Source organism: Micromonospora lutea, from assembly GCF_016863535.1.
Classification (GTDB): Bacteria; Actinomycetota; Actinomycetes; order Mycobacteriales; family Micromonosporaceae; genus Micromonospora; species Micromonospora lutea.
Genome location: NZ_BOPB01000011.1, coordinates 170,015 through 227,685 on the forward strand (window position 1 = coordinate 170,015; position 57,671 = coordinate 227,685).

The window sequence follows — 57,671 nt, forward strand, 5'->3', positions numbered from 1 at the left end:
GATGCGGCTGCGCACCGACGACGACATCTACCGGGCTCGCCTGGTCTATCTCGGCCCGCCCGGCTACACCCTTCCGGTCCACCTGCCGTACGCCCAGTACGGGCTGTTCATCCTGCTCGTTCCCCTCTACATGTTCATCCACTGGCTGTTCACGCTGCAGGTCGAGCTCTTCCCCGCCTGGGAGATCGCCCTCGCCATCGTGACCACCTCTTTCGTCTTCCGGTACGTCGACCCGGATCGTCCGGCGCGCATGGTGATCCGTACCGCGCTGACCGACTGGCGACGCACCCGGGAGCCGGCCGCCGAACAGCGCGATCCACGCCTGGTCGGCAGCAGGATCAGGATCCGGGAGGAACTGGCATGACCGGCTGCACGCCGTACGGGACCGAGGACACGGGCAGGGCGATCGCATGAGCCGCTCCACCACGCCGGGATCCCCGGCCGGACGCCCGGCCGCACCGCACGGTAACCGTGCGCGTTCATTTGACTACCCGGAATCCGGCGAGCCGGACGAGAACACGTTGGATCCCGCGCTCGCCACCACTCCGGGTCACGGCAGCGTCGGTGTGTTCCAGGCACCCCGCCCGCCACAGCGCCGGCCGGTGGCTGCCGAACCCGCAACGGCCAGCCGGGACGGCGCAGACATCGACTCTCCGTTCCTCGACCTGTTCGGCGGCGCGTACCCCAAATCCGGTGCCGCCCAACGGGGCAACGGACGCCCCGCACGGGCCCTACCGCAGCAGCCGCACCCCACACCAGCGACCGCTGTCGGGCCCGCACCGACGCCCCCGCGCACGGTTCCGCCTCCGGCACCCCCACGACCGCCCGATGCCGCACCGGTCGCACCCCCCGCCCACGTGATCGACGACGCGGTAGCGGCCACGAGCCTGCCGCCGGCACCCTCCCGGGCGGCGCCACCTACCGCCGACCGGTTGCCGAGCGCCCGGCCACCCGCCGACGATCGCTCCGCCGGTAACGACCACCCGGTCCGGGAGGACCGCCGGGTCTGGAACGACGGCCCGGCACCCGCCGACGCCGATGCCCGGACGGCACGCCGGGTGGCGCCACCGGCCACCCGCACAGCGCCCCGCCAGCGAACCGTGGACCATCGCGACCGGCCGATCAAGCCGGTCCGCGTCCGGCCACCGAAGATCAAGTTCGGCGATCGGGATCCGGCCGTCGAGCTGGCCGTCACCGAGATCGCCGGTCATCTGACCTTCACCCCCAACACCGTCACCGCCTGGTACTGGCTGCCCGAGGTGCGCTGGGCCTTCCGCCCCGACGCGGAACGCGAGGCGTTGCTCTCGGCCATCTCCGAGCAGTACGCCGGTCTGGCCGGCTTCCGGCTGCACCTGCGCCGGACCACCCGTCCCTTCCCCGCGGACGAGTGGGCCCGCACCATCGACGCGCACACCCCCGCGCCGCTGCCCGACGTTCCGGGCACACCCGGCTGGGCCGAGCACCTGGTCGCCGCGCAACGCCACCTGCTCTCGGTCAATCACGCCGAGGGTCAGACCTACCTCGGAGTCACCTTCGCCCGACGTTCACTCGGCGACTCGCTCACCGAGCGACTGCTGCGCACCTTCGGCCGCGGCGTCGCCGACGCCGAGCGGCGCAAACTCGGCCGCACCGTCGAACAGTTCGACGAGGTGCTCGGCGCGTTCGGCATGCGGGGACGTCGGGTCACCGCCCATGAGCTGGAATGGCTGCTCTACCGCTCGGTGGCGCTCTGCATGGCACCCCCCGGCACGCTCTCCCCCATCACCAACGGACGCTGGGAACGTGGCGACCTGCTCGCCCTCACCGAACAGGTCGAGCGATACCGCACGCCGTACGGCTCCACGGTGAAGCTGGTCCACCGGATGACCGGCGAGGAACGGCACGTGGCGGTGCTCGCCGTGGGCCGGATGGAGCCGCTCGAAATTCCTGAACGGCACGAACCCTGGCTGCACTTCCACGAGCGGCTGCCCTGGCCGATGGAAATCTCCACCCGGGTCGACATCCTCGGATCCGGCGATTCCTTCCGCAACCTGGAACACCGGCTCCGGATGATCCGCTCACAACAACTGGACTACGCCGAACACGGCATCGACGCCCCGCCTGAGCTGGAGCGACTCGCCAAGCGAGCCCTGGTGATCGGCGACGAGATGACCACCGGGCTGCCGGTCGATTCCGCCCGCGCCCATGGTTGGCACCGGATCGCGGTCGGCGGTCGTACCCGGGAAGAGTGCCTGGAACGGGCCCGCCGCCTCATCCAGCTCTACTCCCGCGAACTGCGTATCTCCCTGCAACACCCCAAGAACCAGGACTGGCTGGCCCGCGAGTTCATCCCGGGCGAGCCGATCGCCAACACCGGTTACGTGCGCAGGATGCCCGTCAACCTGCTCGCGGCGGCGCTGCCCCAGGCCGCCTCCACGGTGGGTGATCGGCGTGGCGACCTGATCGGTCGTACCGCCGGCACCTGTCGCCGCCCGGTCTTCCTCGACCTGCACTTCCCCATGGAGGTGCGGGAACGCTCCGGCCTCGCGGTCTTCGTCGCCGAGCCAGGCGGCGGCAAGTCCACGTTGCTCGGCGCGTTGGGCTACCTCGCCGCCCGTCGCGGCGTGCAGGTGACCCTGCTCGACCCCTCGGGCCCGCTGGCCCGACTCTGCGCGATGCCGGAACTCCGGCCGTACTCGCGGGTGCTGAACCTGACCGGCTCCGAACACGGCACCCTGGCACCGTACTCGCTGATCCCGACACCGCTGCGCAGCGAGTTCGCCGCGGGAGCCGCCGGCGACCGGGAGTTCGAGATCGCCGTCTCCAACGCACGGGCCGAGCGCCGGATGCTGGTACAGGACATCTGCATGATGCTGGTGCCGCCGCAGGTCGCCCGGGAGGCCTCCACCGCCACTCTGTTCCGGCACGCGGTACGCCAGGTGCCCGCCGAGGAGACCTCCACCCTGGACGACGTGGTCACCTGTCTCGGCCGGCTCGACGACGACGCCGGCCGGGAACTGGCCAACCTGCTGCTGGACACCGCCGAGATGCCACTGGCGATGCTCTTCTTCGGGCGCCCACCGGACGGGCTGCTCGGTCCGGACGCGGCGCTCACGGTGATCACCATGGCCGGCCTGCGACTGCCCGACCTGAAGATCGAACGCGAGTACTGGTCGGCCGAGGAGGCGCTCGCCCTGCCGATGCTGCACACCGCGCACCGGCTGGCGGTCCGTCGCTGCTACGGCGGTTCGATGGCCTCACGAAAGCTGGTCGGCCTGGACGAGGCGCACTTCATGGAGGGGTGGCGCTCCGGCCGCTCCTTCCTCGTACGACTCGCTCGCGACTCCCGCAAGTGGAACCTGGCCGCGTTGGTCGCCTCTCAGAACCCCCGTGACATCCTCGGCCTCGACGTGCAGAACCTCGTCTCCACCGTGTTCGTCGGCCGGATCGCCGAGGACGCCGAAATCGCCAGTGAGGCGCTGCGCCTGCTGCGCGTACCGGTCGACGACGGCTACGAGGCCACCCTCGCCTCCCTCTCCTCCGCCGACGCGACCTCGGCCAACCGGCTCGGGTTCCGCGAATTCGTGATGCGCGACGTCGACGGCCGGGTCCAGAAGGTCCGGGTCGACGTCTCCTACGTGGATGGACTGCTGGACCACCTCGACACCACCCCCGCCGCCATCGCCGCCGCCGCAGGGGTACTGCCGAGCATGCTGCCTGACCTGGAGGCGTGACATGGCGAGGGCCCGGGCACGGATCACGGCGCTCCTCCTGGCACTCGGCGTTCTCGCCGCAGCCACGATCAGCTGGCCCGGGCTCACCGCCACACCCGCGTACGCGGCTCCTGCCGCGTACCAGGCCGCGGCGGCCGAGCTCTGCACGACCGAGGAATGGCAGGTCGACTTCCGCGCCTGCGTCGCAAAGCTCGACCAGGTACTTTCGGATCAGGCGAAATGTCGCCAACCACCAACGCCGACCGCGCCGGACTCTGGCATCGCCGGATGGTTCGCTTCCCGTCCCGAGGCCTCCAAGCTTTCCGGGCCGAAGGGCTACTACAGCGACTACGGCTACGCCGGCTACAGCTACAGCACTTACGACATCGAGACCGGTTGCGCGACCGGGTTACTGCATCCGGACTACAAGTTCACCAACACCATCGCCAACGGCGAGTTCATGATGGCGACAGCGATCATCGGCGCCTCGAACGCGCTGCGCGAGCGTGCCTGGGAGCCGGGCACGATGTGGGGCTGGGCGGACCCGCTGGTGGACCAGGCCACCAAGGCGATCTACCAGAAGGTGTTCAGCGTCTTCGGTATCGTCACGCTCTGCGTCGTCGGGCTCTACCTGCTCTGGCGCTCGCGCCAGTCGGACATGAGCAACGCGATGACCACTGCGGGGTGGGCGTTGGTGGTGATGGTGGCGGTGACCGCACTGGCTGCCTGGCCGGTCAAGTCCGCCAACCTCGCCGACGGTGCCCTCGTCTCCACGCTCGGCGTGGTGCACGACGCCGTGGGCCCGGCGGCACGAGACACCCCACCCGACAAATGTGACGACCCTAATCCAGCTTCCTGTAAGGACAACCGCCCACCAGCCGTAAGGGCCAGTGACACCGCCGCCGAGTCGATGCTCTACCGGAACTGGTTGCGCGGGGTGCTCGGCTCGGCCGACAGTGAAACCGCCAAGAAGTACGGCCCCGCGCTCTACGACGCCAAGTCGCTCTCCTGGGAGGAAACGGAGAAGATCCGGGCCAATCCACAGACACGCGAAGCTACCATCAGCGCCAAGAATCAGCAGTGGATGACGGTAGCGCAGCAGATCAAGCGGGAGGATCCGGAGGCCTACGAGTACCTGCAAGGGGTCCGGGACATGGACCGGGTGGGTGCCGGGTTCATCGCAGTGCTCGCCGCCCTGCTCTTCGCGATGTTCGACCTCACCGCGTCGCTGCTGGTGCTCCTCGGCTTCCTGATCTTCCGGTGGGCGGTGATCGCGGCGCCGATCCTGGGCACCATCGGGCTGCTCCGGCCGGCCAGCGCCGGCCTGCGGCGACTGGGCAACGCGGTGGTGGCGGCGCTGTTCAACATCGCGATCTTCGGTACCGGTGCCGCCATCTACCTCTTCGCGGTCGACCTCATCATGAGCACGGCTGCCCTCCCCGGGTGGCTACAGGTGGTGCTGGTCTGGCTCTGCGGGGTGGTCGGCTGGCTGCTGCTACGCCCCTACCGCCGGATCACGCAGCTCGGCGGCAAGGACAGCAGCGAGGCGGTCAGTTCGGCGGGTTCCTGGCACCGCCGGTTCTTCCGGGACATGCGCACCGCAGCCCGGCTCGACGTCGCCGAGCCCGGCGGCACCGCCGAGCCCAGCGTCGGACGACGCCGGGCGATCGCCGCGGAGCAGCCGAAGGTGCGTCCGGAGGCTCGACCGGACCCGGTCCCCAGCGGCGCACCCGCTGCCGCGAAGCGGGCGGACGACCGCGCGGACGACCGCGAGGCCGGCAGTGTCGCCGGTCAGACCCGCGAGCAGCGTCCCAAGGGCACCGTCGCGCCCAAGCCTCGTCGCCGGCAGCCGGCCTCCTGGACCGAGCCGGACGTGCCGGAGGAGAACCCTTCGTACGTCATCTACCGCCCCGGATCGGCTGAACGGACCCCCGAGAAGCCGGCACCACGGGTGCGTTCCGAGGCACGGTGACCGTAGTGCGTCGGGCGATCGAGTTTCTGTTCCTGCGGCTGCTCCGATCCCGGCTGGGTGTCGCACTCGGCATCGCCGTGCTGGTGCTGGGAGTGGTCGGGACGGCCAGGTTGGTGGCGGGCCCCGCTGACCCGGCGGCCGGGCTGAGCAATCGCCCGGCTGAGCCGATCACCACGGTGCACCCGACCACTGGGGACGACGGCGCGATCTCCACGACCACGACACCGTCCCCGGTCACCCGCCCGGGCCAGCCGGCCCCGGAACTGGTCGCCGAACGCTTCGTCGCCGCCTGGCTCAGCCGTCCCGGGCAGAGCCACGAGGAATGGCACGACGCGCTGCGTCCGCTCTCCACCGCCAACCTCACCGAGAAGCTCGCCGGCGCCGACCCGGCCGGCGTGCCAGCCGGCTCGGTCAGGGGCGAGGTGACTCTCCGGCCACGCGGTGAGACCTTCGTGGAAGCGACGATCCCGCTCGACGGCGGTCAGCTCCGGCTCGAACTGCTGGCGCCCGAAGGGCGATGGTTGGTGGACGCGGTGGACTGGAGCAGGGATGAGTGAGCAGAGCCGTCCCAGCCGGCAGGTCCGGACCGGTGCCCTCGCCGCCGCACTCACCGCGGCGCTGGCGCTACTCTGCTGCACCGGCGGCGCTGGTGCGTTCTTCCTCACCGAACTGGGTGGTGACGCCGCCGAGCAGTTCGCCCCGGCCAGCATGGAGTGCACCGGCGACTTCGAGGTCGACGTCACCGGCACGATGCCACGCTTCGCCGAGTACGGAGAACGCCAGCTGCGCAACGCGGCGGTGATCATCAAGGTCGGCCAGGAGATGAAGGTGCCACCGCGGGGCTGGGTGATCGCGGTGGCGACCGCGATGCAGGAGTCGCGACTGCTCAACCTGGCCAACAGTACGGTCGGCGAGTCTCAGGACATTCCGAACGAGGGCATCGGGGCGGATCACGACTCCGTCGGTCTATTCCAGCAGCGGGCCTCATGGGGCACGGTCGCCCAGCGGATGAACCCCGCGTACGCCTCCCGCAAGTTCTACGAGAAGCTCGTGGACGTGCCCGACTGGGAGAAGCTACCGCTGACCGTGGCCGCTCAGCGGGTCCAGATCAGCGCCTTTCCCGACGCGTACGCCAAGCACGAGGAACTCGCCGCCCGGATCGTGGACGCGCTGGCCGGGGGTGCGGCGCGGACCGCGCTGATCGCCGGAGAAGAGGTGTGTGACGCTGCGGCGGGTGGCGAGATCGCCGCCTCCGGTTGGACCGCACCGATTCCGGGCGGGGTCGGATCCGGGTTTCGGACCGCCAGCCGGCCCGGACACAACGGTGTGGACATCGCCGCTCCGAAGGGCACCTTGATCAGGGTCGCGGCGACCGGCCGGGTGCTGGTCTCCCGCTGTGACCCCGACCGGCGCGGGCGACACAGTTGTGACGTGGACGGCTGGCCTGGCAAAGGGGGTTGTGGCTGGTTCGTCGACGTGCTGCACGCCCAGGATTTCGTCACCCGCTACTGTCATCTGGTGAGTCGTCCCCGGGTGTCCGCCGGCGACACGGTGCAGGCTGGTGAGGTGATCGGCGAAGTGGGCAGCAGCGGCAACTCCTCCGGACCGCACCTGCACTTCGAGGTGCACGTGGACGGCGACCGAAGCAGTCGGAGCGCCATCGATCCGGTGCCGTTCATGCGGTCGAAGGGCGCGCCGTTGAAGGGCGTCGGGTGAACCACGGGCCATCATGACCGAGCCGCTTCCGGACCCTTTCGCCGACCAGCCGGACTGGGCCCCCCGGCCGCCCCGCCCGATCGAGATCGTCGCCGCCGCCGGAAGCGTCGACCTCCGCGGACGGCGGGTACTGGTCGGGTTGCCCGGTCTGGGATGGCGTGCCGACCTACGCGCCGACGAACGGGTGGTGCAGAACAGCCGCACCTACGTCCCGGTGATCCCGGAACACGAGTGGTACCGCGCCGAGTCCGACCAGGTCGAGGTGTTCGCCCCGCTGGTACCGGTCGAACGGGTCTGGGTCGAGACGGTCGGCCAACCGACCACGCCGTCGACGGACGGTGGCCTGCGTCTCGTCTCGCTGGACGCTCCCGCCCACCGGGCGCCGACGCCAGTCTTCGAGGCGGACGCGGTCACCGGGCGACGGGTCGTGCACATGGTCGGTTCCGTCGAGCACCGCGACCTGCGCGCCGTCACCGAGACCTACTCGGGAGCCGAGGGCGACATCTGCGTGCGGGTCACCTCGGAGGTGGAGTGGTACCGCTGGGCCTGGCGTGGCCAGGCACCGACCACCCTGGAGGTTCCGGTCCACTTACTGTGGGTGGAATGAAGTTAGTTCGGCACTTGGCGCCCGCTGCACACTCGCCATTCATCAGCGTGCTCACTGACCCCAAAGACCCATGCTTCGCGACGACTACTGCGTGGCTCGCCATCCGACGAGCTTGAAATAGTGAGGGTTGTGCTTATCGCTGGATCGCCTCCTGTGCCGCTGAGATGCAGAGCGCCCCAACTAACACGGACTACGACATCGTAATCAAGTTCTCGCTGCTGAATCTCGCTACGGAGATCACGTACCTCTGCCAGATCGCTGCTCCCCTCGCAGGTGAACAGCGAGGCACGCACGTCATTGCGATCGACCAGGAAGGCACGGAGGTAGTTGTCCACCACCACATCGGGGGCGCTGCGGTCCGGGGTGACGGCACGGTCGTAGACGAGGTAGCCGACCACCCCTCCGGCCAGGCAGAGTGCCGCGACCACGCCGGCGATCACGGTCAGTACCGTCCGCAGGCGTCGCCGAGGCCGGCGCGGGGCCGGCGTGACCGCAGGCGGCGCCAGTTCCTCCGGCGGGGTCCTCTGCGCCGGTACGCGGGAGACCTGGGAACCGGCGGAGGGCGGCACTGATTCCACCCCATGAGGCTATCGGCTCAGCCCTCAGGACCCAATGCCCCAGATTTGGCAGATCGTGACCGAAGACTGCCGATGGGTGAGTTCCACGACAACACCGACACAGCACCGCCGCGCATCCCGGAGGTGGAGCCTCGGCTGAGATACCGTCGTTTCTGCCCGGCGAGTGGGTGCCGACCTCGGGCGGAGGGGGTGGACACGGTGGGCGGTCCGACGGCACGGACGCTTCGCGCCGCCGCGTTGCACCGCCGAGCCGCGGCGACGGTCGCGGCGGCGACGACGATCCTCGACGAGACCCGTCCGGTTCCGGCTGACCAGCGCCGGCAGTACGCGCTGGCCGAGCGGCTACGCGACGCGGCCACGGTTCTCGCTCCCGGTTGGGCCGGGTCCACGCTGGACGGGATCGATCCGGCACATCCCGCCGGCGAGGGACCACCGCCGTTCGTCCGGGTGGGAACCGCCGCTCCGCTGGACGACGCACGGTTCCCGGCGCTGGTGCCGATGTTCGGCAGCGGCCACCTCGCGGTGGATGCCGACGCACACGACCCACGTGTCTCCGGGCTGCTGCGGGCCGTACTGCTGCGGTCGTTGGCGGCGACACCGGCGGGGGCGCTGCTGGTACGGACGGTGGATGCGACGGGTGTCGCGCTGGCACCGTTCGCGGCGCTAGGGGATGCCGGGGTGCTGGCTCCGCCGGCCACGGACACCGAGGGTCTGCAGACCGTGCTGGCCGAGGCGGAGCGGTGGGTGGCACCGGAAGCCTCCGGCCCTCGGCGACACGACCGCTCGCTGCTGCTGGTGCTGGCCACGCTTCCCGAGCCGCACCGGCCAAGCGACCTGGCACGGATCGAGGCCCTCGCCGAGCAGGGGCCGGCGGCCGGGTTGCACCTGGTGGTGGCGGGGTGGCCCCCGACCGGGCGGGGTCCACTGCCCAGGGCTACGTCACTGGCGATGCGGACCGCCTACGCGTTGCTCGGTGATCCGCCGGACGCGGCGTTCGCCGGGGGCGGCACCGACGGAGGGCTGAACTCTCCGGTCTTCGTCGACCCGGATCCGCCGGCCGAACTGGTCGACTCCGTGTGCCGCAGGATCGCCACCCAGATCGAGGCCGGCAGCCGGCTTTCCCTGTCGCACCTGCTGCCGCCACCGGACGAGCTGTGGCAGGCGGCCGGGACGAACGGGCTGAGCAGCACCATCGGCGATGCCGGCGGACGACCGGTTTCGCTCGGTTTCACCGAACTGACCCCGCACTGGTTGGTGAGCGGCAGGTCCCGGGGTTGCCGGTCCACCTTCCTGACCACGGCGTTACTCGGTCTCGTCACTCGCTACGGCCCGGACGAGTTGTCGCTGTATCTGGTGGATCTCGGTGACGGTGAGTCCTTTGCGGAGTTCCTGCAGACCGAGCGGGACCGGTCCTGGATCCCGCAGGTGCGGGCCGCGGCGATGGCCGCCGACCGGGAGTACGTACTGGACCTGTTGGAGCAGTTGACGGTCGAGGTGCAACGGCGTGCGGAGGCGTCCGCCCGCGCGGGAGGGCAGCGTTTCGCCGAGCTGCGCGGGCATCGCCCGCTCCCCCGGATCGTCTGTGTGCTGGAGAACCTGCCGGTGCTTCTCGCCGAACGGGATCGTCTGGCTGCCGAGGTGACCGTCCGGTTGGACGCGCTGGCCAGGACGGGTCGGGCGTACGGTGTCCAGCTGGTGTTGGCCGGCGAGGGTGACCTGGGTCTGGGCACCCGTTCGGACAGTGGGCAACGGGACTCGCTGCTGGGCCAGTTCCCGGTGCGGGTGGCGCTGCCTGGCGGCGGTGCGGTGCTGGCGCCCACCAACGACGCTGCGGCCGGTCTGCCGGTGGGCAGCGCGGTGGTGAACACCGCAGGCGGTCTCGGCGGTCCACGGGGTGCGATCCGTGGACATGAGCGGATGGTCCGGTTCCCCGATCCCGCAGACGAGCCGGACGTGGTGGCCGAGCTGCGCCACCGGCTCTGGACGGCCCGCCCGCCGGACGCGACGCCACCTGTCGTCTTCGCGGGGTACGCGCGCCCACTGCTGAGCAACGATCCCCGCTACCGGGCCGCGGTCGCCGGGCAGTCCATCGCTCCGGCCGCGTTGCTCGGGCGGGCGGTGGATGTCGCGCGCAGCACCGCGGCGGTGCCGTTCGGACCGGCGGCGGGACGCAATCTCGCGGTTCTCGGTCCACGACCTGCCGCCTGTCGCCTGCTGGCGACTGCCGCCCGCAGCACTGCGGCTCACCACCCGGTGGGTACGGCGCGTTTCGTGATCGCCGCCCCTGATGGCGAGGCGGCACCGGTGGCCGATGCTCTCGTTCTGGAGTTGGCCGAACGCCACCAGGTCGACCGGGTGGACCTGGCCGGGCTGGTCGCCGTGGCCGACGCCGGTGAGCCTGCCTACCTGGTTGTCTTCGGGCTGGATGTGGCGCCGGCCGAGCAGCTGCCGCCGGCCCGACTGCGGGCCCTGCTGCGCGACGGGCCACCGGCCGGGCAGCACCTGCTCGGCTGGTGGCGCACGGTGCCGTCGTTCGCGACCCTGATGGAACCGGACGAGACGGTGGACAAGCTGACCGCCGTGGCGGTGGCGGGTGTGCCGGGTGCGCAGCTCACCCCGGTGTTCGGTCGTCCGGTGGAGTGGCGCCCCCGACCTGACCGGGTGGTGCTCTGGGACGGGCCGGGAGAGCGCGGCATGGTGCTGGTTCCCTACGACGTGCCGGCCGTGACGGAGGGGGAGCCCCGATGACGACTGTGGACGGCTCTCCGGTCACCGCCACCGGGCCTGTTCGGCAGCGGACGACCGACGCGGCGGGGGATCCGGTGCGGGCCGCGTGGACCGACTACCTGGCCGCCGCCCGCCAACTCGACGGGGTACGTCGGGGCGCGGCGACCGCGGCCGGCGAGCAGGCTCGCGCGGTCCAGGCCGCCCGGGACGAGCTGGCCGGGGTACGCATTCGGCTGGCGCCGCAGGAGACCCGGCTACGTGAGCTGGGCGTACCACCGATCTCGCTGACGCCGACGCCACCGGAACTGGCCGAGGCGACCCGCTCGATGAGTGCCGGCCCGGCGGCCGTGTCGACGGCGTTGCGGGAGGCCCAACGGTGTGCTGTCGGCGCGGACGACACACTCGCCGCCCGTGGTCTGTCCCGGGTCGCGCACTGGCCGTCCCGCGCTCGCAACCTGCTGGTGTACGGGCCGTTGGGGCTGCTCGTACCGGTTCTTCTGATGGTGGTGTATCTGCTGGCCGGCACCGGTGCGGTGACCGCCCTGGCGTTGCTGGTGGGGCTGCCGGCCCCGGCGGTCGCGTTCGGCCTGGGCTGGTTCGCGGTGGGCCGTTGCTTCCCGGCGGGTCCCGGGCAACGGGTGGACCGTACGCCACGGTTCGGCGCACTGGCCTGCCTGGTCCCGGCCGTGGTGGTCAACGCGGGGATCGTGCTGGCGATGCTGTCGTCCTGAGCGGCCCCTGGTCAGCGAGGGATGATCAGAGCCATCGCCTCAGCCCGGGACTTGGCGTCCCGCTGCAACGTGCCCCGGACCGCCGAGGTGATCGTCTTGGCGCCGGACTTCTGGATGCCCCGCATCGCCATGCACATGTGTTCGCACTCGAGGACGACGATGACGCCGCGCGGCTCCAGCCGCTCCATCAGCAGATCCGCGATCTGCGAGGTGAGACGCTCCTGCACCTGGGGGCGTCGGGCGAAGACCTCGACCAGTCGGGCCAGCTTGGACAGCCCGGTGATCCGCCCGTCGGGCCCCGGGATGTAACCGATGTGGGCACTGCCCCGGAACGGCAGCAGGTGGTGCTCGCAGAGGCTCATCACGTCGATGTCCCGGACCAGCACCAGTTCCTCGTGGTTGGCCTCGAAGGTGGTGGTGAGCACGGTGGCCGGGTCGACGCGGAGTCCGGCGAAGAGTTCCGCGTACGCCCGGGCGACCCGGGCCGGGGTCTGCTGGAGGCCGTCGCGGTCCGGATCCTCCCCGACCGCGATCAGGATCTCACGGACCGCCTTCTCGATCCGGCCGAGGTCCACGGCGTCCTCGACGGGACGGCCGGTCAGCCGACCGTTGACCAGCCGCGCGGCGATGTAGTCGAGGCGTTCGGTGTCGGGTTCGGTGGCGGAGGCGGCCAGTCCCCGCTGGGGGAAACTGGCCGCCGTGTCGTCGGTGTTCAGTGCGAACCGTCCGAGTTGTTCGAGCTGCCGCCACCGACGGTCGCCTGCGCGCCGTCGGCCTCTGCCTGCACCTTGAGCGCGTCCTTCTCCGCCGGGGTGAGCACGGGTGGCTCGGTGGAGGGCTGCCGCTTGCCGAAGCCGTTGTACGGGGCCATCGGCGGACGCTTCACCACCCGGGCGCAGATCCGGGCCATGTCGGCGGTGGAGAGGGTCTCCTTCTCCATCAGCTCGAGCACGATGTTGTCCAGGACGTCCCGGTACTCGACCAGGATCTCCCAGGCTTCGTCGTGGGCCAGTTCGATCAGAGCCCGCATCTCGCCGTCGATCTCGGCGGCGACCACGTCGGAGTAGTCCCGCTCGTGGCCCATGTTGCGACCGAGGAACGGTTCGTCGCCGCTGGTGCCGTACTTGATTGCACCGAGCTTGGAACTCATGCCGTACTGGGTGATCATCGCGCGGGCCAGTTGGGTGGCCTTCTCGATGTCGTTGCCGGCACCGGTGGTGGGCTCGTGGAAGACGAGTTCCTCGGCGGCCCGGCCGCCGAGCGCGTACGCCAGGGTGTCGATCATCTCGGCTCGGGTCTGGGTGTACTTGTCCTCCGTGGGCAGCACGAGGGTGTGGCCCAGGGAGCGACCGCGGGACAGGATCGTCACCTTGTGCACCGGCGCGGCGTGCGGCAGCGCCCAGGCGACCAGCGCGTGCCCGCCCTCGTGATACGCGGTGATCTTCTTTTCCTGGTCGCTCATCACCCGGGTACGCCGCTGCGGGCCGGCGATCACCCGGTCAATCGACTCTTCGAGGGAGTCGTTGGAGATGGCCCGCTGGTCCTTGCGCGCGGTCAGCAGGGCCGCCTCGTTGATCACGTTGGCGAGGTCGGCACCGCTGAAGCCCGGCGTCCGCTTCGCCACCGAGTCGAGGTCGACGTCCGGGGTGAACGGCTTGCCCTTGGCGTGCACCCGCAGGATGGCTTTGCGGCCTTCCATGTCGGGGGCGTCGACCGGGATCTGCCGGTCGAACCGGCCCGGACGCAGCAGCGCCGGGTCGAGAATGTCCGGTCGGTTGGTGGCGGCGATCAGGATGACGCCGCCCTTGACGTCGAAGCCGTCCATCTCGACGAGGAGCTGGTTCAGGGTCTGCTCGCGCTCGTCGTGACCGCCGCCCATGCCGGCGCCACGGTGCCGGCCGACGGCGTCGATCTCGTCGACGAAGACGATCGCGGGTGCGTTCGCCTTGGCCTGCTCGAACAGGTCACGGACCCGGCTGGCGCCGACACCGACGAACATCTCCACGAAGTCCGAACCGGAGATCGAGTAGAACGGCACTCCGGCCTCGCCGGCCACCGCGCGGGCGAGCAGCGTCTTACCGGTACCGGGCGGGCCGAAGAGGAGTACGCCCTTCGGGATCTTCGCGCCGAGCGCCTGGTACTTCGCCGGATTCTGCAGGAAGTCTTTGATCTCGTGCAGTTCCTCGACGGCCTCTTCGGAGCCCGCCACGTCGGCGAAGGTCGTCTTCGGCGTGTCCTTGGTGATCATCTTCGCTTTGGACTTGCCGAAGTTGAGCACCCGGGAGCCGCCACCCTGCATCTGCGACATGAAGAAGAGCAGCAGTAGCACGAGCAGCACGATGGGGAGCAGGTTGACCAGCAGGCTGACCCAGATGCTGTCGGACGACACCTCCGTGTCGGCCGGTCCGGTCACCCGGTTGTTGGCTTTCGCGTCGAGAACCTGGTTCCAGACCTCGTTGCCGACCTCGTAGGGGAACTGGGCCTCGATCAGCTTCGTGGTGGTGTCGCCGAACTCGGTCTCCTCGGCCAGCTCAAGCTGGATCGTCTGTTCCTTGTCCTGGAAGACGACCTTCTCGATACCGCCCTTGTTGAGCTGGTCGAGCGCGACGGACGTGTCCACCCGGTGGTAGCTGGGTCCACCGGTGAACAACTGACTGAGCACGACGGCGCCGAGGATGACCAGGATGACCCAGAACACCGGTCGGCGGAAGAAACGCGTACGTTCCATGCTGTTGTCGAGCGCCGAGACGCCCGCATCCTCCTGATCGACGTCCTGACCGACTGTGGGTGTCGCCGCCGGGGCGGCTGCCGGAGCCGCCGTGCGGGCCGGCCTCGACCCCGGGGCGCGATTGCCGCGCCACGGTCATTCGACGGTACACCGTGCGCGACCGGTATGAGCTGGCGAGCCCAGCACTTACGCGCACGGCGAACCGGATGTCAGTCGGCGTGGCCCGGAGTCGGATCCCCGGGACACCGTCATCAAAGGTAGTCCGACCAGCTGAAAGTCGGCTGAATGTCGGGTGGGCGCGTCCGGGACGGCACCCGGGGCGGCGCGTGACGACCGGTCCGACAGCCTGGTCACGCTGCGACGCCACGGATGCCGGCACGGTCAGGAGCGGGCGTAGACCTCCGGCTTGAGCACCCCCACGTACGGCAGCTCCCGGTAGCGCTCACCGAAGTCGAGCCCGTATCCGACGACGAACTCGGTCGGGATGTCGAAGCCCACGTACTTGACCGGCACCGTCACCTTGACCGCGTCCGGCTTGCGGAACAGGGCGACCACCTCGACGCTCGCCGCCGACCGCGACTCCAGGTAGCGCAGCAGCCAGGACAGGGTCAGCCCGGTGTCGACGATGTCCTCGACGACGACGACGTGCCGGCCGGCGATGTCGCGGTCGAGGTCCTTGAGGATGCGCACCACACCGGAGGAGGTGGTGCCCTGTCCGTACGAGGAGATGGCCATGAAGTCCAGCTCGGCCGGGGGTCCGTGCCGGCCCAGCGCCCGGGCGAAGTCGGCCATGAACATGACCGCGCCCTTGAGCACGCAGACGAGCAGCAGTCCGTCGGTGACATGGGCGTAGTCCGCGGAGACCTGCTTGGCCAGTTCTGCGGTCTTTTCGCGGATCTGTGCCTCGGAGATGATCACGTGGTCGATGTCGGCGTCGTACCAGGAGCCGTCAGCCATGTCCCTAGCCTGCCGTACGCCCCGGGTGCACCGTCGGCGGGGCCGCCCGTTTCACGGCGGCCCCGACCGGGAATCTTCGGATTAATGGAGCAAACATCTCAATAGCGGCAGGACTGCCACCTGCGGCCTGCGTCGGAGGGCTTCCAGTCCGCGGAGTCACGGCTGTCTGCGGTCAACCCCAGGGCGGAGAGCAGAGCGAGGGAGAAGAAGAAGAGCAGAAAAAACAGGAAACCCATGGCGGCGCTCGCTTTCTTGCTGCTGCGGTTGTCGTGTCGCCGCCGATGCGCACCGGACATCTGTCAGTCTGCGCACCCCGCCCGCTGCCGGACAGTGGCAGAAATGTCATCGACAATCGATTTCCTGCCACTACTGCGGTTACCCTCGTCACATGCTTCGGTCGGTCGCCGTGCTCGTCCTGGACGGGGTCGCCCCGTTCGAGCTCGGCGTACTCGCTGAGGTGTTCGGCACCGACCGCACCGCTGACGGGCTACCCGGCTACCGCTTCGACGTGTGTGGACCTCGGCAGGCCCCGGTCCGCACCTCCGCCGGTTTCCACCTGGTGCCGAGCGCCGACCTGACGCCGCTGGATGAGGCGGACCTGGTCGCCGTTCCCGCACACGCCCCCGCCACCACCGCCCCGGCCGAGGTCCACCAGGCGCTACGCCGGGCCGCCGACCGGGGCGCGTACCTGTTCAGCGTGTGTGCGGGGGCGTACCTGCTGGGCGAGGCCGGACTGCTCGACGGCCGGGAGTGCACCACCCACTGGCGGCACGTCGACGAGTTGCAGCGCCGGCACCCGAGTGCCCGGGTACGCGGCAACTCGCTCTACGTGCAGGACGGCCGCCTGCTCACCAGCGCGGGCACCGCCGCCGGCATCGACGCCTGCCTGCACCTGGTACGCCAGGAACACGGCTCGGCGACCGCCACCCGACTCGCCCGACGGATGGTGGTGCCCCCGCACCGCGCCGGCGGACAGGCCCAGTACATCGAGGCGCCGATCCCGAAGGCACCGGAGGCGCCCACCCTGGAGCCGGTGCTGGAATGGCTGATGGGACATCTGGGCCGGCAGACCACCGTCGACGAGTTGGCCGCGCGGGCCGGGATGGCACCACGGACGTTCGCCCGTCGGTTCCGTGCCGAGACGGGTACCACCCCGCATGACTGGCTCACCAACCAACGCGTCCTGCTGGCCCGCCGGCTGTTGGAGGACACGGCGCTCACCGTGGAGGCGGTGGCCGATCGGGCCGGCTTCGGCGACGCCGCCGCCCTGCGGCACCACTTCACCCGCCGGGTCGGTGCCACACCGCAGGCGTACCGCACCACGTTCCGCGACCGGGCTCTCACCGGTTGACCGGGTCACCGGTCAACCACCCGGTGCTCGACCGTTCGGTGTCGCCGGTGGCAGCTCGGACACCAGCCGATCGGCGCGACGGAGCACCCGCAGCCCGCCCGGAAGGTAGCTGGCTCGTTGGCCACGCCACGCGGTGACCAGCGCGTCGAGCGCGGCGACATGGCGATGCGACAGCGCGGCCGGCGATGCGCCCAACTCGTGGGCCCAGGCGCGCAGCACCCGACCACGCACTGCGGGTGCCAGATCCGCCAGCGCTCCGGTGGCCAATCCACCATCAGGATGCCGGGCCTGACCCAACGCCGCGTCGGCGAGTTCGTCGAGGACGGCGTTGTCCGCCGCCACCAGCGTGGCGGTACGGGCGAGGTTGTCCAGCACGCCCGGCCCGAGCGCGCTGACCAGCACCGGCAGCACATCGGCGCGGACCCGGGAGCGGGCGTACGCCGGGTCGCTGTTGTGCGGGTCCTCCCAGGTCGGCAGTCCGAGGGCCACGCAGGCGGCACGGGTCTCCGCCCGCCCGATCTCCAACAACGGGCGTACGAGAGGAGTGCCGGCCAGGTCCCGGCGGGCCGGCATGCCGGCGAGTCCGCGCGGGCCAGCGCCCCGAGCCAGCGCGAGCAGTACCGTCTCCGCCTGATCGTCCCGGGTGTGTCCGGTGAGCAGCGCCGCTGCGCCGTACCGCCCGGCGACCTCGGCCAACGCCTGGTAACGGGCGTCGCGGGCTGCCGCTTCGGGGCCACCGGGCCGGCCGGCGACCTCGACCCGGACCGTTTCCACCGGTGCCAGACCGGCACCCTGCGCCCAACGCGCCACCGCCTCGGCTCGCTGCCCCGACCCGGACTGCAACCCGTGATCGACGGTCACCAGCCCGGCGGTGCGGCCCGCCCGGGGCGCCACGAACGCGGTGGCCGCGGCCAGGGCCAGCGAGTCTGCTCCACCCGAGCAGGCGACCAGCACCGGGCCGTCCGTCGGCAGGTCGGCCAACGCGCGACGGACCGCGACCCGGATCGCGGCCACGGGTGGGGCGAGCGGTGCCATCGGTGGAGTGACGTCTTCAGCCGGCGGTCGGTACCGGACCGACCGGACCGTGCACCCGCGCCACCCAGGCATCCGGTTCGCTCAGCTCAGACAACCGGGGCAGGGTCAGCGGCGACTCGAAGACCCGGTTGAAGCCGGTCATGCCGACCCGGTCCACCACGGCGTGCACGAACTTGCGGCCCTCGGCGTACTGCCGCATCTTGACGTCGATGCCGATCAACCGCCGGATCGTCTTCTCCACCGGGTTGCCGGCCTCGCGCCGTCGGTTGAAGCCGGCCCTGATCCGCTCCACACTCGGAATCACCTGCGGGCCGACGCCGTCCATCACGAACTCGGCGTGCCCCTCCAGCAGGGTCATCAGGGCGGTCAGCCGGTCCAGCACGGCTCGCTGTCCGGGGGTCTGCACGATGTCCAGCACGCTGGATCGGCTCTGCGGGTCACGGACCGCGTCGGCAAGGGTGCTCACCCCCCGGCGCAGTCGCTCCAACAGGTGCTCGCCACCCTGCGCGGCGTCGACGAACGCCTGCACCTCACCGAGGAAGTAGGCCCGCATCCAGGGCACGGCGGTGAACTGCGTGCGGTGGGTCACCTCGTGCAGGCAGACCCAGAGCCGGAAGTCGCGGGGATCCGCGCCCAGTTTGCGCTCGACCTCGACGATGTTCGGGGCGACCAGCAGCAGCTGCCCCGGGTCGGCGGAGAAGACCTCGTACTGCCCGAGGACCCGGCCGGAGAGGTAGGCCAGCACGGTGCCCGCCTGCACCCCGGTCACCCGGGAACCGATCGCCTCGGTCAGCGGCCCCGGTTGCTTGTCCGGTGCGAGCCGGCCGACCAGCGGGGTGATCACCTCGCGGAGCCCGGCGATGTTGGTCGCCGCCCAGTCACGCCGATCGACCACCCGCACCGGCGGGTGAGTGACCTGCGAGGTCAGCCCGGTGTAGTCGGCGACGTGTCCGGCCGCCTCGTCGGTCAACCGGCGCAGCTCGGAAACCACCTCGGTGGCTTCGTCGTACGTCACCCGGGGCCCCGACTTGCCCAGTGCCCCCGCCGTCGCGGTGGCCAGATCCCAGTCCACGAACTGCGCCATGCAACCCACCGTACCCGCGCCGCGACACTTACCCCGGCGGGCCGAACGCGGCGCCGGCCGGACGGCAGGGTGGCGGCGGCCCGTCGCGGGGGCAGCGCAACCTGCGCCACCGGTGGGGTCGGCCCGCTCAGCGACAGCCGCAGCCGGCGAGGGCGGCGGCGATCCTGTCCAGTGCCGCCCTCGCCGGTTCCATCCCGTCCGGCGGCACGTCGTCGGTGAGTACGGCGAAGGTGAGCAGCCGCCCTTCGGCGGTGGTCACCACTCCCGCGATGGCGTGCACCCTGGTCAACGTGCCGGTCTTGGCCCGGACCACACCGACTCCGGCGGCCGTGCCGGGTGCCGCGCCGTACCTGTCGCGCAGGGTGCCGGACCAGCCCGCGACCGGCAGCCCGCCGAAGACGGCGGCGAGTTCGGGCCGATCGGGGCTGGCCGCGAGCGCCAACAACTCGGTCAGCAGTACCGGGCTGATGAGATTCTTCCGGGACAGTCCGCTGCCGTCGGCGAGGAGCAGGCCGTCCGTCGGAAGAGCCAGTTCGGCCACCACGTCGGCCATCGCCGCAGCGGCGCCGGCGAAGGAGGCCGGCCGGTCACGAGCCAGGGCGACCTGGCGGGCCAGCGCTTCGGCGACGATGTTGTCGCTATCGCTGATCATGATGTCGACCAGCCGGATCAGTGGCGGCGAGTGCACCACGCCCAGTTCGGCACCGGGTTCGCCGCCGCCGCCCGGTTCCGTCGCCTCGGTCGTCTCGGTCGGCGCTGGCGGGGCGGTCCCCTTGCGTACGGCGTCGGCCGGCACCCCGAGCAGTTTGGCGAAGGCGCGGCCGGCGAACAGGTCCGGTTCGGCGACCCGTTCGGCCCATCCCTGACCGGCCTTCGGATTCTTGCGCGCACCGTCGAGCATCAGTGCGGTGATCGCCCCGCCGTAGCCGCCAGTGGGAATGTCGTCGTCCCAGCCGGGTCCGTACACCGGCCCGGAGTAGCGCGACGAGTCGACCACGATGCTGGTGGGTGCGGCACCGCCCAGCGCCGTACGGACCTGGGCGGCGAGGTCGGTGAGGCTGGCTGCCCCCGGGTAGAAGCCCTTCGCGTCGGCTGCCAACGTCGGATCTCCACCGCCGACCAGAATCACCTCGCCAGGCTGCGTGCCGGCGACCGCACGGGTGGGGATCCGATGGCCGGGGCCTCGGGCGGTCAACACCGTCACGGCGGTCAACAGCTTGGTCACCGAGGCCGGCACGGTTCCCTGGCCGCCACCGTGATCGAAGAGCATCTCTCCGGTGAGCGCGTCGGCCACCGCCAGGTTGACGCGGCTACCCAGAGCGGTGACGCCAATCAGCGGTTCGAGCGTGGCTCGCAGCCCGTCCGCGGTGGGCGGCGGCGCAGCGGTGTCGGCGGCGGCCAGCACCGCGACCGGCGTGGACTCCACCGTTCCGGTGGCGGTCGGTGTCGCGGGCGCATCGCCCAACCACCGGCCCACCGGCCCGGGCCGGATCACGACCAGACCCACCGCGACCAGCACGAGCACCAGCACGGCGGCGAGCACCAGCGGCAGCTTCCGGCGTGATGCCGGCGCGACCGGCGGCGGCGCCGTACCGGTCGGCGGTTGGCTCGGCGGGCTGGTCGGCGGTTGGCTCGGCGGGTTGGTCGGCGGGCCTGCCGGCGCCGGACTCACCGGCACGGCTGCCGATTCCAGCGGCGACGCGGTCGGCACGTGGTTCGCGTCGGCCCGCTCCCCGGGTGTCGGTGCGGCGGGTGGCGTCGGGGATTGCGGCCGGAGGACCTGCGCGTCCGGTACCGGCACCCGTCCGGACACCGGCTTCGCCGACGACTGGTTGTCACCGCCCTCGGCGGAACCGCCTGGACGGTAGTGTGAATCTTCCCTCCCCACGACCCCCTCCTCCGCCACCGGGAACCGGCCTGGGTGACACTACTTCGGTCCGAAGACTATGCGGCGGCCGGAGTCGGCGGGGTGGCATTCGCCCGCCCGGCTCTGCCGCCGGTTCCGTCAAGCCAGCGTGGGCCAACGAGGAGCGTGCAGATGGATTTCGACGTCACGGTTGAGATCCCCAAGGGTCACCGCAACAAGTACGAGGTGGACCACGTGAGCGGACGGATCCGGCTGGACCGTACCCTCTTCACCTCCACGCAGTACCCGGCCGACTACGGCTTCATCGAGGGCACCCTCGGCGCGGACGGCGACCCGCTGGACGCCCTGGTACTGGTACCCGAGCCGACCTTCCCAGGCTGCCTGATCCGGTGCCGCACCATTGGCATGTTCCGGATGACCGACGAAAAGGGCGGCGACGACAAGGTCCTCTGCGTCCCCTACGAGGACCCGCGGCAGGAGCACCTGCGCGACATACATCACCTGGGCGAGTTCGACCGGCTGGAGATCCAGCACTTCTTCGAGGTGTACAAGGATCTTGAGCCGGGCAAGTCGGTCGAGGGCGCGACCTGGGTGGGGCGGACCGAGGCCGAGGCCGAGATCCAGGCTTCGTACCGGCGGGCCAGGGAGGCCGAGGAGCGCGGCGAGTCCACGCACTGACGTCTCCGACGGGCCCGAGGCCGCTCACCCGAGCAGTCCCCGGGCCCGCTCGTACAGGCCGAGCACCGCGCAGGCGGTCGGCACCACGGAGACCACCAGCAGGGTGTCGGTGAGGTCGGCGATCCGCCCGACGTACGGGGAGACCGACCGGCGAGCGTACGTCGTGCCGCCCGCCACCACCAGGAGCGCGATCAGCAGCCCACCGGCGACCAGGGCCAGCCGGACCGGTGCGCCGGCGGCCCCGGCCAGCACTCCGCCGAGGACCGCGTACCCGGCCAGGCCGGCGAGCACCGGCGCGACCCGGTGCCGGACCGTCATGAAGAGCCGGGCGCGGAGCAGCAGCACCGTCGAGGTCACCCCGACCAGCAGCCAACCGGCGATGCCACCGGTGCTGGCGAGGATCACCGCCGCGCCCACGGTCAGCACCGCCTGGCCGATCAGCATGCCGGTCAGCATCTCCTCGGTGCGCGCCACGGCCGCGTACACCTGGCGACGGTCCGGCAGGTCACGGGCGCGCTCCGAGTCGTCCGGCGGGTCGGTCGGCAGGGTCATCGGCGGCAACGGCACCTTGCCCAGCCGGATGGCCAGCAGTGGGACAGCTCCGATGGCGAAGATCAGCGCACCGAGCAGAACCGCGGCGGCGCCGGCCGGACCGAGCAGCAGGCCCCCGAGGGCGGCTGATCCGCCGCCCGCGCCCACCACCATGCCAGCCACGAAGATCCGCAGCCGGGTGGCCACCCCGAACAACCCCAGCACCGAGACGAGCAGCAACGCCACCGACCCGGCGAGCAGTTCCGCAGCACCCACCCAGCGCAGCACGCCGACCGGCCCGACCGGGTCGCCCGAGCTGACGGCGAGGGCACCGGCCAGCGCCGCGTAGGGCAACGCGTGACCGCCGAGCGCCGCGCCGGCCGCTCCGTCGCCGTGGGCACGGGAGAGCACGGTGCCGGCCAGCACCAGCAGACCCGCCACCACGGTCGCGGCCGGCCAGCCGGCGGGGTCGCCGGGCCCACCGGCGGCCAGGGCGAGCAGGCCGACGGCGAGCGGGACACCGGCACCGGCCAGCGCCGCCACCCGGGTCGCACGCGGCGACCAGGCCCCGCCCCGACGGCGGGCCGCATCGGCGATGGCCTCCACCACGTCGTCGTACTCGAATTCCGGCCACTCGGTGTGAGCCGGCACCAGGTGCAGCACCTCACCGTCGCGGACCCCCTGGGCGAGCAGCGCCTGGCCACCGGCCAACACGCTGCCGTCGGCCCGCCGCAGCAGCCAGCCACCGTGCTGTTCCCCGTCGTCGGCAAGCCCGTCACCGGCGTGGCGCAGCACCTCGGGCAGCAGCTCGGCGAGGGGCACCTGCTCCGGTAGCGCCACGTCGACCCGCCGGTGGGGCGTGCTGACGGTGACCCGAGCCAGCCCGACTGTCATCAGAATCCGCCCGTGAAACCCCTGGCTTCAGCCACGGGGAGGTAAGGGCGGTCAAGCCTTTCGTTGGTTTTCGACATAGCGTTTGGTGACCTCCGAAGTTGCGCCGCCGACAGTGGCGACGAATAGCTGTCGGTCCACAGGGTGGGTAGCCGGGATCGCAGGCTGGGGAACTCGGCGACGCGACCTCCCTCCGGATCAATGGTTCCGCGCGGTCCGAGCCAGAAATCCCCCGGCTTTCAGCCGTGGGGAAGCGTTAATGACTGATCTCCATCCCGAGCCGAGCGGGTCTGCTGCTGCGCGGACGACAGGACTTTACCTACGATGAGCCAGGCTCGGGTTACCGTGCGCAGTCGGGAGGTCGAGTGTCCACTGTCGTCATCCGGCGGCCGGCGCGACGCCCAGCGCCCGAGATACCCGTCGGTGACCTGCCGGTGCAGGCGCCCCCGGAGGTTCCCGTCGGTAGCGGCGCCCGCTGGCACCAACTGCTGATGGTGTTGCCGATGCTCGGCGGCACGGTCGCGATGGCGATGATGTTCGGCCGGGGCGGCGGGGCCTACGCCTACGTGGTCGGCGGCATGTTCGGCCTCTCCTCCCTGGCAATGCTGGCGACCTCCTGGGGCAGCGCCTCGGGCACCCCGAAGAAGTCCGAGATGATGGCCGCCCGCCGGGAGTACCTGCGACACCTGGCGACCCTGCGGCGGCAGGTCCGGCAGACCGCGACCCGGCAGCGTGCCGGCCTCTGCTACCGGCATCCCGATCCGTCGCTGCTCTGGTCGACGGTGCACAGTCACCGGGTCTGGGAGCGGCGTCCCACGGACCCGGACTTCGCGGTGATCCGGGTCGCCGTCGGGCCGCAGACGCTGGCGACGCCGTTGGTGCCACCGGTCACCCGTCCGCTGGAGGAACTGGAGCCGATGACGGCGGGCGCGTTGCGCCGCTTCCTCGACGCGTACTCGGTGGTGCCCGACCTGCCGGTGGCCCTGTCGCTGCGCAGCTTCGCCCGGGTCTTCGTTCGGGCCGCTCCGGCCGGCCCCACCGGGTCGCCGGCCGCCCAGGCGCTGACCCGGGCCATCCTCACCCAGCTCGCGGTCTTCCACGCCCCGGACGAGCTGCTGATCGCCATCTGTGCCGGGCCGGAACGACGCGGACACTGGGAGTGGGTCAAGTGGTTGCCGCACGCCCAGCACCCCACCCGCACCGACGCCCTCGGTCCGGTACGGCTGGTGGCCAGCTCCGCCGTGGAGTTGGAACGACTGCTCGACCGGGTGCTGGCCAACCGGTCCAGGTTCAGCCCGGCCGGACCGGCCTCGGAAGGGCCGCACCTGGTGATCGTGCTCGACGGTGGTGACCTCACCGGTGCCACCGAACTGGTCGGGGACGGCGGCATCGACGCGGTGACCCTGATCGACCTGGACACTCCACCGCCGCGGCTGCTCGACCGGTTCGCGCTGCTGCTGGAGCTGCGCGACGGCCGGTTGCACTCGCATTCCTCGGAGGGGCCGGCCGAGGTCGGCCGGGTCGACGCGCTGGAGGTCGTCGAGGCCGAGGCGGTGGCGCGCCGGCTGGCACCGCTGCGGTTGGCCGCCGCGCGGGACGCCGATCCCGCACCGGGCGTCGAGCCGGGTCTGCCGGAGTTGCTCGGCATCGGCGATCCGGAGGGCTTCACCGCCGAGCAGGGCTGGATGCCAAGGTCGACGCGGGACCGGCTGCGGGTGCCGATCGGCGTCGGCGTGGACGGCGGCGCGGTCGAGTTGGACCTGAAGGAGTCGGCGCAGGGCGGCATGGGCCCGCACGGGCTGCTGATCGGGGCCACCGGCTCCGGCAAGTCCGAGCTGCTTCGTACGCTGGTGCTCGGGTTGGCCGCCACCCATTCCGCCGAGCAGCTCAACTTCGTGCTTGTCGACTTCAAGGGTGGGGCCACCTTCGCCCCCTTCGACCGGCTGCCGCACACCGCCGCCGTGATCACCAACCTGGCCGACGCGTTGCCGTTGGTTGACCGGATGGTCGATGCGATCAACGGCGAGCTGGTCCGCCGACAGGAGTTGCTGCGCCGCGCCGGCAACTTCGCCAGCCTGCGCGACTACGAGCGGGCCCGGATGGCCGGCAGCCCGCTGGCACCGTTGCCGTCGCTGCTGCTGATCTGTGACGAGTTCTCCGAACTGCTCTCGGCCAAGCCGGATTTCATCGACCTGTTCGTCCAGATCGGCCGGCTGGGCCGGTCGCTCGGGGTGCACCTGCTGCTGGCGAGCCAGCGGCTGGAGGAGGGACGGCTGCGCGGGCTGGACACCCACCTGTCGTACCGGATCGGACTGCGGACCTTCTCCTCGCTGGAGTCCCGCACGGTGCTCGGGGTGCCCGACGCGCACGAGCTACCCCCGTCGCCGGGGCACGGCTACCTGCGCTTCGGCACCGAGCCGTTGCTGCGTTTCAAGACCGCGTACGTCTCCGGTCCGGCGCGTCGGCGCGTCCTGGCGACCGACGAGGCCGGAGCCGACCGTCCCCGCCTGCTCGCCTTCTCCACCCATGCCACGCCCGTGCCACAGCCGCCCGCGCCACCGGTCGTCGAAGACGAGGCGGACGGCACGGAGACCCTGCTGCATCTGCTGGTCGACCGGCTGGCGGGGCAGGGCGCGCCAGCGCACCAGGTGTGGCTGCCACCACTGGATGCCCCTCCGGCGATGGACGAGTTGGTCGGTCCGCTCACGATCGATCCGGTCCGGGGGCTGACCTTCGGCAATCCCGAACTGCACGGCAGCCTGCAGGTACCGGTGGCCGTCGTCGACCGGCCCTACGAGCAACGCCGTGACGTGTTGTGGTTGGCGCTGGACGGGGCGGCCGGCCATGTCGCCGTGGTCGGTGGTACGCAGAGCGGTAAGTCCGCCGCGCTGCGTACGCTGATCTGCGCGCTGGCTCTCACCCACACGCCGGCCGAGGCGCAGGTCTACTGCCTCGACTTCGGTGGCGGCGGGCTGGCCTCGGTACGCGACCTGCCGCATGTCGGTGGGGTCACCGGTCGGGCCGACCCCACCGGCGTACGCCGCACCGTGGGCGAGATGGCCACCCTGCTCGCCGACCGGGAACGTCGCTTCGCCGAACTGGGCGTGGAGTCGATGGCCGTTTGGCGGCAGCGACGCGATGGCAACACCGACGCGGGCGGTACCGACCAGTTCAGCGACGTGTTCCTCGTCGTGGACGGGTGGACGACCCTGCGTGCCGAGTACGACGACCTGGAACCACTGATCACCGACCTGGCGACCCGGGGGCTCTCCTACGGCGTGCACGTGGTGGCCAGCGCGGTACGTTGGCTGGATTTCCGGCCCGCCATCCGGGACCTCTTCGGCTCCCGGCTGGAGTTGCGGCTCGGTGATCCGTCCGACTCGCTGGTGGCCCGACGGGCGGCGGCGCACGTGCCGGAGCAGAGTCCGGGGCGTGGCATCACCTCGGAGAGCCTGCACTTCCTCACCGCGCTGCCCCGGACGACCGACACGGACACCGCGGCGTTGGTGAAACAGGTGAGCGCCGCATGGCCTGGTCCGGTAGCGCCCCCGGTCCGGCTGCTCCCGGCCGTACTGCCGTACCCGAAGCTCGACCTCGACGCCACGACGGGGCTGCACATTCCGGTCGGTGTCGCCGAGGCGGATCTACGTCCGGTGATCCTCGACTTCGGCACCGAGCCGCATCTCGTGGTCTACGGCGACGCCGAGTGCGGCAAGTCGTCGTTCCTGCGCGCCCTGGCCACCTCGATCGTCACCCGGTTCACGCCGGAGCAGGCCCGGCTGATCATGGTGGACTACCGACGCAGCCTGCTCGGCGCCATCTCCACCGAGCACCTGATCGGCTACGGCACCGCAGCGGCACACACCACCGACCTGATCGAGTCGGCCGCCGGCTACCTGCAGGCTCGTACCCCGGGCCCGCAGGTCAGCCCGGCGGAGTTGCGGGACCGCTCGTGGTGGTCCGGTCCGGAACTGTTCGTGTTGGTCGACGACTACGACCTGGTGGCGAGCGGGCCGGCGAACCCGTTGCGGGCACTGGAGGAGCACCTGCCGCACGCCCGCGACGTCGGGCTGCACCTGGTGCTGGCGCGCCGCTCCGGCGGTGCCGCCCGCGCCCAGTACGAGCCGCTGGTGCAGCGGTTACGTGAACTGTCCACCTCGGGCCTGGTGATGTCGGGCAGCCCGGAGGAGGGTGCCCTGGTCGGTCCGGTCCGGCCGGGTCCGCTGCCACCCGGACGCGGCCGGTTGTTCACCCGACGCGAGGGGGTACGCCTGGTCCAACTGGCGCACCTGCCGCCACAGTGACGTCGACTCCACGGAACGTCCCTGCGAGCGGGGCGGAACCGGTAATCTCCGATCGTCATGTGTCCCGCGACGAATGGCTGAGGATGTGACCAGGCTGCGGCACAGCGGGCTGCCAACGGCAGGCCGGTTCGCCAACCGCGCGCTGCTCGCGGCAGCGGCCGCCGCGCTGACGGTCGCCGTCGCGGTCGTGCCCGCCGCCGCCGTGCCGGTCCGCCCTGCCGCGTACGGCACGCTGGTGGCCCACAACCCCGACTCCACGCAACGCGCCGATCAGGTCCGCGACGAGCAGTGGCAGCTCGACAAGTTGGGCGCGCGGACGGCATGGCGTACCTCGACCGGGCGTGGCGTGGTCGTGGCGGTGATCGATTCCGGGGTGGACGGTTCCCACCCGGACCTGACCGGGCAGGTGCTGCCGGGGCTCGACCTGGTCGCACCGAGCGGGGCGACCGAACCGGATCCGGTCGGGCACGGCACGACGGTGGCCGGCCTGATCGCGGGGCGCAACGACGACCGCCGGGGCGTGGTGGGGCTCGCGCCGGACGCCCGGATCCTGCCCGTGCGGGTCCTGGACGCGGAGAACCGCTACGACGACGCGCTGATCGTGGCCAAGGGTGTGCGGTGGGCGGTGGACAACGGCGCCAAGGTGATCAACCTTTCGCTCGGTGGTAACGGCGACAGCGCGGCACTTGCCGCGGCGATCGACTACGCCTTCGCCAGGGACGTGGTGGTGGTCGCCTGCACCGGGAATCTCGCCACGTCGCCGGAGGCGAAGGTGTGGTATCCGGCCCGCGAGCCCGGCGTCCTCGCGGTCTCCGGTCTGGAGCGCAACAGCGACAACCTGTGGAGCGGCGCGATCACCGGTCGCGCCACGGTCCTCACGGCTCCCGCCAGCGGGCTGGTGGGCGCACGTCCGCCCGGTGGCTACTGGCGGGTGCAGGGCACCAGCTTCGCGGCACCGCTGGTCGCTGCCACCGCCGCCCTGGTGCGGTCGCGCTACCCGGAGATGTCCGCCGGGGACGTGGTCAACCGGCTGCTGGTCACCGCCAAGGACATTGGGCCCACCGGGCGGGACGAGCGGTTCGGATACGGCCTGGTCGACCCGGTCGCGGCGCTGACCGCGGAGGTGCCGCTGAACTACGAGAACCCGCTGGACGACAACGACGCGCCCGGGGTGGCCGGCTTCGGCCCCGCGCCCGGCTCCACGACGGCAGGTGATCCCGACGCGGAACAACTCGGTCTGACCGGGTCCCAGCAGGAGACCCGGTGGCGGGCCCGGGCCGCCGGTTCGCAGGACGATGTCGATTCGGATCGGCTCTGGATCGGGGCGGCCATCCTCGTCGCGCTGCTCACCGGTGCGGCGCTGATGGTGCGCCGGTTCCGGCAGTCGTACCGCTGAGCGGCCGCCGCCGAGGTGTCGGGCGGCAGATTCGGCGCATTTTCGGGAGGTGGACCCGGCCGGCTGGGTAGAACGATCGTCGTGGACACCTTCGAACGAGTCGGCCCGGCGCCATCATCCGGTCCGGACCGTCGCGGACGGCGGGACGATCCGTCTGGTGCACGGACGACGCGCACTCTCTCCGGCGTGCTGCTGGTCGTGCCGTTCGCACTGCTCGCGCTGCTGGTGCTGGGTAACTGGTCACCGCTGCGTCGACTCGACCTGGCGATCACCAACCACCTGCACGGGTACGCTTCGGACCACCCGGTCTGGGTCCGGGTGATGAGTCTGTGGACCGACGCCTTCGCGCCGATGCCCCTGCGGGCCGCCGCGCTGGTCCTGGTGATCTGGCTGGTCCGCGACGGTGCCCGGCGGCTCGCCGTCTGGGTCGCCACCACCATGGTGCTCGGCGGTCTGCTCGGGCCGCTGCTCAAACTGGTCGTCGGTCGGCCGCGACCGGACCTGCCCGACCCGGTGGCGCAGGCACCCGGTCTGGCCTTTCCATCAGGCCACGCGCTGAACGCGGTGCTCGCCGCCGGAGTCCTGCTGGTGGTGTTCCTGCCCCGGACCAGACCCCGATCGGCCACCCGTGCGGCGGTCTGGCTCGGCGCGCTGTCGATCGCCCTGGTGACCGGGTTCAGCCGGGTCGCCCTCGGCGTCCACTGGAGCAGCGACGTGCTGGCCGGGTGGCTGCTCGGAGCCACGGTGGTCGTCGCCACCACCACCGCGCTCGACGTCTGGCCCCGGGCACGGTCAGGCTGAGCTGGTACGTGCGTCAGGTGCAGTCGCCGGTGTCGGTGCCCCGGGTGCGTTCGGCACCGGCCAGCGCTACCGGCCGGGCCTCGGCGGCGGTGACCGCGAACCCGGTGTTCGGGTCGTCCGCCGCCGCCGCGAAGATCACCCCGAGCACCAGGCCGTTCGAGGAGACCAGCGGCCCCCCGGAGTTGCCGCTGCGGACCAGGGCCCGGATCGTGTAGATCTCCCGGTCCACGTTCCCTGACGAGTAGATGTCCGGACCGGTGATGCGGTCGACGTCGCGGATTCGCGCCGACTGGGCGTTGTACGGCCCGTCCAGTGGAAACCCGAGCACGATGGCGTCCGCGCCGACGGCGGCGTTGCCGGCAGCGAACCGCATCGACGGGCCGGGTAGCCCGGGCACGTAGAGCACGGCCAGGTCCCGGTCGGGGTCGTAGACGACCACCTCGCCCTCGTACCGGTCCCCGCGCAACTCCACCGCGACCGAGCGGGTGCCGGCGACCACGTGCGCGTTGGTCATCACCCGGTCATCGGCGTACACGAAGCCGGACCCTTCGATCCGGCGCGAGCAGCTTGGCGCCGACCCGAGCACCTTCACCACCGAGCGCTGACCGTTGCTCACCACCTCGGAGCCGGCGAGCGCCGGGTCGGGCGGCTCGACCTGCCGCGCCTGAGTACGCCGCAGCCCCTCGAAGACGTCCGGGAAACCGTTGGTGTCGACGGTGTCGCGCAGCGCCGTGGAGAGCTGCTGAGCCTGGTCGGGCAGCACCCGGTCCACCACGTTGAGCAGGGCGCTGCTCTTCACCGACGCGGCGAGCCAGGGCAGCGAGGAGGAGCCGAGCGGCACGGCCACCAGCCAGGCGACCAGCAGCACCGCGAAGAGGGAGACGAACGCGCCACCGATGTCGTCGGCCCGCCGTCCCACGTCACTGGCGATGGTGCGGCGCAGGTGTGACCCGAGCCAGCCGGCCAGTGCCTGACCCACCACGGCAAGGCCGAAGATGGCGACCAGTGAGACCAGCACCCGGGTGCCGCTGTCCACGAACTGCTGAGCGACCATCGGACCGACCTGCAAGCCGATCAGGGCGCCGAGGAAGAACCCGGTGAACGAGAGCACCCCGATGACGAACCCCTGTCGGTATCCGCTGATCGCGAACACGAGCATGAGCAACAGCAGGACGAGATCCACGGCCGACACGGGTTCAAGCCTACGGGCCCGGGGCTCGCGCGAAGACGATCGCTTGCGGAAGGTGACGGTCGGATCAGCGCAGTGCGCTCTCGTCGACCTCGTCGGTGCCGGCCGACGGGGCGGGCGAGGCACCGATCGGCGGAAGGTCGATCACTCGGCTGCGCGGCCACGGACGACTCCAGCCGCCCATCTCCAACAACGCGGCCAGCACCCCGGCCGTGAACCCCCAGACCAGCATTCCGCGTACGGAGAAGGCCGGGCCGATCCAGCCACTCGAATGGCGTACCCGCAGCCGGTTGTCCGGGTCGACCAGCTCGGCGACCGGCAGGCGGGCGACGTGCGCCACCTCGGCCGGGTCCCGGGAGTCAACCGGATGCGGCGCGTGCCACCAGGCGAGCACCGGGGTCACCACGAAGTCGCTGACCGGTATCCACAGCCTCGGCAGCTGGGCCAGCACGGTGACGCTGGCCGGGTCGAGCCCGACCTCCTCGTTCGCCTCGCGCAGCGCGGTCGCGGAGGCGTCGACGTCCTCCGGGTCGGCCGCGCCGCCGGGAAACGCCGGTTGGCCGGCGTGGTTGCGCAGGGTCGCGGCCCGCTGAAGGACCAGCACGTCCGGACCGGTGGCGGCGTCTTCACCGAGCAGCACCAGCACGGCGCTCTCCCGGCCACCGCGGTCCGGCGTACGGAGCTGGGTGAAGTCCTCCGTGCGTGCGGTGCCGAGCCGACCCAGAAGTGGTCCCAGCCAGCCCGGCGGCTGACGATCCGCCGGTTCGCGCAGGTTCACGCCGGCACCGTGAGGCCGAGGTGCTGGCGGACGAGGTCGGCCAGGCCGGCGTCGTCGAGCGCACCGGAACTGTCGATGTGTCGGATGCGGCCCTGGGCGTCCACGAAGACGGTCAGCGGGACGGCGTTGCGACGCAGTGCCCGTTGCACCGCCTCACCCTGGTCGACCAGCATCGGGAACCGTACGCCGAAGTCCTCGCCGATCGACTGGGCGCCCTCGCGGCTGTCCCGGCTGTTCACCCCGATGACCCGCAGCTGCCCCTCGGCGCGTTCGTGCAGCCGCTGGAAGGCGGGGAGTTCCTTGCGGCAGGGCGGGCACCAGGAGGCCCAGATGTTGACCACGGCGGGCCCACGGATGTCCCGCAGGGCGACCAGGTTCCCGCCGGTGAAACAGGTGAGGCTCAACTCGGGCAGCGGGTCACCAGTCGCCTCGTCGGCGCCGGTGGGTGCCGGGCCGCTGGTCAGGGTGGCGCAGTCCTCGAACGGGGATGGACGGGCGGCGGCCGTGTCCGGGCGGGCCGGTGCGGGTGCCTCGGTGTCGGCGGTGCAGGCGGCCGCGAGCAACAGCAGCGGCAGGGTCAGCAGCGCGAGCCGGCGTTTCACGGTGCCTCCGCCTGAACCGCCTGCGCCGGGACCAGCTCGGGATCCACTCCGGCGGCGACGGCGAGATCACGGGCGCGGGGGCCCTTGAGCAGCTTCGCCGCCGCGGCTGGTTCGGTCGGCCCGGTGCCGTACGACGGACAGAGCTTGGTCAGCGTGCACGCGCCGCAGGCGGGCTTGCGCGCGTGGCAGACCCGGCGGCCGTGGAAGATGATCCGGTGCGACAGCATGGTCCAGTCGCGCTTCGGGAACATCGCCCCGATCGCGTGTTCGATTTTGACCGGGTCGGTCTCGGTGGTCAGCTCCCAGCGCCGTACCAGCCGCTGGAAGTGGGTGTCGACGGTGATGCCGGGCACGTCGAAGGCGTTGCCGAGGATGACGTTGGCGGTCTTGCGGCCGATCCCGGGCAGGGTGACCAGGTCGGCCAGCCGGCCGGGGACCTGGCCGTCGTACCGCTCGACCAGTGCCTGACCCAGCTGGATCAGCGAATTGGTCTTGTTGCGGTAGAAACCGGTCGGTCGGATCAGCTCCTCCATCTCGCCGCGATCGGCACCGGCGTAGTCGGCGGCGGTCGGGTAGCGGGCGAAGAGTTTCGGAGTTACCTCGTTGACCTTCTTGTCCGTGCACTGGGCCGACAGGATGGTGGCGACGGCCAACTCCAGCGGGCTGCCGTGGTCGAGCTCGCAGTGCGCGTCGGGGTGCGTCTCGGTCAACACTCGGCCGATCCGCCGTGCTCGACGGGTGCGACCCAGGTCGGTCTCGGTGGCGCTTCTGGTCACGACCGCCAGCCTACGTCGCCGCTCCGACTGGCCCGGACGGCTGTGCCGACGAAGATCAGTCCGCGTCGGGCGGGCTGATCTTTCCGGAGTCGGTGAACCGGGCGCCGGTCTCCGCGAAGTCCAGCTTGGTGAGGTCCCGGAGCAGCCTGAGACCACGGTCGTCGGGGTCGACCGTCGGCTTGCGGGCTCCATCCATGTAGGTGGAGGTGAAGGAGCCGCCGGCCCAGGTGCCGTCGGCTTCGAGTGACACCTTCAGCACGCCGCCCCAGCCGAGCCGCCCGTTGTTGCTGAGCGAGTTGCCGCCACCGGCGAAGTTGCCCAGGCTGTACGCGATCAGCCTGCCCTTGTAGAACTCCATGCCACGCAGTACGTGCGGGCCGTGTCCGACGATCAGATCAGCGCCGGCGTCGATCATCGCGCGGGAGAACTTGATCGGGTCACCCCGGTTCTCGCCGAGGAACATCTCGGTGCCGGGCCGTACCCGGGTCATCTCCGACCCTTCGGCGCCCATGTGCACCTGCACCACGACGATGTCGGCCTGGTCGGCGGCCTTCTCGATCACCTTCTTCGCGGCCGGGATGTCGACCAGGCTGTTCGACCAGCGGTACGACGAGAAGCCGGCGACGGCGACCTTGACGCCCTTCACCTCGACGACGGTGATCTGGTCGGGTGCGCCGGTGTGTGCCAGACCGTGCTCCTCCAGTGCCTCCTGGGTGTTCTCGTACCCTTTCGGTCCGAAGTCGTACCCGTGGTTGTTGGCCTGGTTGAGCAGATCGAACCCGGCATCGGCGAGATGCGCCGCGTACTCCGGCGGAGCCCGGAACTGGAAGCAGCGGGTGGAGTTGGCACCGCACTTGCCGGTCCCCGTGTCCACCGTCAACGGCTCTTCCAGGTTTCCCATCACCAGGTCGGCGGAGAGCGCCTTCTTGACCGAGTCGAAGAAGCCCTTGCCGTTGTTCGGCGGCAGCCGGTTGGGCGCCATGGCCATGACGATGTCGCCGGTGGCGGAGAGCGAGATCTTCTTGACCTCGGGGGCGGCGGACTCGACCGGTGTACCGTCGCCGCCACCCGTACCGGGCTGCCAGATCGGCCCCTCGTCGGTGCTGGCACAGCCGGCGATGAGGAGGACGGCGAGCAGCGCCCCCAGTGCCACCAGGGTGCGGCGGCGGGGCGGGGACGCGAAGGGGGCGGCAGCGTACATCGTGCGCGACCCTACCGGGCGGGTATCACGGAAACGACCGCCGATCGGGTGGGGAGATTCAGCCCCGGAGCCGATCCGACCATGGGACGACGGTGTCGCGGCCCACCGCCAGCACGGCGGTGTGCACCGCCCGGGCCAGCGGCGCTCCCCAGGTGGAGCGGGGGCCACCGTAGGCGTTGGCCGGCCCGTCGGGTGGGCAGAGTACGGCGACGGCGTCCGTCGGCGTACCGGTGCCGGGCAGCCCCAGCTCCGCGATCGCCTGCGCCTTCGCCTCGGTGGCCGTGGCGACCGCGTTGACCAGTGCCGCGTCGCTGAGCAGCACCGGAACGTACGCCACGATGTTGACCGTGCCGACCGGCTGCGCCGGTACCGCCACCGCGGGTGCCGCCGCCGGTATCGGGGTGCCGAGACCGACGGTGGCCCAGACCTGCACGTCGGTGTCGGTCCGCCGCACCACGTCGGTCACGTCGACCCCGGTCAACAGGCCCACGCCGGGTCCGTCCAGGCCAAACTCCCGGGCCATCTCGGCCAGGTGGTCGGCGGGGTCGTCCCGGTCGTACGACATGGGCACCGTCGCGTTCAGTACCCACTGCCGCAGGCCGATCCCACCGCCCAGTGGGGCGCTGCTGACCGTCCGCAACGGTCGCTCGGCGCGCCAGATGAGCACCGGAATGTCGCGTTCGTCCTCGCGTCGACTGGTCAACAGGGGCTCGTGCAGCACGCGGTGACCCTACGGCTCGGCATCCGGTCCGCCGGTCCCGGCCTGACCAGGCGCGGGATTCTCAAGAGTGATCACGACAGGCACGTTACGTCCAACGATCAAGATTCCAGGGGTGCACCTCTGATTCCTGCTCACGTGCGCCTAGACTGGTCGGCGCGCGAGGGATCAGCGGACGGCGGACCCGGCCGAGCAGACGGCACGCGCAACCGGAGGTGCGCGATGGACGAGGTACTGGCTCGCAGCGGGATCTTCCAGGGTGTCGACCCGGAGGCAGCCGAGGCGCTCGCCAAGGAGATGGAGACGATCGAGATCCGCAAGGGCGAGGTCGTCTTCAACGAGGGTGAGCCCGGCGACAGTCTCTACATCCTGCTGTCCGGCAAGATCAAAGTTGGTCGCCGAGCTGCGGACGGGCGGCAGAATCTGATCGCCGTGATGGGTCCGTCGGACATGGTCGGCGAGCTGTCGCTCTTCGACCCGGGACCGCGTACGGCGACCGCGACCGCAGTCACCGACAGCCGGCTGGCTCGGCTGCGGAAGCAGGCGCTGCGGCCGTGGCTGAACAACCGGCCGGAGATCGCCGAGCAGTTGCTCCGGGTGCTGGCCCGCCGCCTGCGCCGGACCAACGACGCCCTCGCGGACCTGATCTTCACCGACGTGCCCGGCCGGGTGGCCAAGAACCTGCTCCAGATGGCGGGGCGCTTCGGCACCCGCGACGGCGGCGTGCTGCGGGTGACGCACGACCTGACCCAGGAGGAGATCGCCCAGCTCGTCGGTGCCTCCCGGGAGACGGTCAACAAAGCCCTCGCGGATTTCGCCTCGCGCGGCTGGCTCCGGTTGGACGGCAAGAGCATCATCATCCTCGACCCCGAGCGCTTGGCCCGACGCGCGCGCGTCTGACCCAGAAACCAACCACCCACGCGGTGCCGACGAACGTCGTCGGCACCGCGTGGTCGTTGCGTGACCGAACTAAAAAGTCAGTCTTGACTGTTTGTTTCTTGGCCGGCACGCTGTCCGCATGCCTGCCGCATCGACCCGGGTCCCGCAACAGGAACGCAGCCGTGCCACCCGGGCCCGGTTGCTGGAGGCGACCGTCGACTGCCTGGTCGAGCACGGCTGGTCCGGCACCACCACCACCGTCGTGGCGGCCCGGGCCGGTGTCTCCCGGGGCGCCCAGCTGCACCACTACCCCACCCGCACCGCCCTGGTGATCGCCGCTGTCGAGCACCTCACCGAACGGCGAGCGGCCGAGTTGCGGGCGGAGGCCGACGTCCTGCCGGCTGGCTCCGACCGGTTGGGCGGAGTGGTGGACCTGCTGGCTGCCGCCTTCACCGGGCCGCTGTTCGTCGCCGCCCTCGAACTCTGGGTGGCTGCTCGCACCGACGCCGAACTGCGGGCCGCCCTGCTGCCTCTCGAAGCCCGGGTCGGCCGGGAGATGCACCGGCTGACCGTCGAGCTGCTCGGGGTGGACGAGCGCCGCCCGGGCGTACGCGAGGCGGTGCAGGCCACCCTGGACCTGCTGCGTGGGCTCGGCGTGGCCAACCTGCTCAGCGACGACTCGACCCGCCGGACCGCGCTGCTGCACGCCTGGAAGTCCCAACTGGCGAAGCTGCTCACCAGCACGGACACCGCGCCCTGACCCACCCCGATCCCGCCCGGAGGCACCATGGTCGACCTCACCGCCCTGCTCACGGATCTGGCCACCGAGTCCGAGCAGCTCGACGCGCTCGTCGCGGCGCTGCCGCCGCAGGAGTGGGAGCGGCCGACCCCTGCCATGGGCTGGACGATCGCCCACCAGATCGCCCACCTGGCGTGGACGGATCACGTGGCCTGGCTCGCCGCGACCGACGCCGACGCGTTCTATGCCTCGGTCACCGCCGCGCCGGACCCCGCCCGGCTGGTCGACGACGGCGCGGTGGCCTTCCTCGCCCCGCCCGACCTGCTGCTGCCCCGCTGGCGGACCGGCCGCTCGGCGCTCGCCGCAGCCCTCACCGCCGCCCCCGCCGGGGAGAAACTGCCCTGGTACGGAACCCGCATGTCGCCGGCCTCGATGGCGACCGCCCGGATCATGGAGACCTGGGCGCACGGTGAGGACGTGGCCGAGGCGCTCGGCGTCACCCGAGCTGCCACCGACCGGCTGCGGCACGTCGCGTACCTCGGCTTCCGTACCGTCGGTCACAGCTTCGCCGCCCACGGCCGGGCGGTGCCCACGGCACCGGTCCGGGTGGAGCTGACCGCGCCGGACGGGGAAACCTGGGCCTTCGGTCCGGCGGACGCGGCCGATCGGGTCACCGGTCCGGCGTTGGATTTCTGCCTGCTGGTGACCCGACGCCGGCACCGCGCCGACCTCGCCCTGGTGGCCACCGGACCGGTCGCCGACGGGTGGTTGGACGTGGCCCAGGCCTTCGCCGGCCCGCCCGGCACCGGCCCCGCCCCGCGAAAGGTGACCCGGTGAACGCGCGCAGCGCAGCGCGGCGGAGCCGCGGAGCCGCGACCCGGAGGGGGTGCCGATGAGCGACATGCTGCGGGTCGGCAACGCCTCCGGTTTCTACGGTGACCGCTTCTCCGCCTGGCAGGACATGCTCGACGGCGGCGAGCTGGACGTGTTGACCGGTGACTACCTGGCCGAGTTGACCATGCTCATCCTGGGGCGCGACCGGATGCGCGACCCCGATCTGGGCTACGCGAAGACATTCCTCCGGCAACTGGAGGGCTGTCTCGGCACCGCGCTCGACCGCCGGGTCACGTTGGTCACCAACGCCGGTGGACTCAACCCGGCCGGGCTCGCCGCCGCGATCCGCACCCTCGCCGACCGGCTCGGGCTTCCCGTCCGGATCGGGTACGTCGAGGGTGATGCCCTGGCCCGACCGGACGCGCTGACCGCGAACGCGTACCTCGGGGCGTTCGGCATCGCCGCCTGCCTCGACGCTGGGGCGGACGTGGTGGTGACCGGGCGGGTCACCGACGCCTCGCTGGTCGTGGGCCCGGCCATCGCCCGCTTCGGCTGGGGACGCGACGACCTCGACGCGCTGGCCGGGGCCACCGTCGCCGGGCACCTGATCGAGTGTGGGGCCCAGGTCACCGGCGGCAACTTCAGCTTCTTCACGGAGCTGCCCGACGGCGGGCAGCGGCCGGGATTTCCAGTGGCCGAGCTGCGCGCGGACGGCTCGACGGTGATCACGAAACCTCCCGGCACCGGCGGCGCGGTCACCGTCGAGACGGTCACCGCCCAGTTGTTGTACGAGGTGGGTGGGCCGGCCTACCTGGGCCCGGACGTGGTGACCCGGCTGGACTCGGTACGGCTGAGCCAGGACGGTCCGGACCGGGTGCTCGTCCGCGGTGCGCGGGGCACCCCGCCCCCGGACACGCTCAAGGTGGGCGTCAACAACCTCGGCGGTTTTCGCAACTCGATGACGTTCGTGCTCTGCGGGCTGGACATCCCGGCCAAGGCGGCCCTGGTCCAGGCCCAGTTGACGGAGGCGGTCGGCCCGGACGGGCTGGAATTCACGTTGGCCCGCACCGACCATCCGGACGCGGCAGACACCGAGACGGCCAGCGCCCTGCTGCACGTACACCTGCGGGACGGTGACCGGGCACGGGCCGGGCGGGCGTTCTCGGCGGCGGCGGTCGAGCTGGCCCTGGCCTCCTACCCGGGCTGCACCCTGACCACTCTGCCCGGCGACGCCACCCCGTACGGCGTGTTCACCGCCGATGCCGTGGCACAGGAGGCGGTCGCCCACGTCGCCGTCCTGCCGGACGGCACCCGCGTGCCGATCGCCCCACCGTCGGTGACCGTCCCGGTCGCCGTCGAGCCCACGGTCGAGGTGCCCGGTGCGGCGACGACCGGCCCGACCCGGCGCGCGCCGCTGGGTGAGGTGGTGGGGGCACGCTCAGGTGACAAGGGCGGCGACGCGAATCTGGGGGTCTGGGCGCGTACCGACGCGACCTGGGCCTGGTTGCGCGGCTGGCTCACCGTGGCGCGGCTGGCCGAGTTGCTGCCGGAGACCGCTCCGTTGACTGTCGAGCGGTACGAACTGCCGAATCTGCGGGCCGTCAACTTCGTGATCCGAGGGCTGCTCGGCGCCGGGGTGGCCGCCTCCACCCGGTTCGACCCGCAGGCCAAGGCTCTCAGCGAGCTGCTCCGGTCCCGGATCGTCGACCTGCCGGCCGGCGCGGCGGACAGCGACCAGCCGGCACCGGCCACCCGGGGGGTCCGACCGTGACCATCGTGGACACTCCCGAGCGGCGGCAGTTGCGGGAGCTGACCCGCACGTTCGTCGTCCGGGAGGTGCTGCCGCACCTGGCCGACTGGGAACGGGCCGGCGAGGTGCCCCGCGAGCTGCACGCCACCGCCGCGAAGACCGGCCTGCTCGGCATCGGCTTTCCCGAGAAGGTCGGCGGCAGCGGCGGTGACCTGCTCGATTCGATCATCGTCACCGAGGAGCTCATCCGCTCGGGTGGCTCGTCGGGGCTGGTGGCTGCCCTCTTCACCCACGGCATCGCGCTGCCGCACATGGTCGCCGCGGCCGGCGCCCGCCCGGGTGGCAAGCTCCCCGGGCACCCCACCGACGCGGTCGACCCGACCGGCAGGGCGCACGACCTGATCGACAGGTACGTCCGGCCGACGCTGGCTGGTTCGATGATCGGCGCGCTGGCCATCACCGAACCGGACACCGGGTCGGATGTGGCGGGCATTCGCACCCACGCCCGCCTCGACGGCGACCACTACGTGGTCAACGGCGCGAAGACCTACATCACCAGCGGAGTCCGAGCGGACTTCGTGACCACCGCGGTACGCACCGGCGTGCCGGGCAGCGGAGCGCTCAGCCTGCTCGTGATCGACAAGGGCATGCCGGGATTCACCGTCGGCCGGCGGCTGGAGAAACTCGGCTGGCACTGCTCGGACACCGCCGAACTCTCCTTCGTCGACGTGCGTGTGCCGGTGACGAACCGGATCGGCGAGGAGGACACCGGCTTCCTCGCGATCATGCAGCAGTTCGCCCCCGAGCGCCTCTCCCTGGCCACCCAGGCGTACGCCATCGCGCAGCGCTGCGTCGAGCTGACCGCCACCTGGTGCCGCAACCGGTCCACCTTCGGCCGGCCACTGGCGAGCCGGCAACTGATCCGGCACCGGCTGGCCGAGATGCACACCCGGGCCGAGGCCGCCCGCGCGTACGTGCACCAGGTGGCCGCCCGGGTGGCCGCAGGTGAGCCGGTGGTGACCGAGGTGGCGATGGCGAAGAACGTGGCGGTCTCGGCCGCCGACTGGGTCGTCGACCAGGCCCTGCAACTGCACGGCGGCTTCGGCTACCTGCGCGACGCAGAGGTGGAGCGGCACTACCGCGACGCTCGGATCCTCGGCATCGGCGGCGGCACCACCGAGATCATGACCGAGATCATCGCGAAGGGCATGGGCCTGTGAGCACCCTCGACACGTCGATCGACCCGTCCTCGCCGGCTTTCCGCGCCAACCGGGACGCTCTGCTGGAACGCCTCGCCGAGTTGGACGCCGCGCTCGACACCGCCCGGGGCGGCGGCGGCGAGAAGTACGTGGCCCGGCACCACCAGCGCGGCAAGCTGCTCCCCCGCGAACGTATCGAGCTGCTGCTGGACCAGGCCAGCCCGTTCCTCGAACTGTCACCGGTCGCCGCGTTCGGCACGGACTTTCCGGTCGGGGCCAGCGTGGTGACCGGAATCGGCGTGGTCGAGGGTGTGGAGTGCCTGGTCGTCGCCAACGATCCGACGGTACGCGGTGGCGCGGTGAACCCGTGGTCACTGGCGAAGACCCGGCGGGCCGGCGAGATCGCCCTGGCCAACCGGCTACCGATGGTCAACCTGGTCGAGTCGGCCGGCGCGGACCTGCCCACCCAGGCGGAGATCTTCATCCCGGGCGGTCGGGTGTTCCGCGACCTGACCCGGCTCTCGGCCGAGAAGATCCCCACGGTCAGCGTGGTCTTTGGCAACGCCACCGCCGGCGGCGCGTACGTGCCCGGCATGTCCGACTACACGATCATGATCCGCGACCGCTCGCAGGTCTACCTGGCCGGACCGCCGCTGGTGAAGATGGCCACCGGCGAGGACGCCGACGACGAGTCGCTGGGCGGCGCGGCCATGCACGCCACGACATCCGGCCTGGCCGACTTCCTCGCCACCGACGAGCGTGACGGCATCCGGCTGGCGCGGCAGTGCGTACGCCGACTCAACTGGCGCAAGCGGGGGCCGACGCCACGCAACCCGATGCCGCAGCCGCCGAAGTTCGACCCGGAGGACCTGCTCGGCATCGTCAGCGCCGACCTGAAGGTGCCGTTCGACCCGCGTGAGGTACTCGCCCGGGTGCTCGACGGCAGCGAATTCGACGAGTTCAAGCCGGCCTACGGCACCGCGCTGGTCACCGGGTGGGGCGAGCTGCACGGCTATCCGGTCGGCGTGCTGGCCAACGCCCGGGGTGTGCTGTTCAGCGAGGAGGCGCAGAAGGCGGCGCAGTTCATCCAGCTCGCGAACGCCACGGACACCCCGCTGGTCTTCCTCCAGAACACCACTGGCTACATGGTCGGCACCGAGTACGAGCAACGCGGCATCATCAAGCACGGCGCATTGATGATCAATGCGGTGTCGAACTCGACGGTGCCGCACCTGACGGTGAACCTGGGCGCCTCGTACGGCGCGGGCAACTACGGCATGTGTGGCCGGGCGTACGAGCCGAGGTTCCTGTTCACCTGGCCGAACGCCAAGTCGGCGGTGATGGGGCCGGCACAGTTGGCCGGGGTGCTCTCCATCGTGGCCCGGCAGGCCGCTGCGGCGCGGGGACGTGAGTTCGACGAGGACTCCGACGCCGCGATGCGAATGATGGTCGAGCAGCAGATCGAGTCCCAGTCCGGCGCGCTCTTCCTCTCCGGCCGCCTCTACGACGACGGGGTGATCGACCCCCGGGACACCCGTACCGTCCTCGGCCTCTGCCTCTCGGCCATCCACAGCGCACCGGTGCAGGGCGCCGACGGCTTCGGCGTCTTCCGAATGTGAGCGCGAGGAACGCAGCGAAGCGGAGTCCCGCAGCGCGAACGACAAGGACACCAGTTGAGCGCGAGGAACGCAGCGAAGCGGAGTCCCGCAGCGCGAACGAAAGGAGGAACAGCAGGTGATTCGCAAGCTGCTGGTCGCGAACCGGGGGGAGATCGCCCGCCGGGTCTTCGCCACCTGCCGGGCACTCGGGATCGAGACGGTCGCCGTGCACTCCGACGCGGACGCCGACGCGCCCTTCGTCGCCGAGGCGGACGAGGCGGTCCGGCTCCCCGGCAACGCGCCCGTCGAGACGTACCTCCGGGTCGATCTGATCCTGGACGCTGCCCGCCGCTGCGGTGTGGACGCGATCCATCCCGGCTACGGATTCCTCGCCGAGAACGCCGAGTTCGCTGCGGCGGTGACCGACGCCGGGCTGACCTGGGTCGGCCCGCCGAGCAAGGCGATCGCCACGATGGGCGACAAGCTGGCCGCCAAGGCGCTGCTCGCCGAGGCCGGCGTACCGATGTTGCCCAGCTGGACCGAGGCCGACCAGGTCACCGCCTTCCCCGTGCTGGTGAAGGCGTCCGCCGGGGGCGGCGGTCGCGGCATGCGGGTGGTCCCTGATGCCGAAGGGCTCGCCGAGGCCGTCGCCAGTGCGCGCCGTGAGGCGATGTCGGCGTTCGGCGACGGCACGGTCTTCATCGAGCGGTACGTCGAACGTGGTCGGCACGTCGAGGTGCAGATCTTCGGCGACCGGTACGGAACCGTGGTGGCGCTCGGTGCGCGGGACTGCTCGATCCAACGCCGGCACCAGAAGATCGTCGAGGAGGCCCCCGGAGTCCTATCCGACGGGGTGCGGGAACGGCTGCACGAGGCGGCGGTGGCCGCTGGACGGGCGGTCGACTACGTGGGGGCCGGCACCGTCGAGTTTCTGCTCGCGCCCGACGGGGAGATCCACTTCCTGGAGATGAACACCCGCCTCCAGGTGGAGCACCCGGTCACCGAGCTGACCACCGGGCTGGACCTGGTCCGGCTGCAACTGCTGGTCGCCGAGGGAGCGCCGCTGCCGCTGACCACGACACCGCCGTCCACCGGTCACGCGATCGAGGTACGCCTCTGCGCCGAAGAGCCCGCGCACAGCTACCGGCCCGCCACCGGCACCCTGCACCGGTTCCACCTGCCGGGTGTGGCGGCCGAGTTCGGGCCGCTGGCCGCTCCCGGGCTGCGGCTGGACTCCGGCGTGGTGGACGGTTCGGCGGTGAGTGTCCACTTCGACTCGATGCTCGCCAAGGTGATCGCCTGGGCGCCCACCCGGGTGGCGGCGGCCCGCGCGCTGGCCGGCGCGCTGGCCCGCGCCGAGCTGCACGGCGTCGCCACCAACCGGGACCTGCTGATCCGCGTCCTACGGAGCCCGGAGTTCGCCTCGGCCGACATCGACACCGGCTTTCTGGAGCGGCACGCCGAGGTCTTCGAGCCGATCCTGCCCACCACCGAGATACCGGTGGTCGCGCTGGCCGCCGCACTGGCGTTGGCCGCCGCTCGCCGGGCTTCGGCACCGGTGCTGGCCGGCCTGCCCTCGGGCTGGCGCAACGTGCCGGCCTTCCCGCAGGTCACCCGATTCGCTGGCCCGCACGGCGACGAGATCGGCATTCGCTACCGGCTGGATCGCTCGGGCCGCCTCGTCGAGTGGTCGGTGGCCCACACCGCCGCTGACGGCGTCGGCACCCCCGAGGACCAAACCGACCCCGGGACACCGACCGTCGCCCTCGTCGAGGCGTACCCGGCGCGGGTCGTGCTCGACGTGGCCGGGGTGCGGCGGGCGTACCGCGTGCACCGGGTGGGGTCGGAGGTTTTCGTGGACGGACCGGCCGGGGCGACGAGCCTGACCGAGCTGCCACGTTTCCCGCTGCCCACCGCGCAGTTGGCCGCGGGATCGCTGCTCGCGCCGCTGCCCGGCGCGGTGGCCCGGGTCCATGTCGAGGTCGGTCAGCGGGTCGCCGCCGGTGACCTGCTGCTGACCCTGGAAGCGATGAAGCTGGAACACCCCGTGCTCGCCCCCACCGATGGTCTGGTCACCGAGCTGCCGGTGCCGGCCGGCGGTCAGGTCGACACGGGCGCCGTGCTGGCCGTGGTCACCCCCGATGAGGAGTCACCGTCATGAACTTCGACCTCACCCCCGAACAGGACCAGCTCCGCGACGCCGTGCGGGCGCTGGGCCGACGCTACGGCCACCGGTACTTCGTGGAGAAGGCCAAGGCCGGCGAGCACACGACCGAGCTGTGGCACGAAGCCGGACGGCTCGGCTACCTGGGGGTCAACATCCCCACCGAGTACGGCGGCGGGGGCGGCGGCATCACCGACCTGGCCATCGTCTGCGAGGAGTTGGCCGCCACCGGCTGCCCGCTGCTGCTGCTCGTGGTCTCTCCCGCGATCGCCGCCACCGTCATCAACCGCCACGGCACCGAGGAGCAGCGCAAACGGCACCTGCCGGGTCTGGCCGACGGCTCTCAGAAGATCGTCTTCGCGATCACCGAGCCGGACGCCGGCTCGAACTTCCATCGCCTCGCCACGGTGGCCCGCCGGGACGGCGACGACTGGTTGCTGTCCGGCCGCAAGTGCTACATCTCCGGCGTCGACGAGGCCGGGCACATCCTGGTGGTGGCCCGCGTCGCCGCCGGGGACGGCAGTGCCGGCTCGGCGGACGGGTCTCCGCAGCGGCTCCAGCCGGCACTGTTCCTCGTGCCGACCGACGCGCCCGGCCTGACCTCGTCCAAGCTGGACATGGAGATCGTCTCGCCGGAGAACCAGTTCCTGCTCTATCTGGACGACGTACGACTGCCGGCCGATGCCCTGGTCGGCGAGTCGTTGGACGCCGGCCTGCCGGCCCTCTTCTCCGGACTCAATCCGGAACGGATCACGGTCGCCGCGATGGGCGCCGGCACCGGCCGCTACGCCATCGAACGCGCCTCCGAGTACACCGCTACGCGAAAGGTGTGGGGTGGCCGCAGCATCGGCGCCCACCAGGGCGTCTCCCACCCCCTCGCGCACGCGGCAGTCCAGGTGGAGCTGGCTCGGCTGATGATCCAGAAGGCGGCGACGCTGTACGACGCCGGCCGTGACCTGGAAGCCGGCATCTCCGCCAACATGGCCAAGTACGCGGCCGGCGAGGCGGCGGCCCTCGCCGTCGACACGGCGGTCCAGGCGCTCGGCGGTGCCGGCATGACCACCGAGTACGGCGTAGCCACCCTGCTGGGGGCGGTACGGGCGGGTCGGATCGCTCCGGTCAGCCGCGAGATGATTCTCAACTTCGTCGCCCAACACGTCCTCGGCCAGGACAAGTCGTACTGAGCAGCCGCGCCGGAGGGCGCACTCCCACAGTCACCGGGACAGGTACGACCTGGCTGCGGAAATCGTCGACGCCACCTCTGCGACGGGATGCGCCGATCTCAACGCAGCCAGGAGTGCGACCCGGGAGATATCACTGATCGGCATCGCCGGCCCCCGGCCGTTGGATCCCGCGAAGGCATCGATGCCGAGCAGCGAAACGCATGTCTCCAGGTCGAACGCGATACCGTCGAGCTGCAGGTTTTCGCCCTTCCGGAAGTACTGCCGTACCTGCGCGTAGGTGACCTCCGGGATACGCGCCACGACTATCAGGTTCACCAACATCTCCGACCATTCGGTGGCGATCGCGACCAGTCGAAGTTGAGCAGTCGCCGCCAGATCGTCGGGAAAATTGAGTTCGTCGCGGTCCGACAAGCAGCGGCGAGCAGTGAGAACGGGATGCGGTAGACCGTTGGAGGCCTTGTCGAACTCCCAGTCCATGCTTTCACCGACCGATATCATCCAGGTCGACGGCTCGCTGGCGACATGCTTTCCGCGTCTGGTGAGCAGCATCGTGTTGTCGCCACCCGTGACGACCACCAGGTGGACGTCCAACCGCCGGGGCATCCGGAGCAGGTCCGCCCTACCCGCCGCCACCTCAGCCTGGATCCGGGGCACGAGTCGCTTCGTCGCCTCGGACGTCCAGTAGTCTGATCTCGCCAATTCGAGCGTGACCACGTCTCCCTGATCGATGACTGGCGCGTGCCACTCCACCAGGTGCGCCTTGGGCCGGTTGGGCTTTGGTTCGACGCTTGTCAGCAGGTCGGCAGCAATGTAGTCGGGGTGCGAGCTGACATCGCCGATCAGACCAGCGTCTTCCACCATGACGTGACTCAGGTCGACACCCGCGTAATCGCAGATGGACGAATCGAGGACGATCGTACCGGCGACAAGTTCGGCACCGAGTGCGTCCATGTCCATCCCGACTCGGTTCGGGAGTCCGATGGCGGTCAGGTGACGGTCGGTCAGGTCCGAGTCGACAGCCGCTGTCGACCGCTCCGCCGCACCCAGCCGGTCACGAACACCCCTGTGCTGGCCTGGTACGGCTGGGCCCAGCTCAGCAGGCTGCAACTGCTTGAGCTGACCCATGATCTCCCGAATCTCGGCCTCGAGAAGAGGGCGACGTGGACCCGACGTCCGGGGTAGTTCACGGCGTACGTCCGCCAGCCGCAATTTCAACTCTGCGATGATCCCGTCACGGGTACCCATCCAGGTCAGGTGACTCCGCAACTGCGCTAGACCCGTAGAGAAATCTCCGAAGTCTATGTACTGCCGGGAACCGAGCCGAAACGGCATCTCGATGTGCGGATCCAGACGCAGCGGGATCACGGGCTTCTTGGAACTCAGCGCACGGCCCCACTCCTGTTTGCAGACCGATTCGGCGCTGACGCTGTCTTCCGTCATGACGAACAACAGCCCCCGACAGGAGCTCAACGCCTCGGCGATCTGTTCGTCCCAGTCCCGTCCCGGACGAAGATCCCGCTTGTCCAGCCATACCGAACAGGCTGGAGGTCCGGATTCCAACGCGTCGGCCAGCCGCAACGCAAATTCCGCACCGTCAACCGAGGAGTAGCTGAGGAAAAAACGTCCTAGCGCCATTATTGCTTCCCACCGCTCGACCGGCCCCGGCCCACAGCAGACAAATGAGCTGCCTGCGCCTCATCCTCCCCGCAGCAGACCGCTGAGACAGCAGCCAGCAGCTGGGACGGAACCCGCCGGGGCGCAGCCGGAGCCCGCAGCCCCACCCTGCTCCTGCCGTAGGTGTGGATGCGCATGGCCTCGAACACGCTCCTCATCACCGCCCCGCCGTCAACGCCGCTGGCTACTGGCTCCGCTACGCCGAATGCGAGGTTACCCGGCTCCATTCGGCATGAAGATCCAGCGGGTCCACCAACCCCATACGGGTAAAGGCATCTCGGAATGACATGGGGTTATCCGCGACAACCTGATTGTAGGAGGTCGAGTCGATGGTGCCGAGCGCTTCAGTGTAGCGCATCGATATCGATTCCGAGCCGGTGAGCAGAGTTGACACACTCTGATCGCCCGAGATGGCGCCGTTACCGCTGAACCTGAATGCGGCACCGCGCGGGCCAGCGACGGACAGGTGGTCAGCGGCGCTCCAGATCGCTACTCCGCCCCGACCCACCTCAAGGCGCCCGTAGGAGCCGCGCACCACCACGGCGCCATCCACCACAGACCGTGGATCCCGGATCTCGGCACCCAGCACGATCGACTCATTGACCGTCACTCCCGGAGCCAATGCCGAGTCTTTGACGAATGAGCCGCCGTTCGCCAATTCGTCAGGCAGGCCAAGGAACGCTCGTAGCGTGTTTCCCTCGGTCGAGTCCTCGAAGAGGTCGGCGAACGCCGACCGCAAGGACTGGTGGTTTCCCGCGTCGAGCCAGTACGGCTCACCGAAGTCGAGGATGGCAATCCTGAGGTCACGGCCGAGCTTTGCCCGGAGGTTGCGCTTGGCTGCCTGCACCACCTGGAAGAAGTCGGGCATGCACGCGTGCAGCTCGCGGAACCCCGGCCTCGATCCAGCGTCCTCCTCCCGCCCGAAGGACTCCCACTCCGCCTCGCTCGTACACTGCAGCGCCACCCAGAAGTACGGATCCCAGTTGGCGGCCGACACCTGGTCGAGCAACTCGTCCTTGAACACTGCGGCAAGTTCGCTGAGGAACGTGTTGGAGGCGGCGAAGCTACCCAGGTTCACGTAGGTCTGCGTGTTCCCGCTACCAGCCAGGTCGGCCAGCTTCCTACGGACCGAGGGCAGCGGCTGGCGTCCGATCTCCTGCAGCACCAACCCGGTGGCCGGGTCGACGACAAGCCACTCCTTCTGGTTCGCGAGGAGCTCGTTCGGCTCGGTCCGCCAGCCGAAACGGACCACGTCCACGTCGGCGTACTGCCCGGGTGAGCTGTCCAGGGGCGTGCTGGGGATGAGGATCTCGTCCCCCCACCGGACCACGAGTCCGTCGAATCCGCCGCCGCGCAGGCAGTCGATGCATGCCGCGGTCGACCTGATCGCCGCCTCACCAACCGTGTAGCCACGGTGATGGGCGTCCACATCGGGGAGCGGGAACGCCGACTTCATGTTGCCCAACGCCTGCGTGTAAGGGCTGAGCCTTGTCCCGGAGCCGATGAACATGACGATCTGCTCGATCGGGCTGCCGGTACCGTCACGTTGACCGTCGGGAACCGCATTCGCGTACGCCTGGAGGGTGCCGAGGAAGTTGCCCTTGCGGCCATGTTCCGAGGTCACGAGCGGCTGCGACTGCTCTCGACCGGGATTGCGCCGGTGCCCGTCACTGACCCGACCGGAGTCGAGCATGGCCCTCCAGAAGTTCTCTTCCCGAGGCCCGCCCGTCACGATGAGTGCCCGAGCGCATGCGTCTGACCGGTCTCTGGCCATACGCGCGTTGTCGACCTGCCTGTCACTCACCTTTTACACCTCGCTGTGCCGCCACTGAAGCATTCAGCAGGGGACCCTTCCCTCGGGAAGCAGATTCCCCTCCTTGATTAAATGTCAATTTACCGCGCCCCTTTTCGGCGCGCACCAACGACAATACTCGCCACCCCGACCCGGTGCTCGCAAATTGACTTGTCCGAGCCGTTTGGGGCGTTGAATTCTGAGATCTGTCAAGCGGGCTCCCTCCCTTCTTGCCAACTATATGGGAGCAAGACCGCTGGAGTCCGATGGAACAGCCGTTGCGCCTGCCTGTTTGGGCGGGTGGCGGCCATCCTACGAGAGCGCCGGCGAGGGCGGCGGGCCAGGGGGCTGTCGTACGCTTGCCGGTGGTTCCGATCCTGCCGCGCCAGCGCGAACGCCTGCCGGTAACCGGCCCGCGACGCCTTGTTGTCCAAGGTACCGCCCGGCGAGGGGCACCGCGCAGGGTAATGCCGCCAGGAATGCGCATGCGATGGTCAACCCACCCGAAAGCAATCGGAGAAGGCGGTGGTCTGGCCAGGACCGCCGGGCGATCCCTAGGACGCGGAGTCGAGTAGGTGCACCAAGCCGTCCGCCAGTCTGTAGCCCATCGCGGTGAGGGTCAGAATCGGATTGGCGGTCCCCACACTGGCGAATGCGGCACCGTCACCGACAAAAACGTTCTCCGTGCCGAACAGCAGGCCATTCCTCGTTGCTGCACTCTCCTGCTCCGCGGCACTGATTCTCAGCGTTCCCACCTCGTGGTAACTGGCCCCGCAGGGTAGCGGGCGCGGCGGCGTGAGCCAACGAGATCCGAACGACGAGACAACATCGTCCATGAGGGAGATCATCGATATCGTCCGGCGCTCGTCGTCGGGCGACCGCGTCAACTCGGTGATCGCTTTAGCCACACCGTGGGCGTCGACCCGGTCCGGGGAGATCAGAACTCGATTCTCTCGACGAGGATCCATGGCCGCCGAGCCGGTCACCCGCAGCAACAATCGGTTGTCATCGGAATGCGTGGTCGACCGGATTTCTATCTGATACCGATCATCGAGACCTGATCCCAGCGGGGGGATGTAGACATTCACCGGACCATGGCGCAGCTCCGGACGGTCACTTACATCGAGATAACCCCTGCAGTATATGTGTTCGGCGAGGTAGCGCCCGACGGCCGACGAGCTCGATTGCGCCTCGGCAATCTCGGATACCATGACCAGCCGGGCGGATTCGACCGGGCTTGCCGCGAGGACAAACACCGCGCCGTGGATGGAAAGGGTTGACTCCTCTCCCTGCCGCAGTCGAACACAACGGGCCTTGTGCACCCGCGAACTTCTCGACCGACTACCGTCAAGTTTCACCACCATTGTCTCGGTGAAGACACTCAGGCGCTTTCTGCCGCTGTCGCGGTCCCTGCCCAACAGCCCCAGGAGCCGCTCCGCCGAGCTTTTGTGCGGGTAACCACCCTCAATGGTTCCTGCCACTTCGGAATTCGGCCCGTGCGGAGGATGCCTGGCATTGAACCCACCCAGGACGTCACACACAAAATCTTGGGACGGACCAGCGCTCTGGGTACTGCCGAGAAGTCGCTTCTCCGCCTCGACAAAGTACGGATTCAGGGCACCTGGACCAACCCCCCACAGTCCTTCTCGCCACAGCGTGAAATCCTGCTCGTAGAACCGGTGCAGTTGGCCGCCACCAACGACACCCCGCCCACCCAGGCAGGGCAGCAACCGCCCACCGCGACTCAGGTCGCCCTCCCACGGACAGGCCCCGTGCTCGACAAGAAAGCGATCCCGCTCATTTATCGATCGGGGAGAGTCGTAGAAATGCTGTCGCAACAGCACAGGCCCACGCTCGACAACTGCGATCGTCGCTGCGGGATGTTTCTCGTAGAGACGCTCAGCCACCGCGACGCCTGCGGGACCCGACCCAATGATCACCACGTCAAAGACGTGTTCCCCCACTGACATGCGTCGAAGTATACCTGCGTGGTGGACGTTTTCATATCGTCACACCAGCGCCTAAAGATCCGCCACACAGTCGTTCAATATTTTGCACAGGTCATCGTCCGACAAGGAATGGTGGACCGAAACGGAACGAATACGCAAGGCACCCTCCTCCGCGCCCGGACATTGCCCGTCTTCATACCTGACATACGAAGGCAGCGGGAGGCCGAAGGGGGTTACTCGACGCTTGTCCATCTCTTGAAAGACGGGCTCCAGGTAGGAGATCCCTGTGTACCAGCCCCGACCAGGCGGAACGATGAGGGGATATTTCCAGTAGGAGATGCTGCAGCCAGGGGAGGTTGCCGGGCCGCGCACCGAGTCTTCCCGGAGCGCCAGGTGTGATTCTATGAGCGACACCAGTTCAGCCCGCCTGGCGATGAAGCCGTCGAGCTGCGCCAGCTGCGCCACAGCGACAGCCGCCTGCAGCTCACTTATCCGGTGATTGTGACCGAATCGGACGTGTCCACGCGCCCTCTCGTCGGCAACACCTGGCGGGGTCACCCCGAACCGGAAGCTGGGGATGCCGGAGTTCGAGTACAGCACCGCTCGCGCGTAACCCTCCGCATCTCGGGTCGCGAAGATGCCGCCCTCCCCGCTGGAGATGTGCTTCGACTGCTGGAGGCTGAAGCAGGCCGCGTGACCGAACGTCCCCACCTGCCGTCCGTCGACGAAGGTCCCGAAAGCCTGGGCGCAGTCCTCCACGACGCGCAGCCCGAACCGCTCCGCCAAGGTCATGATCTGCCTTATCGGCGCTGGCATGCCCCACAGGTGCACCACCACCACTGCTCTTGTCTTCTCAGTGATCCGCTTCTCGACATCCCCGGCGTCCAGGAGCAGGGTTTCGGGGCAGACGTCAGCAAATACCGGAATGCAACCCAGCGCCACCACGGCCAGGGGAACGAATATCGGGGAGGCCGCCGGGCAGATCACCTCGTCGCCAGGTTCGAGGCCCAGACTCGCAATCGCAGCCTCATTCGCCGACGTGCCGGAGTTGACGGCATGCACGTAGGGAAGCCCCAACCGTTGCCCGAAACTGTCTTCGAGCCGATCCGCGAAAGCGCCGCCCTGTGCTCCCTGCGGGCCGCCCCAACCAGCCCCGTTACCTCGCCAGAGCTGCTCTGACGCCAGCACCTGTGACACGGCGGCTGACTCCAGTCTTTCAGGAGAAGCGTCGGATGCGTCTGCCACTGGGTACGCCTTTGCTCGAAGGGGAGCGACGCTGGAAAGACTTTCGATTGTCCGCAGATTACCCGATGGCGACGAGGCGCGGACTTCGCTCAGCGGCAGGCGGCGTCGACCCGGTGCACGGGGCGTACCCGGCGACCCAACCCTTCCAGCAGCGAGTCCTCGACGTGGAAGTCGTGGATGCGCAGCCGGTACCGCGGCAGTTCCTCCTCCGAGGGGCAGAGCACCTGCCCGCGTACGTGCTCGACCGGGACGTAGCGCACCCCGCCGCGTTCCTGGAGGATCACCATGTTGACGTCGTCGGTGGTCACCACGTGCCCCCGGATCTCCTCGGCGGCGCCGGCAGAGGCCGCATCGGGTTGCCCCACGGTGGTCACCGTCAGCGGCAGCACCGGTGTGCTGATCACCGGCAGCGCCGCCCAGACCAGCACCACCAGCACGGCGAGCTGAGTCACCGGTGCCAGCAGCCGGATGACCACCCGGGGCAGCGGCCCGGCGACGAAGAGAGCCAGCACCGGCGGCACGACCAGGAGCGCGATCGGCAGCACCTCCCCCTGCCGCCAGGCGTCACGCAGCGTCGGCACGAGCAGCCAGAGGTATCCGGCGTATGCCGCGACGATGACCAGGGCACGTACCGTCGGGCGCTCGTGCAGGCGCTCCGGACGGAGTTGGAAGGCCGCCGCGAAGGTGGGCAGCAGCAGTGGGAGAAACAGCAGCGGCCAGGTCACCAGGGCCATCAGGAAGCTCGCCGCGACGAACCAGCTCGGCGTGATCTCGGCCCACCGGGCGAAGAGCGGCCGTCGGCGCATCCGGTGACCGCTGACGGCGAGTACCCCGCCAAGCGCGAACACCGCTACCAGCACGGTGGAGAGCAGGCGGGCCGCCGTGGTGAGGAAGCCGGCGAGCAGGTTGACCGGTCCCACGTTGGCCACCAGCAACAAAGTGGTCTGTAGTTCGCCGCCGGCCTCGATGCCGAGCCGCAGCACCGAGAAGATCGCCGGTACGCCGACCACCGCCGTCCAGAACGACTGGCTGGCTCGCGCCCGGCGCTCGGCCAGGTCCCCGTCACCGTCGAACCTGGTCGGAGAGGCGGCGGCCGGCACGACGTGCGTCGCCGGTGTCGTCGACCCGGCTGGCGTCGCTGAAGGCGACGAGGCAGCCGGCGGCACGGGAGTACGCGGTAGCGGCGACGGCGGGCGTCCGGCGTCCGGGTCCTCGGCGGTGGCGGCTGCCGTACTCATCGCCGTGGCGCCTTGTCGTCGAAGTCGACGAGCTTCGGCACGTCCAGCGGCTGTGGTTGCCGCTTCTCGGACCGCAACCAGGGCCCGAGGGTCCGGTTGTACGCGGTCTGCCACGGGCTGGCCTCCCCGTTACGCCCCTGCTGGTAACTCTTGTCCAGGAAGTACGCCACCAGGTCGCGCAGCGCGGGATCGCCGATCGGCACACCCACGCCGAGCAGTTCGCTGGTGCCGAACGGCATGTCGACGATCTCGAACTCCGTCGGATGGCGGGCCACGAAACCGGCGAGGATCGTCTCGTCCGAGCTGACCGCGTCGTACTTGCCGGCTCGGATGCCCTTGACGCAGTCCCAGACGTCCTTCACCACCAGCGTCGGGACCTGGTGCTTTTCCAACTCCGCCTCGGTGGTGGAGCCGCCGCTGGTGCAGATCTTGTATTGCGGGTTCCGCAGGTCCTCGATGGTGCGGATCGCACTCCGGTGCCGGTTCGGCACCAGCACCTCCTGGGTGGTGACGAAGTACGGCCCGGCGAAGCTGACCTGCTTCTTACGGTCTTCGGTGATGGAGAAACTGGAGACGACGAGGTCGACGATGCCGCCCTGGAGCGCGGGGATCCGGTCCTCGGTGGACACGGTCACGAATTCGATGCGGTGCTCACCCTCGTAGCCGAGGGAGGCGGCGATGTAGCGGGCGATCTCGACATCGAAACCGATGTGCACGCCGTCGCGCACCTCGCCCATCAACGGCTCGTCGTCTGCCACCCCGACCCGCAGGACGGGCTGGCCCCAGATGTGCGACTCGCGGAGTTTCTCCTGAACGGACGGCAGGTCCGGTTCCTGCCGGCTGTCACAGCCGGCAGCCGCACCGAGCAGCAGCGTCAGGGCCACGGCGGCCGTGGTGGCCACCGAGCGCCACCGGAAGCTGGAGAGGCTTGCACTCATTGGCCACCTCGCTACGTTTCGGGTTCCAGGCTGCACCGAGAGTAGTCGTATCTGTCGAGGTGCTGTCGCAGCCCCTCGTCGTTAAGCAGGCTGTTGTCAGATGTTTCGCAGAGCCAAGCCAACTGCTGTTGACAGATCGACAATCTCCGACATTCTGGACGGGTGAGACGGTTCGCAGGATCCGACGCACGGACCGTGGCGGTGGTCGCGGCCCTGGCGGCATTCTGGCTGCTGGCGGCGCTGGTCGTGGCGCGCCGACAGGACCTGTTGGGCGTGGCGGGAGCACTGCTCTGCGTGTTGCTCGCCACCGTCGCCGGGGTGGCCGTGACGGCCGCCCGGCAGCACGACGTGGATGTTCGGCCGGATCGAGGGCAGACGTCGGTGGGATCGGGGATCGAACCGTCCGGCATCGACGCCGACACACTGGAGATGCTCGGCGATCGGGACGCGGTCCGGGCGATGCGGGACCGGCATCACCGCGATCGGCCAGGACTCTGACGTCCGCACCCCGACCTCGATGCTCTCGCGGGGCGCAACCGCCCCGCCGCGAAGGGTGATTCAGCCGCTGGTGAGCGTCGGCGACGCCAGCCCGTCCAGGCCCCGCCCGGCCAGGCAGCGGTAGGTGCGGTCGGTGTCGGTGTCGGCCGGCGGCAGCACCTCAAGATTCCATCCGCCCGTCTGGCGCACCCCACTGACCAGCCGGAACGTCTCATGGTTGCAGACCTGGCGCACCTGGGGGTCGGCGACGATCTCGTCGTGGCCGGCATCGGCCAACGCGGCCGGCAACTGCCCCTCGGCGTAGCTCTCCCAGGTGTGCCGGGTGTCGCAGGGCATTCGGCTGGCCTCGGCCCGCTGGCCGCGCACCTGCACCGGCCCGAAGCACTCCAGTTCCGTCGCGCACTGTGCACCGGTGGGAAGCGCTTCCGGGTGAGTGGCGCAGCCCGGACGAAGCATCCCGGTTGCCGCCGGACGGGCCGAGATGCTGGCCTGCGGTGACGGCACACCGCCGGCCGCCCAGGCACCGACGCCCGCCGAGGCGGCGAGGGCGACCACTCCGGTGGCGCCCAGGAACCAGCGCCGACGACGGCTGCGCTCGGTGGAGTCGCCCCCGGCCGGCTGGGCGGGGCGGCCGGCGTCCGGTGCACCTCCGGCAGCACTGCGGATCGGTGCCGCCGGAGGATTCGACGCTCCCGCATCGTTGAGCGTCAGGTTCGTGAGCATGTCGCGCAGTTCGGCGGCGGACGGCCGGTCGCCAGGATCGTTGGCCATGCCGGTCCGCAGGACGTCGACCAGGCACTCCGGAATGCCAGGTAGTCCGGGGATCGGCTGGTGGAACATCTCCAGCACGGTGACCAGGCTCGGGTTGCGCTCGCTCTGCCAGCGCGGCGGCCTGCCGTGCATGACCGCGTAGAGCGTGGCGCAGAGCGCGTACACGTCGACGGCCGGCGACGGCGGGCTGTGGCTGAACATCTCCGGCGGCGCGTACGCCGGCGTGAGCACCTCCAGCGCGACGGTGGCGTCCCGCATCTCGGCGACCACGGCAAGCCCGAAGTCGGCCAGCACCGCCGAGTTGAAGTGGGAATGGAGGATGTTGGCCGGCTTGACGTCGCGATGCAGCACACCGGCGGCATGCGAGTGGGCGATGGCATCCGCGATCTTGATGCCGAGATCGCGGGCCTCGACGGCGTCCAGCGGCGAGTTGCGCATCCGCTCGGCGTACGACCCGTCGCAGAGCTCCATGATCAGGTAGGGGTGCTGGTCGATGGTGACCCCGACGTCGAACAGGTCGACCACGTGCGGGTGGGACGACATCCGACCGGCGGCACGCGCCTCCCGCAGGAAGCGGGCCTGGTCCCGGTCGCTGGCCAGGGTCCGGTTCTCCACTTTGACGGCGACCTCGCGGCCAACCGAGATCTGCGTCGCCCGGTAGACGGTGGCGTAACCCCCTCGGGCAAACACCTGCAAATCAGTCAGACCAGGCACGATGGGCGTCGGCAGGGCGCCGGGCGGGGTGTCGGTCACGGTCTCGAAAATACCCAACGGTTCCGGGCGCTCAGTGAACCGCATCGGCGGCTGGCCCCACACCTGGCGTTCCGGCGCGGCCCCGGTCGTCGTTTGACACCGGTTCGCCAGGTGTCGATCCGCGCTGATCCGTGGCGGTGACTGCCGAGTCGCCAGCCGCGCCCGAGCCGACGGACCGGCGTGCGTCCCACCAGAGACCACCGGCGGTGGCCAACGCGCCCAGGCCTTCCCAGGCCGCCACCCCGAAGAACCGCCCCGGTGCGATGTCGGCTACCACCGCGATCGTGAAGACCGTGAACGTGACCAGCCGGAACACCACGGTGAAGCGGTAGAAGGCACGCCACTCGGTGGCGGTGGCGAGCAGGTAGTAGACCCCCATGTTGAACGAGGCCATCGAGGAAGCCGTCACGAAGGCACCGGTGTAGTCGCCCGGCGCGCGGGTCTGCGGAATCTCGAAGCCGAGCATCCGCAGCAGCGCCTCCGGCCAGAGCAGGCCGACCGCCCCCATCAGCAGCGCCAGCACGCCGAACACCGCGATCGTCCACCCCGCGACCGAACGCGGCAGCCTCATCTTCGTCCTCCCCCTCGACGGCACGACCGACGACACTGACGGCCGCGTGAACCCGTCACGCTAGCGGCCCGCCCCGACCGGCCAACATCCCCGAAACCGTCAGATCCGTACCGGCCGCACATCGGCCGCCCGATTCGGTCGAAGGTTCCGGCGCGAGAGTGGACGCTTCTGGACACCGCGCCGAAGGCCCGGCCGCACCGGCGGCACCGCCGGGCGGGGGCGCCGTCGGATGTGCTCAGCCGGGGGTACTCAGGCGGGTGAGCAGCGCCTCCGCTGCGGCCCGTTCACTGCGCTGCTCAGTGGCGTACGCCAACCGGACCGCGTCCTCGGCGCTGGCCTTGGCCTCCGCCGGTCGGCCGCACGCGGCCAGCGCCTCGGCGAGTACGCTCGCCGCGACCACCTGGCTGCGGACGTCCTCGGCGGGTGCGCGCGCCGCCCGGCGGGCCCAGTCCAGCGCCTGCTCACGCTGGTCGTGGGCGAGCAGGGCCGAGGCGTAGCGTGCCATCGACTGCCGACGGGAGAAGAGCAGGGACGGGGTGGTGGCCGCCATCGTGGCCACCGGGGCGAGCAGGCCGACCGCCGTGCCGGAGTCGCCGGCCGCCAACCGGGCGGTGGCCAGCAGCACCCGGGGACCAACCTGTGCCGGGGCCTGCGGGTTGTGCGGTTCCACCGTGGTGAGCACCGCCCGGGCGTCCCGCTCGGCCCCGGCCACGTCGCCCATCTCCAACGCGACGAAGCCGCGCAGCGTGCCGGCCATTCCGGTGAGCAACGGGTGAGCGGTCCGGTGGCCGTAGGCGAGCGCATCGGTGAGCAGGTCTGCGGCGTGCTCCGGCGCGCCCAGCCCGCGGGCGATCACACCCCGGACCACCAGTGCGAAACCCTGACCCCAGTCGTCCGAGGCGGCGGCGAAGTCCCGGTACGCCCGCCGGGCCTCCCGGTCGGCGTCGACCAGCTCACCCAACTCGGCGTTGGCGTACGCGTCGAC

General features: G+C 70.5%; 46 protein-coding genes (1 of these 46 cut by a window edge). 22 read left to right on the forward strand and 24 right to left on the reverse strand.

Features of this window, described 5'->3' with window-relative positions; all coding sequences use genetic code 11:
- The first annotated feature begins 1 nt into the window (after window position 1).
- The 6 genes from Vlu01_RS12275 to Vlu01_RS12300 are packed head-to-tail and all read left to right on the forward strand — an operon-like array spanning window position 2 to window position 7,987.
- A complete protein-coding gene (locus tag Vlu01_RS12275) occupies window positions 2-364 on the forward strand; it encodes a hypothetical protein (protein WP_111212817.1) in 363 nt (120 codons plus the stop codon).
- Window positions 365-410: 46 nt separating this feature from the next.
- A complete protein-coding gene (locus Vlu01_RS12280; protein ID WP_203997901.1) occupies window positions 411-3,713 on the forward strand; it encodes an ATP-binding protein in 3,303 nt (1,100 codons plus the stop codon).
- 1 nt (window position 3,714) lies between these two features.
- On the forward strand, window positions 3,715-5,664 hold the full coding sequence (locus Vlu01_RS12285; protein ID WP_203997904.1) for an MFS transporter: 1,950 nt from the start codon (window positions 3,715-3,717) through the stop codon (window positions 5,662-5,664).
- Entirely contained in the window at window positions 5,661-6,221 is a 561-nt protein-coding gene (locus tag Vlu01_RS12290; protein ID WP_203997907.1) for a hypothetical protein, read from the forward strand. Before Vlu01_RS12285 ends, Vlu01_RS12290 begins: the two co-directional genes overlap by 4 nt.
- Complete coding sequence (locus Vlu01_RS12295) at window positions 6,214-7,380, forward strand: M23 family metallopeptidase (protein ID WP_203997910.1); 1,167 nt, start codon at window positions 6,214-6,216, stop codon at window positions 7,378-7,380. Before Vlu01_RS12290 ends, Vlu01_RS12295 begins: the two co-directional genes overlap by 8 nt.
- Window positions 7,381-7,393: 13 nt before the next feature.
- A complete protein-coding gene (locus Vlu01_RS12300) occupies window positions 7,394-7,987 on the forward strand; it encodes a hypothetical protein (RefSeq protein ID WP_203997913.1) in 594 nt (197 codons plus the stop codon).
- 2 nt (window positions 7,988-7,989) lie between these two features.
- Here the strand turns inward: Vlu01_RS12300 and Vlu01_RS12305 are convergent, their stop codons facing one another.
- A complete protein-coding gene (locus Vlu01_RS12305; RefSeq protein WP_203998270.1) occupies window positions 7,990-8,556 on the reverse strand; it encodes a hypothetical protein in 567 nt (188 codons plus the stop codon).
- Window positions 8,557-8,754: 198 nt separating this feature from the next.
- Here Vlu01_RS12305 and Vlu01_RS12310 point away from each other — a divergent pair, with 198 nt between their 5' ends.
- Together Vlu01_RS12310 and Vlu01_RS12315 are read left to right on the forward strand one after the other, a co-directional pair.
- Complete coding sequence (locus Vlu01_RS12310; protein ID WP_203998273.1) at window positions 8,755-11,313, forward strand: FtsK/SpoIIIE domain-containing protein; 2,559 nt, start codon at window positions 8,755-8,757, stop codon at window positions 11,311-11,313.
- Complete coding sequence (locus Vlu01_RS12315) at window positions 11,310-12,023, forward strand: hypothetical protein (protein ID WP_239095856.1); 714 nt, start codon at window positions 11,310-11,312, stop codon at window positions 12,021-12,023. The genes Vlu01_RS12310 and Vlu01_RS12315 overlap by 4 nt, the downstream gene beginning before the upstream one ends.
- 11 nt (window positions 12,024-12,034) lie before the next feature.
- On the opposite strand, the gene folE is transcribed toward Vlu01_RS12315, so the two are convergent.
- The 4 genes from folE to Vlu01_RS12335 all read right to left on the reverse strand — a co-directional run bounded on the left by folE (window position 12,035) and on the right by Vlu01_RS12335 (window position 16,004).
- Window positions 12,035-12,697: a GTP cyclohydrolase I FolE gene (gene folE / locus Vlu01_RS12320; RefSeq protein ID WP_203998279.1), complete on the reverse strand. Its 663-nt coding sequence runs from the start codon at window positions 12,695-12,697 to the stop codon at window positions 12,035-12,037.
- Between the two features lie 38 nt (window positions 12,698-12,735).
- Window positions 12,736-14,751 (reverse strand): ATP-dependent zinc metalloprotease FtsH, encoded by a 2,016-nt coding sequence (ftsH, locus tag Vlu01_RS12325; protein WP_203997916.1) that lies wholly within the window; start codon window positions 14,749-14,751, stop codon window positions 12,736-12,738.
- Window positions 14,752-15,132: 381 nt separating this feature from the next.
- The gene (hpt, locus tag Vlu01_RS12330) at window positions 15,133-15,708 is read right to left on the reverse strand and encodes a hypoxanthine phosphoribosyltransferase (RefSeq protein ID WP_203997919.1); all 576 of its coding nucleotides are present in this window, start codon (window positions 15,706-15,708) and stop codon (window positions 15,133-15,135) included.
- Window positions 15,709-15,806: 98 nt separating this feature from the next.
- Window positions 15,807-16,004: a hypothetical protein gene (locus tag Vlu01_RS12335; RefSeq protein ID WP_203998295.1), complete on the reverse strand. Its 198-nt coding sequence runs from the start codon at window positions 16,002-16,004 to the stop codon at window positions 15,807-15,809.
- 92 nt (window positions 16,005-16,096) lie between these two features.
- On the opposite strand from Vlu01_RS12335, the gene Vlu01_RS12340 reads away from it, so the two are divergent.
- The gene (locus tag Vlu01_RS12340; protein ID WP_203997922.1) at window positions 16,097-17,059 is read left to right on the forward strand and encodes a GlxA family transcriptional regulator; all 963 of its coding nucleotides are present in this window, start codon (window positions 16,097-16,099) and stop codon (window positions 17,057-17,059) included.
- 12 nt (window positions 17,060-17,071) lie between these two features.
- Here Vlu01_RS12340 and tilS read toward each other — a convergent pair whose 3' ends face one another.
- The 3 genes from tilS to dacB form a co-directional block, all read right to left on the reverse strand.
- Window positions 17,072-18,094 carry a tRNA lysidine(34) synthetase TilS gene (tilS, locus tag Vlu01_RS12345; protein WP_203997925.1) on the reverse strand — a complete coding sequence of 341 codons (1,023 nt, stop codon included), beginning with the start codon at window positions 18,092-18,094 and terminating at the stop codon, window positions 17,072-17,074.
- A 16-nt stretch (window positions 18,095-18,110) separates the two neighbouring features.
- On the reverse strand, window positions 18,111-19,178 hold the full coding sequence (locus Vlu01_RS12350) for an Rv3626c family coenzyme F420 biosynthesis-associated protein (protein WP_203997928.1): 1,068 nt from the start codon (window positions 19,176-19,178) through the stop codon (window positions 18,111-18,113).
- 127 nt (window positions 19,179-19,305) lie between these two features.
- A complete protein-coding gene (gene dacB, locus Vlu01_RS12355) occupies window positions 19,306-20,721 on the reverse strand; it encodes a D-alanyl-D-alanine carboxypeptidase/D-alanyl-D-alanine endopeptidase (protein ID WP_373307370.1) in 1,416 nt (471 codons plus the stop codon).
- A 495-nt stretch (window positions 20,722-21,216) separates the two neighbouring features.
- On the opposite strand from dacB, the gene Vlu01_RS12360 reads away from it, so the two are divergent.
- A complete protein-coding gene (locus Vlu01_RS12360; protein WP_203997934.1) occupies window positions 21,217-21,723 on the forward strand; it encodes an inorganic diphosphatase in 507 nt (168 codons plus the stop codon).
- 24 nt (window positions 21,724-21,747) lie between these two features.
- Here the strand turns inward: Vlu01_RS12360 and eccD are convergent, their stop codons facing one another.
- Window positions 21,748-23,148: a type VII secretion integral membrane protein EccD gene (eccD, locus tag Vlu01_RS12365; RefSeq protein WP_203997937.1), complete on the reverse strand. Its 1,401-nt coding sequence runs from the start codon at window positions 23,146-23,148 to the stop codon at window positions 21,748-21,750.
- Between the two features lie 362 nt (window positions 23,149-23,510).
- Between eccD and eccCa the strand changes: the two genes are divergently transcribed.
- The 3 genes from eccCa (at window position 23,511) to Vlu01_RS12380 (ending at window position 29,646) form a co-directional block, all read left to right on the forward strand.
- The gene (gene eccCa, locus Vlu01_RS12370) at window positions 23,511-27,449 is read left to right on the forward strand and encodes a type VII secretion protein EccCa (protein ID WP_203997941.1); all 3,939 of its coding nucleotides are present in this window, start codon (window positions 23,511-23,513) and stop codon (window positions 27,447-27,449) included.
- A 73-nt stretch (window positions 27,450-27,522) separates the two neighbouring features.
- Complete coding sequence (gene mycP, locus Vlu01_RS12375) at window positions 27,523-28,845, forward strand: type VII secretion-associated serine protease mycosin (RefSeq protein ID WP_203997945.1); 1,323 nt, start codon at window positions 27,523-27,525, stop codon at window positions 28,843-28,845.
- An 81-nt stretch (window positions 28,846-28,926) separates the two neighbouring features.
- Window positions 28,927-29,646 carry a phosphatase PAP2 family protein gene (locus Vlu01_RS12380; protein ID WP_203997947.1) on the forward strand — a complete coding sequence of 240 codons (720 nt, stop codon included), beginning with the start codon at window positions 28,927-28,929 and terminating at the stop codon, window positions 29,644-29,646.
- 13 nt (window positions 29,647-29,659) lie between these two features.
- On the opposite strand, the gene Vlu01_RS12385 is transcribed toward Vlu01_RS12380, so the two are convergent.
- The 6 genes from Vlu01_RS12385 to Vlu01_RS12410 form a co-directional block, all read right to left on the reverse strand.
- Window positions 29,660-30,838 (reverse strand): MarP family serine protease, encoded by a 1,179-nt coding sequence (locus Vlu01_RS12385; RefSeq protein ID WP_203997950.1) that lies wholly within the window; start codon window positions 30,836-30,838, stop codon window positions 29,660-29,662.
- A gap of 64 nt (window positions 30,839-30,902) precedes the next feature.
- Window positions 30,903-31,607 (reverse strand): NUDIX hydrolase, encoded by a 705-nt coding sequence (locus Vlu01_RS12390; protein ID WP_203998282.1) that lies wholly within the window; start codon window positions 31,605-31,607, stop codon window positions 30,903-30,905.
- 2 nt (window positions 31,608-31,609) lie between these two features.
- Window positions 31,610-32,215, reverse strand: coding sequence for a TlpA family protein disulfide reductase (locus Vlu01_RS12395; protein ID WP_203997953.1), 606 nt, complete (start codon window positions 32,213-32,215; stop codon window positions 31,610-31,612).
- Window positions 32,212-32,991, reverse strand: coding sequence for an endonuclease III (gene nth / locus Vlu01_RS12400; RefSeq protein ID WP_203997956.1), 780 nt, complete (start codon window positions 32,989-32,991; stop codon window positions 32,212-32,214). The genes Vlu01_RS12395 and nth overlap by 4 nt, the downstream gene beginning before the upstream one ends.
- Window positions 32,992-33,046: 55 nt before the next feature.
- Window positions 33,047-34,192: a CapA family protein gene (locus tag Vlu01_RS12405; RefSeq protein WP_203997959.1), complete on the reverse strand. Its 1,146-nt coding sequence runs from the start codon at window positions 34,190-34,192 to the stop codon at window positions 33,047-33,049.
- Window positions 34,193-34,250: 58 nt separating this feature from the next.
- Entirely contained in the window at window positions 34,251-34,913 is a 663-nt protein-coding gene (locus Vlu01_RS12410) for an adenosylcobinamide amidohydrolase (protein WP_203997962.1), read from the reverse strand.
- A 219-nt stretch (window positions 34,914-35,132) separates the two neighbouring features.
- Here Vlu01_RS12410 and Vlu01_RS12415 point away from each other — a divergent pair, with 219 nt between their 5' ends.
- From Vlu01_RS12415 to Vlu01_RS12450, 8 genes are all read left to right on the forward strand, one after another.
- Window positions 35,133-35,810, forward strand: a complete 678-nt coding sequence (locus Vlu01_RS12415; protein ID WP_203997965.1) for a Crp/Fnr family transcriptional regulator — start codon at window positions 35,133-35,135, stop codon at window positions 35,808-35,810.
- Between the two features lie 118 nt (window positions 35,811-35,928).
- Window positions 35,929-36,549, forward strand: a complete 621-nt coding sequence (locus tag Vlu01_RS12420) for a TetR/AcrR family transcriptional regulator (RefSeq protein WP_203997968.1) — start codon at window positions 35,929-35,931, stop codon at window positions 36,547-36,549.
- 27 nt (window positions 36,550-36,576) lie between these two features.
- On the forward strand, window positions 36,577-37,365 hold the full coding sequence (locus tag Vlu01_RS12425; protein ID WP_203997971.1) for a TIGR03084 family metal-binding protein: 789 nt from the start codon (window positions 36,577-36,579) through the stop codon (window positions 37,363-37,365).
- 55 nt (window positions 37,366-37,420) lie between these two features.
- Window positions 37,421-39,133 (forward strand): acyclic terpene utilization AtuA family protein, encoded by a 1,713-nt coding sequence (locus Vlu01_RS12430; RefSeq protein ID WP_203997974.1) that lies wholly within the window; start codon window positions 37,421-37,423, stop codon window positions 39,131-39,133.
- Window positions 39,130-40,332 (forward strand): acyl-CoA dehydrogenase family protein, encoded by a 1,203-nt coding sequence (locus Vlu01_RS12435; protein ID WP_203997976.1) that lies wholly within the window; start codon window positions 39,130-39,132, stop codon window positions 40,330-40,332. The genes Vlu01_RS12430 and Vlu01_RS12435 overlap by 4 nt, the downstream gene beginning before the upstream one ends.
- The gene (locus Vlu01_RS12440; protein WP_203997979.1) at window positions 40,329-41,930 is read left to right on the forward strand and encodes an acyl-CoA carboxylase subunit beta; all 1,602 of its coding nucleotides are present in this window, start codon (window positions 40,329-40,331) and stop codon (window positions 41,928-41,930) included. Before Vlu01_RS12435 ends, Vlu01_RS12440 begins: the two co-directional genes overlap by 4 nt.
- A gap of 115 nt (window positions 41,931-42,045) precedes the next feature.
- Window positions 42,046-44,070 carry an ATP-binding protein gene (locus Vlu01_RS12445; protein WP_203997982.1) on the forward strand — a complete coding sequence of 675 codons (2,025 nt, stop codon included), beginning with the start codon at window positions 42,046-42,048 and terminating at the stop codon, window positions 44,068-44,070.
- Window positions 44,067-45,257: an acyl-CoA dehydrogenase family protein gene (locus Vlu01_RS12450; RefSeq protein ID WP_203997985.1), complete on the forward strand. Its 1,191-nt coding sequence runs from the start codon at window positions 44,067-44,069 to the stop codon at window positions 45,255-45,257. The genes Vlu01_RS12445 and Vlu01_RS12450 overlap by 4 nt, the downstream gene beginning before the upstream one ends.
- Window positions 45,258-45,287: 30 nt before the next feature.
- Here the strand turns inward: Vlu01_RS12450 and Vlu01_RS12455 are convergent, their stop codons facing one another.
- From Vlu01_RS12455 to Vlu01_RS12480, 6 genes are all read right to left on the reverse strand, one after another.
- Window positions 45,288-46,892, reverse strand: coding sequence for a toll/interleukin-1 receptor domain-containing protein (locus Vlu01_RS12455; protein ID WP_203997990.1), 1,605 nt, complete (start codon window positions 46,890-46,892; stop codon window positions 45,288-45,290).
- 235 nt (window positions 46,893-47,127) lie between these two features.
- Window positions 47,128-48,735, reverse strand: a complete 1,608-nt coding sequence (locus Vlu01_RS12460) for a hypothetical protein (protein WP_203997993.1) — start codon at window positions 48,733-48,735, stop codon at window positions 47,128-47,130.
- Window positions 48,736-49,277: 542 nt separating this feature from the next.
- Window positions 49,278-50,693 carry a GMC oxidoreductase gene (locus Vlu01_RS12465; RefSeq protein WP_203997996.1) on the reverse strand — a complete coding sequence of 472 codons (1,416 nt, stop codon included), beginning with the start codon at window positions 50,691-50,693 and terminating at the stop codon, window positions 49,278-49,280.
- Between the two features lie 51 nt (window positions 50,694-50,744).
- A complete protein-coding gene (locus tag Vlu01_RS12470; protein ID WP_203997999.1) occupies window positions 50,745-51,869 on the reverse strand; it encodes a DegT/DnrJ/EryC1/StrS family aminotransferase in 1,125 nt (374 codons plus the stop codon).
- Between the two features lie 137 nt (window positions 51,870-52,006).
- Complete coding sequence (locus Vlu01_RS12475; RefSeq protein ID WP_203998002.1) at window positions 52,007-53,155, reverse strand: hypothetical protein; 1,149 nt, start codon at window positions 53,153-53,155, stop codon at window positions 52,007-52,009.
- Window positions 53,152-54,093: a transporter substrate-binding domain-containing protein gene (locus tag Vlu01_RS12480; RefSeq protein ID WP_203998005.1), complete on the reverse strand. Its 942-nt coding sequence runs from the start codon at window positions 54,091-54,093 to the stop codon at window positions 53,152-53,154. The genes Vlu01_RS12475 and Vlu01_RS12480 overlap by 4 nt, the downstream gene beginning before the upstream one ends.
- 162 nt (window positions 54,094-54,255) lie before the next feature.
- Between Vlu01_RS12480 and Vlu01_RS12485 the strand changes: the two genes are divergently transcribed.
- Window positions 54,256-54,591, forward strand: coding sequence for a hypothetical protein (locus tag Vlu01_RS12485; RefSeq protein ID WP_203998008.1), 336 nt, complete (start codon window positions 54,256-54,258; stop codon window positions 54,589-54,591).
- A gap of 60 nt (window positions 54,592-54,651) precedes the next feature.
- On the opposite strand, the gene Vlu01_RS12490 is transcribed toward Vlu01_RS12485, so the two are convergent.
- The 3 genes from Vlu01_RS12490 to Vlu01_RS12500 all read right to left on the reverse strand — a co-directional run.
- On the reverse strand, window positions 54,652-56,115 hold the full coding sequence (locus tag Vlu01_RS12490) for a serine/threonine-protein kinase (RefSeq protein ID WP_203998011.1): 1,464 nt from the start codon (window positions 56,113-56,115) through the stop codon (window positions 54,652-54,654).
- 31 nt (window positions 56,116-56,146) lie between these two features.
- The gene (locus Vlu01_RS12495) at window positions 56,147-56,686 is read right to left on the reverse strand and encodes a hypothetical protein (protein WP_203998014.1); all 540 of its coding nucleotides are present in this window, start codon (window positions 56,684-56,686) and stop codon (window positions 56,147-56,149) included.
- Window positions 56,687-56,921: 235 nt separating this feature from the next.
- Window positions 56,922-57,671: the 3' portion of an adenylate/guanylate cyclase domain-containing protein gene (locus Vlu01_RS12500; protein ID WP_203998017.1), read on the reverse strand. It continues 2,835 nt past the right edge of the window; only the last 750 of its 3,585 coding nucleotides appear in the window; its start codon lies off the right edge, out of view; it ends in the stop codon at window positions 56,922-56,924.

Bases quoted from the DNA above. Each gene is read 5' to 3' on its own strand.
- Vlu01_RS12315 (WP_239095856.1), top strand. From the start codon at position 11,310: ATGACGACTGTGGACGGCTCTCCGGTCACCGCCACCGGGCCTGTTCGG.
- Vlu01_RS12495 (WP_203998014.1), bottom strand. From the start codon at position 56,686: ATGAGGCTGCCGCGTTCGGTCGCGGGGTGGACGATCGCGGTGTTCGGC.
- Vlu01_RS12465 (WP_203997996.1), bottom strand. From the start codon at position 50,693: ATGTCAGTGGGGGAACACGTCTTTGACGTGGTGATCATTGGGTCGGGT.
- mycP (WP_203997945.1), top strand. From the start codon at position 27,523: ATGGCTGAGGATGTGACCAGGCTGCGGCACAGCGGGCTGCCAACGGCA.
- Vlu01_RS12415 (WP_203997965.1), top strand. From the start codon at position 35,133: ATGGACGAGGTACTGGCTCGCAGCGGGATCTTCCAGGGTGTCGACCCG.
- Vlu01_RS12285 (WP_203997904.1), top strand. From the start codon at position 3,715: ATGGCGAGGGCCCGGGCACGGATCACGGCGCTCCTCCTGGCACTCGGC.
- Vlu01_RS12335 (WP_203998295.1), bottom strand. From the start codon at position 16,004: ATGTCCGGTGCGCATCGGCGGCGACACGACAACCGCAGCAGCAAGAAA.
- Vlu01_RS12280 (WP_203997901.1), top strand. From the start codon at position 411: ATGAGCCGCTCCACCACGCCGGGATCCCCGGCCGGACGCCCGGCCGCA.
- ftsH (WP_203997916.1), bottom strand. From the start codon at position 14,751: ATGGAACGTACGCGTTTCTTCCGCCGACCGGTGTTCTGGGTCATCCTG.
- Vlu01_RS12420 (WP_203997968.1), top strand. From the start codon at position 35,929: ATGCCTGCCGCATCGACCCGGGTCCCGCAACAGGAACGCAGCCGTGCC.
- Vlu01_RS12360 (WP_203997934.1), top strand. From the start codon at position 21,217: ATGGATTTCGACGTCACGGTTGAGATCCCCAAGGGTCACCGCAACAAG.
- Vlu01_RS12480 (WP_203998005.1), bottom strand. From the start codon at position 54,093: ATGAGTGCAAGCCTCTCCAGCTTCCGGTGGCGCTCGGTGGCCACCACG.
- Vlu01_RS12430 (WP_203997974.1), top strand. From the start codon at position 37,421: ATGAGCGACATGCTGCGGGTCGGCAACGCCTCCGGTTTCTACGGTGAC.
- Vlu01_RS12350 (WP_203997928.1), bottom strand. From the start codon at position 19,178: ATGGCGCAGTTCGTGGACTGGGATCTGGCCACCGCGACGGCGGGGGCA.
- Vlu01_RS12455 (WP_203997990.1), bottom strand. From the start codon at position 46,892: ATGGCGCTAGGACGTTTTTTCCTCAGCTACTCCTCGGTTGACGGTGCG.
- Vlu01_RS12475 (WP_203998002.1), bottom strand. From the start codon at position 53,155: ATGAGTACGGCAGCCGCCACCGCCGAGGACCCGGACGCCGGACGCCCG.
- Vlu01_RS12450 (WP_203997985.1), top strand. From the start codon at position 44,067: ATGAACTTCGACCTCACCCCCGAACAGGACCAGCTCCGCGACGCCGTG.
- hpt (WP_203997919.1), bottom strand. From the start codon at position 15,708: ATGGCTGACGGCTCCTGGTACGACGCCGACATCGACCACGTGATCATC.
- Vlu01_RS12275 (WP_111212817.1), top strand. From the start codon at position 2: ATGCGGCTGCGCACCGACGACGACATCTACCGGGCTCGCCTGGTCTAT.
- tilS (WP_203997925.1), bottom strand. From the start codon at position 18,094: ATGGCACCGCTCGCCCCACCCGTGGCCGCGATCCGGGTCGCGGTCCGT.
- Vlu01_RS12340 (WP_203997922.1), top strand. From the start codon at position 16,097: ATGCTTCGGTCGGTCGCCGTGCTCGTCCTGGACGGGGTCGCCCCGTTC.
- Vlu01_RS12300 (WP_203997913.1), top strand. From the start codon at position 7,394: ATGACCGAGCCGCTTCCGGACCCTTTCGCCGACCAGCCGGACTGGGCC.
- Vlu01_RS12425 (WP_203997971.1), top strand. From the start codon at position 36,577: ATGGTCGACCTCACCGCCCTGCTCACGGATCTGGCCACCGAGTCCGAG.
- Vlu01_RS12295 (WP_203997910.1), top strand. From the start codon at position 6,214: ATGAGTGAGCAGAGCCGTCCCAGCCGGCAGGTCCGGACCGGTGCCCTC.
- Vlu01_RS12405 (WP_203997959.1), bottom strand. From the start codon at position 34,192: ATGTACGCTGCCGCCCCCTTCGCGTCCCCGCCCCGCCGCCGCACCCTG.
- eccD (WP_203997937.1), bottom strand. From the start codon at position 23,148: ATGACAGTCGGGCTGGCTCGGGTCACCGTCAGCACGCCCCACCGGCGG.